At 64.1% G+C, this 57,378-nt stretch carries 47 protein-coding genes and 5 pseudogenes (2 of these 52 cut by a window edge); 22 read left to right on the top strand and 30 right to left on the bottom strand.

Annotated features, from left to right (window positions below):
• From AB3L03_RS25880 to AB3L03_RS25865, 4 genes and pseudogenes are all read left to right on the top strand, one after another.
• A protein-coding gene (locus AB3L03_RS25880) for an alpha/beta fold hydrolase (protein ID WP_018454138.1) crosses the window boundary here: on the top strand, positions 1-1,014 show its 3' portion. Its footprint begins 78 nt before the window's first position; only the last 1,014 of its 1,092 coding nucleotides appear in the window; its start codon lies off the left edge, out of view; it ends in the stop codon at positions 1,012-1,014.
• Positions 1,015-1,159: 145 nt separating this feature from the next.
• Positions 1,160-1,504: a hypothetical protein gene (locus tag AB3L03_RS25875; RefSeq protein ID WP_085351861.1), complete on the top strand. Its 345-nt coding sequence runs from the start codon at positions 1,160-1,162 to the stop codon at positions 1,502-1,504.
• A 64-nt stretch (positions 1,505-1,568) separates the two neighbouring features.
• Positions 1,569-1,760: pseudogene (locus AB3L03_RS25870) on the top strand (hypothetical protein); the annotation flags it as partial.
• 51 nt (positions 1,761-1,811) lie between these two features.
• On the top strand, positions 1,812-2,414 hold the full coding sequence (locus AB3L03_RS25865) for an MSMEG_1061 family FMN-dependent PPOX-type flavoprotein (RefSeq protein ID WP_026232674.1): 603 nt from the start codon (positions 1,812-1,814) through the stop codon (positions 2,412-2,414).
• 83 nt (positions 2,415-2,497) lie between these two features.
• Here AB3L03_RS25865 and bfr read toward each other — a convergent pair whose 3' ends face one another.
• The 3 genes from bfr to AB3L03_RS25850 all read right to left on the bottom strand — a co-directional run bounded on the left by bfr (position 2,498) and on the right by AB3L03_RS25850 (position 3,841).
• Positions 2,498-2,986: a bacterioferritin gene (gene bfr, locus AB3L03_RS25860; RefSeq protein ID WP_018454135.1), complete on the bottom strand. Its 489-nt coding sequence runs from the start codon at positions 2,984-2,986 to the stop codon at positions 2,498-2,500.
• Between the two features lie 133 nt (positions 2,987-3,119).
• On the bottom strand, positions 3,120-3,392 hold the full coding sequence (locus tag AB3L03_RS25855) for a bacterioferritin-associated ferredoxin (protein WP_027570626.1): 273 nt from the start codon (positions 3,390-3,392) through the stop codon (positions 3,120-3,122).
• Between the two features lie 161 nt (positions 3,393-3,553).
• Positions 3,554-3,841 (bottom strand): hypothetical protein, encoded by a 288-nt coding sequence (locus AB3L03_RS25850; RefSeq protein WP_368507213.1) that lies wholly within the window; start codon positions 3,839-3,841, stop codon positions 3,554-3,556.
• Between the two features lie 133 nt (positions 3,842-3,974).
• Here AB3L03_RS25850 and AB3L03_RS25845 point away from each other — a divergent pair, with 133 nt between their 5' ends.
• Positions 3,975-4,307, top strand: coding sequence for a hypothetical protein (locus AB3L03_RS25845; RefSeq protein WP_317245861.1), 333 nt, complete (start codon positions 3,975-3,977; stop codon positions 4,305-4,307).
• 211 nt (positions 4,308-4,518) lie between these two features.
• Positions 4,519-4,803, top strand: a complete 285-nt coding sequence (locus tag AB3L03_RS25840; RefSeq protein WP_007613695.1) for a hypothetical protein — start codon at positions 4,519-4,521, stop codon at positions 4,801-4,803.
• Between the two features lie 86 nt (positions 4,804-4,889).
• Here AB3L03_RS25840 and AB3L03_RS25835 read toward each other — a convergent pair.
• Positions 4,890-6,117, bottom strand: a pseudogene (locus AB3L03_RS25835) (lytic murein transglycosylase).
• A 7-nt stretch (positions 6,118-6,124) separates the two neighbouring features.
• A complete protein-coding gene (gene ettA / locus AB3L03_RS25830) occupies positions 6,125-7,774 on the bottom strand; it encodes an energy-dependent translational throttle protein EttA (RefSeq protein ID WP_018454130.1) in 1,650 nt (549 codons plus the stop codon).
• A 232-nt stretch (positions 7,775-8,006) separates the two neighbouring features.
• Between ettA and AB3L03_RS25825 the strand changes: the two genes are divergently transcribed.
• Together AB3L03_RS25825 and AB3L03_RS25820 are read left to right on the top strand one after the other, a co-directional pair.
• Positions 8,007-8,222, top strand: coding sequence for a hypothetical protein (locus tag AB3L03_RS25825; protein WP_018454129.1), 216 nt, complete (start codon positions 8,007-8,009; stop codon positions 8,220-8,222).
• Positions 8,223-8,326: 104 nt separating this feature from the next.
• Positions 8,327-9,289 (top strand): D-2-hydroxyacid dehydrogenase family protein, encoded by a 963-nt coding sequence (locus AB3L03_RS25820; protein ID WP_085351864.1) that lies wholly within the window; start codon positions 8,327-8,329, stop codon positions 9,287-9,289.
• Positions 9,290-9,295: 6 nt separating this feature from the next.
• Here the strand turns inward: AB3L03_RS25820 and AB3L03_RS25815 are convergent, their stop codons facing one another.
• The 3 genes and pseudogenes from AB3L03_RS25815 to AB3L03_RS25805 form a co-directional block, all read right to left on the bottom strand.
• Positions 9,296-9,751 carry an NAD-dependent epimerase/dehydratase family protein gene (locus AB3L03_RS25815; RefSeq protein WP_368507212.1) on the bottom strand — a complete coding sequence of 152 codons (456 nt, stop codon included), beginning with the start codon at positions 9,749-9,751 and terminating at the stop codon, positions 9,296-9,298.
• Positions 9,654-10,265: an NAD-dependent epimerase/dehydratase family protein gene (locus tag AB3L03_RS25810; protein WP_368507211.1), complete on the bottom strand. Its 612-nt coding sequence runs from the start codon at positions 10,263-10,265 to the stop codon at positions 9,654-9,656. The genes AB3L03_RS25815 and AB3L03_RS25810 overlap by 98 nt, the downstream gene beginning before the upstream one ends.
• 156 nt (positions 10,266-10,421) lie before the next feature.
• A pseudogene (locus AB3L03_RS25805) lies at positions 10,422-11,613 on the bottom strand (L,D-transpeptidase family protein).
• A 322-nt stretch (positions 11,614-11,935) separates the two neighbouring features.
• Here AB3L03_RS25805 and AB3L03_RS25800 point away from each other — a divergent pair.
• On the top strand, positions 11,936-12,838 hold the full coding sequence (locus tag AB3L03_RS25800) for a hypothetical protein (protein WP_368509073.1): 903 nt from the start codon (positions 11,936-11,938) through the stop codon (positions 12,836-12,838).
• Here the strand turns inward: AB3L03_RS25800 and sseA are convergent.
• The 3 genes from sseA to AB3L03_RS25785 all read right to left on the bottom strand — a co-directional run bounded on the left by sseA (position 12,782) and on the right by AB3L03_RS25785 (position 15,487).
• The gene (gene sseA / locus AB3L03_RS25795) at positions 12,782-13,633 is read right to left on the bottom strand and encodes a 3-mercaptopyruvate sulfurtransferase (RefSeq protein WP_085361463.1); all 852 of its coding nucleotides are present in this window, start codon (positions 13,631-13,633) and stop codon (positions 12,782-12,784) included. The two genes, AB3L03_RS25800 and sseA, sit on opposite strands and share 57 nt — an antisense overlap.
• Positions 13,634-13,855: 222 nt before the next feature.
• Positions 13,856-14,269, bottom strand: coding sequence for a rhodanese-like domain-containing protein (locus AB3L03_RS25790; RefSeq protein WP_018454122.1), 414 nt, complete (start codon positions 14,267-14,269; stop codon positions 13,856-13,858).
• Between the two features lie 42 nt (positions 14,270-14,311).
• Positions 14,312-15,487 (bottom strand): VWA domain-containing protein, encoded by a 1,176-nt coding sequence (locus tag AB3L03_RS25785; protein ID WP_018454121.1) that lies wholly within the window; start codon positions 15,485-15,487, stop codon positions 14,312-14,314.
• Positions 15,488-15,735: 248 nt separating this feature from the next.
• On the opposite strand from AB3L03_RS25785, the gene AB3L03_RS25780 reads away from it, so the two are divergent.
• Positions 15,736-16,578, top strand: coding sequence for a MoxR family ATPase (locus tag AB3L03_RS25780; RefSeq protein ID WP_007600695.1), 843 nt, complete (start codon positions 15,736-15,738; stop codon positions 16,576-16,578).
• A gap of 408 nt (positions 16,579-16,986) precedes the next feature.
• Here the strand turns inward: AB3L03_RS25780 and AB3L03_RS25775 are convergent, their stop codons facing one another.
• From AB3L03_RS25775 to AB3L03_RS25760, 4 genes are all read right to left on the bottom strand, one after another.
• Entirely contained in the window at positions 16,987-18,633 is a 1,647-nt protein-coding gene (locus tag AB3L03_RS25775; RefSeq protein WP_018454119.1) for a GMC family oxidoreductase, read from the bottom strand.
• Between the two features lie 16 nt (positions 18,634-18,649).
• Positions 18,650-19,243, bottom strand: coding sequence for a GNAT family N-acetyltransferase (locus tag AB3L03_RS25770; RefSeq protein ID WP_368507210.1), 594 nt, complete (start codon positions 19,241-19,243; stop codon positions 18,650-18,652).
• A 117-nt stretch (positions 19,244-19,360) separates the two neighbouring features.
• Complete coding sequence (locus AB3L03_RS25765; protein ID WP_018454117.1) at positions 19,361-20,287, bottom strand: SMP-30/gluconolactonase/LRE family protein; 927 nt, start codon at positions 20,285-20,287, stop codon at positions 19,361-19,363.
• A 135-nt stretch (positions 20,288-20,422) separates the two neighbouring features.
• Positions 20,423-21,256, bottom strand: coding sequence for a GyrI-like domain-containing protein (locus tag AB3L03_RS25760; protein ID WP_368507209.1), 834 nt, complete (start codon positions 21,254-21,256; stop codon positions 20,423-20,425).
• Between the two features lie 177 nt (positions 21,257-21,433).
• On the opposite strand from AB3L03_RS25760, the gene AB3L03_RS25755 reads away from it, so the two are divergent.
• Positions 21,434-22,537, top strand: a complete 1,104-nt coding sequence (locus AB3L03_RS25755) for a mandelate racemase/muconate lactonizing enzyme family protein (RefSeq protein WP_085351871.1) — start codon at positions 21,434-21,436, stop codon at positions 22,535-22,537.
• A gap of 9 nt (positions 22,538-22,546) precedes the next feature.
• On the opposite strand, the gene AB3L03_RS25750 is transcribed toward AB3L03_RS25755, so the two are convergent.
• Entirely contained in the window at positions 22,547-22,903 is a 357-nt protein-coding gene (locus AB3L03_RS25750) for a hypothetical protein (protein ID WP_368507208.1), read from the bottom strand.
• A gap of 183 nt (positions 22,904-23,086) precedes the next feature.
• Between AB3L03_RS25750 and AB3L03_RS25745 the strand changes: the two genes are divergently transcribed.
• Positions 23,087-23,311 (top strand): hypothetical protein, encoded by a 225-nt coding sequence (locus AB3L03_RS25745; RefSeq protein ID WP_018454113.1) that lies wholly within the window; start codon positions 23,087-23,089, stop codon positions 23,309-23,311.
• 276 nt (positions 23,312-23,587) lie between these two features.
• Here AB3L03_RS25745 and AB3L03_RS25740 read toward each other — a convergent pair whose 3' ends face one another.
• Complete coding sequence (locus tag AB3L03_RS25740; RefSeq protein WP_018454112.1) at positions 23,588-24,244, bottom strand: glutathione S-transferase family protein; 657 nt, start codon at positions 24,242-24,244, stop codon at positions 23,588-23,590.
• Between the two features lie 170 nt (positions 24,245-24,414).
• On the opposite strand from AB3L03_RS25740, the gene AB3L03_RS25735 reads away from it, so the two are divergent.
• Complete coding sequence (locus AB3L03_RS25735) at positions 24,415-25,638, top strand: polyhydroxyalkanoate depolymerase (protein ID WP_018454111.1); 1,224 nt, start codon at positions 24,415-24,417, stop codon at positions 25,636-25,638.
• Positions 25,639-25,765: 127 nt separating this feature from the next.
• Here AB3L03_RS25735 and AB3L03_RS25730 read toward each other — a convergent pair whose 3' ends face one another.
• Positions 25,766-29,095 (bottom strand): adenylate/guanylate cyclase domain-containing protein, encoded by a 3,330-nt coding sequence (locus AB3L03_RS25730; protein ID WP_162496390.1) that lies wholly within the window; start codon positions 29,093-29,095, stop codon positions 25,766-25,768.
• A gap of 316 nt (positions 29,096-29,411) precedes the next feature.
• Positions 29,412-29,927, bottom strand: a complete 516-nt coding sequence (locus AB3L03_RS25725; RefSeq protein ID WP_085351874.1) for a hypothetical protein — start codon at positions 29,925-29,927, stop codon at positions 29,412-29,414.
• A gap of 562 nt (positions 29,928-30,489) precedes the next feature.
• Between AB3L03_RS25725 and AB3L03_RS25720 the strand changes: the two genes are divergently transcribed.
• Positions 30,490-31,416, top strand: coding sequence for a catalase family peroxidase (locus tag AB3L03_RS25720; RefSeq protein WP_368507207.1), 927 nt, complete (start codon positions 30,490-30,492; stop codon positions 31,414-31,416).
• 3 nt (positions 31,417-31,419) lie between these two features.
• Here AB3L03_RS25720 and AB3L03_RS25715 read toward each other — a convergent pair whose 3' ends face one another.
• The 7 genes and pseudogenes from AB3L03_RS25715 to AB3L03_RS25685 form a co-directional block, all read right to left on the bottom strand.
• Entirely contained in the window at positions 31,420-32,346 is a 927-nt protein-coding gene (locus tag AB3L03_RS25715) for a helix-turn-helix domain-containing protein (RefSeq protein WP_368507206.1), read from the bottom strand.
• A 270-nt stretch (positions 32,347-32,616) separates the two neighbouring features.
• Complete coding sequence (locus AB3L03_RS25710) at positions 32,617-34,485, bottom strand: ABC transporter ATP-binding protein (RefSeq protein ID WP_018454106.1); 1,869 nt, start codon at positions 34,483-34,485, stop codon at positions 32,617-32,619.
• Positions 34,486-34,494: 9 nt separating this feature from the next.
• Complete coding sequence (locus tag AB3L03_RS25705) at positions 34,495-35,421, bottom strand: glyoxylate/hydroxypyruvate reductase A (RefSeq protein WP_018454105.1); 927 nt, start codon at positions 35,419-35,421, stop codon at positions 34,495-34,497.
• A 13-nt stretch (positions 35,422-35,434) separates the two neighbouring features.
• A complete protein-coding gene (locus AB3L03_RS25700; protein WP_085361474.1) occupies positions 35,435-36,763 on the bottom strand; it encodes an FAD-binding oxidoreductase in 1,329 nt (442 codons plus the stop codon).
• A 58-nt stretch (positions 36,764-36,821) separates the two neighbouring features.
• The gene (locus tag AB3L03_RS25695; protein WP_026232671.1) at positions 36,822-37,697 is read right to left on the bottom strand and encodes an ABC transporter permease; all 876 of its coding nucleotides are present in this window, start codon (positions 37,695-37,697) and stop codon (positions 36,822-36,824) included.
• Between the two features lie 2 nt (positions 37,698-37,699).
• A pseudogene (locus AB3L03_RS25690) lies at positions 37,700-38,651 on the bottom strand (ABC transporter permease).
• A 27-nt stretch (positions 38,652-38,678) separates the two neighbouring features.
• Positions 38,679-40,370, bottom strand: a complete 1,692-nt coding sequence (locus tag AB3L03_RS25685) for a peptide ABC transporter substrate-binding protein (protein WP_368507205.1) — start codon at positions 40,368-40,370, stop codon at positions 38,679-38,681.
• 217 nt (positions 40,371-40,587) lie between these two features.
• On the opposite strand from AB3L03_RS25685, the gene AB3L03_RS25680 reads away from it, so the two are divergent.
• Both AB3L03_RS25680 and AB3L03_RS25675 read left to right on the top strand, forming a co-directional pair.
• Complete coding sequence (locus AB3L03_RS25680; RefSeq protein WP_085361476.1) at positions 40,588-41,220, top strand: cupin domain-containing protein; 633 nt, start codon at positions 40,588-40,590, stop codon at positions 41,218-41,220.
• 142 nt (positions 41,221-41,362) lie between these two features.
• The gene (locus AB3L03_RS25675; RefSeq protein ID WP_368507204.1) at positions 41,363-43,222 is read left to right on the top strand and encodes an ATP-binding protein; all 1,860 of its coding nucleotides are present in this window, start codon (positions 41,363-41,365) and stop codon (positions 43,220-43,222) included.
• A 176-nt stretch (positions 43,223-43,398) separates the two neighbouring features.
• Here AB3L03_RS25675 and AB3L03_RS25670 read toward each other — a convergent pair whose 3' ends face one another.
• Positions 43,399-44,418, bottom strand: coding sequence for an AraC family transcriptional regulator (locus AB3L03_RS25670; protein ID WP_368507203.1), 1,020 nt, complete (start codon positions 44,416-44,418; stop codon positions 43,399-43,401).
• 187 nt (positions 44,419-44,605) lie between these two features.
• Here AB3L03_RS25670 and AB3L03_RS25665 point away from each other — a divergent pair, with 187 nt between their 5' ends.
• The 4 genes and pseudogenes from AB3L03_RS25665 to AB3L03_RS25650 all read left to right on the top strand — a co-directional run bounded on the left by AB3L03_RS25665 (position 44,606) and on the right by AB3L03_RS25650 (position 49,157).
• Positions 44,606-45,055, top strand: a complete 450-nt coding sequence (locus tag AB3L03_RS25665; protein WP_018454097.1) for a cupin domain-containing protein — start codon at positions 44,606-44,608, stop codon at positions 45,053-45,055.
• Positions 45,056-45,161: 106 nt separating this feature from the next.
• The gene (locus AB3L03_RS25660) at positions 45,162-46,652 is read left to right on the top strand and encodes a flavin-containing monooxygenase (RefSeq protein ID WP_368507202.1); all 1,491 of its coding nucleotides are present in this window, start codon (positions 45,162-45,164) and stop codon (positions 46,650-46,652) included.
• A gap of 102 nt (positions 46,653-46,754) precedes the next feature.
• A pseudogene (locus tag AB3L03_RS25655) lies at positions 46,755-47,827 on the top strand (hypothetical protein).
• A gap of 154 nt (positions 47,828-47,981) precedes the next feature.
• On the top strand, positions 47,982-49,157 hold the full coding sequence (locus AB3L03_RS25650; protein WP_317245845.1) for a beta-propeller fold lactonase family protein: 1,176 nt from the start codon (positions 47,982-47,984) through the stop codon (positions 49,155-49,157).
• Between the two features lie 36 nt (positions 49,158-49,193).
• Here the strand turns inward: AB3L03_RS25650 and AB3L03_RS25645 are convergent, their stop codons facing one another.
• Positions 49,194-49,988, bottom strand: a complete 795-nt coding sequence (locus tag AB3L03_RS25645; RefSeq protein ID WP_018454093.1) for an ABC transporter substrate-binding protein — start codon at positions 49,986-49,988, stop codon at positions 49,194-49,196.
• Between the two features lie 255 nt (positions 49,989-50,243).
• On the opposite strand from AB3L03_RS25645, the gene AB3L03_RS25640 reads away from it, so the two are divergent.
• Positions 50,244-51,437: an efflux RND transporter periplasmic adaptor subunit gene (locus AB3L03_RS25640; RefSeq protein WP_085385343.1), complete on the top strand. Its 1,194-nt coding sequence runs from the start codon at positions 50,244-50,246 to the stop codon at positions 51,435-51,437.
• A 24-nt stretch (positions 51,438-51,461) separates the two neighbouring features.
• Complete coding sequence (locus AB3L03_RS25635) at positions 51,462-54,620, top strand: efflux RND transporter permease subunit (RefSeq protein WP_368507201.1); 3,159 nt, start codon at positions 51,462-51,464, stop codon at positions 54,618-54,620.
• Here the strand turns inward: AB3L03_RS25635 and AB3L03_RS25630 are convergent.
• Complete coding sequence (locus AB3L03_RS25630; protein ID WP_368507200.1) at positions 54,617-56,884, bottom strand: cation:proton antiporter; 2,268 nt, start codon at positions 56,882-56,884, stop codon at positions 54,617-54,619. The two genes, AB3L03_RS25635 and AB3L03_RS25630, sit on opposite strands and share 4 nt — an antisense overlap.
• Before the next feature lie 433 nt (positions 56,885-57,317).
• On the bottom strand, positions 57,318-57,378 hold the 3' portion of the coding sequence (locus AB3L03_RS25625; protein WP_368507199.1) for an MFS transporter. 1,112 nt of this gene lie beyond the right edge of the window; the window shows 61 of its 1,173 coding nt (coding positions 1,113-1,173); the start codon falls outside the window, past its right edge; its stop codon occupies positions 57,318-57,320.

Below are 57,378 nucleotides of genomic sequence, written 5' to 3'. Positions count from 1 at the left end.
GCCGATTATCCGGCGCCGAAGCAGGGCGACTGGATCGCCAAGGATTTCAAGTTCCACACCGGCGAGACCATGCCGGAGCTGAAGCTGCACTACACCACCGTGGGGGAGCCGAGCGGCCAGCCGGTCCTTGTGCTGCACGGCACCGGCGGCTCGGGCGCGAGCATGCTGTCGCCGGCCTTCGGCGGCGAGCTGTTCGGCGCGGGGCAGCCACTGGATGCCTCCAAATATTACATCATCATCCCCGACAACATCGGCCATGGCAAATCGTCAAAACCGTCCGACGGGATGAAGACGAGCTTCCCGAAATACGATTACGACGACATGGTCGAAGCTCAGTATCGCCTGGTGACGGAAGGGCTCGGGGTCAAGCATCTGCGGCTCGTCATCGGCAATTCGATGGGCGGCATGCACACCTGGTTGTGGGGCGAGAAATATCCGAAGGCGATGGACGCGCTGATCCCGATGGCCTCGCAGCCGACCGAGATGGCATCCCGAAACTGGATGCTGCGGCGGATCATGCTCGACACCATCCGCAGCGACCCCGACTACAACGGCGGGAATTACACCAGCCAGCCGCGCATGATGAAATACGCCATCACCGCCTACGGCATCGCGAGCATCGGTGGAACGCTGGCCTATCAATCGCAGGCGCCGACGGCGGCGAAGGCCGACAAGATCGTCGACGAGCGGCTGGCCATGCCGATCACGGCAGATGCCAACGACTTCGTCTACCAGTGGGAGTCTTCGCATAACTACAATGCCGGCGAGAAGCTGGAGGCCATCGAAGCGCCGCTGCTGCTGATCAATTCAGCCGACGACGAACGCAACCCGCCTGAGACCGGCATCACGGACGCTGCGATGACGCGGGTCAAGAACAGCAAACTGTATCTCATTCCGGCAAGCACCGAGACGCGCGGCCACGGCACCACCGGAAACGCCAAATTCTACAGCGAGCAGGTCCAGCAATTTCTGCAAGCCGCGCCGCAGCAAACGATCGAATCTGCGCGCCGCTGATTTTGCATCGCATCAACGGCCGTCTAGCCCGCATATTATTTGAGCATGCATTACGCTGACGGCTCGGGCTTAATTGCGTCGATGTCCGAATCGACGCGCGGGATAATCGCGCGCCAACGGCACGACACGCGATGAGGAGGATCGCATGCACAGGCTCGCACTGTGCGTTTGGCTGGCCGCACTGACGGGCGCCGCGTTCGCGTTCGACAACGGGCAATATGATCACGTCCCGCCCGACATCCGCGCCTGGTTCAAGAGCGTGATCGCACCGAACGGCGTGCCCTGCTGTGACGTCTCCGACGGCCATCGCACGGAGTACGACGTGCGCAGCGGTGCCTATTGGGTGCCGATCGAGGGACAATGGATGGAGGTGCCCGAGCGCGCCATCATCCGCGACCGCGGCAATCCGGTCGGCCAGGCCGTGGTGTGGTACGTCCGTCACCGCGGCGCCATCATCATCAGTTGCTTCGTGCCGGCGGATGCGGTGTAGCGCGATCCCTCGACGCGGCGCGTGCTAGCTCGGCCGATAGCTCCTGTGAACGACAGAACGCGAGCTCGCGCTCTATCCGCCTTGCGTGTGGGCGGCAAGCATCAAGCAGGTCCTGGAGGGCATCGACCTTCCACCCATCCCCAACAGCTGGCTCTATCACGGGCCGCGGCTGGCGCTGCAGCCAGTCCTGATCTGGTGGGCTCTGAACTGCGCTGGCGTGATCGACTGGACGCGGCGGCGTGACAAAGGGGGATAGCGATCGGGCCGAGAGATGATATTCTCGGGGCATTCCACCAGGGAGACCTTCGTGACTGATCTTTGCGCCGAAGACCTCGCCACCATCTATGCCCAGCCGAGCCCGCGCGTGATCGCGAAAGCGCGCCCCGCAATCGACACGCATGCGAAGAAATTCATCGAGATGTCGCCGTTCTGCGTGCTCGCGACATCGGGAGCGGACGGCAGCGTCGATGCCTCACCACGCGGCGGCGGCGTTGGCTTCGTCCACGTCGCCGGCCCCAACCAGCTGCTGATGCCTGATCGCTCCGGCAACAACCGGATCGACAGTTTTCGAAATGTCGTCGAGGGCTCGGGCTTCGTGCATCTGTTGTTCTTCGTCCCCGGCATCGACGAGACGCTGCGCGTCGGCGGCCGCGGCTCGCTGTCCGCCGATCCGGACCTGCTCGCCTCGATGGTGGAGTTTGGCAAGTCGCCGCGCGCGGTGCTGAACGTCGCCGTCAGCGAAGTCTATTTCCACTGCGGCAAGGCACTGATGCGCTCGAAGCTTTGGTCGTCCGAGAAGGTGCCGCGCTCGGTGATGCCGAGCATCGTCGAGGTGGTCCACGAGCAGACCGGCCTTGGTGAGCCGCAGAGTCAGGAGATCGTGGAAGAGCTCTACAAGACGCAGTTGTAGCTGGCGTCCAGGCTGTCGTCCCGGCCTGGTGCGGAATCGCGCATCAGGCCGATACGGAGTTGTGCCATCGCTAACGCGCCGAACTAATGCCCGTCCCCCTCGAGCCCGCCAACGTGCTTCTGGGTGTAGAGTTCGAGGCCGATGCGGCCGATCAGGTCGAGCTGGGTCTCGAGGAAGTCGATGTGGTGCTCCTCGTCGCTCATCAGCTTCTCGAACAGATCACGCGTCACGTAGTCCTTGACGCTGTGGCAGTAGGTCGCCGCTTCCTGATAGAGCGCCCGCGCGCTCATCTCGGCGGCGAGATCGCACTCGATGATCTCCTTGACGTTCTGGCCGATGCGCAAGGGATCGAGCACCTGCATGTTCGGGAAGCCGTCGAAGAACAGGATTCGCTCGGTGAGCTTATCGGCGTGCTCCATCTCCTCGATGGACTCCTTGCGCCAGACCTTGGACATGTCCCGCAGGCCCCAATTGTCGAGGAACCGGTAGTGCAGCCAGTACTGGTTGATCGCAGTCAGCTCGTGACGCAGCGCCTTGTTGAGATAGTCGATAACTTTTGCGTCGCCCTGCATGGTTCACTCCAGCTCTTGCAGTCCAAATCGGCCGTAAACCGAATTTAGAACGCTTCTAAATGAGTTTGAAGACTGGGGCAACCGGCTACGGAGACGCAGCCGGGGAAAAGCTCAGTAACGGTTGCGGAAGATTTCAGCAGGCCGCGAGGGCGAACTCGGCCGGCTGGGCCGTCTCGTCATTGGCAGCCACAGTGTGGTTGTGCGGGCAGCCGGAGCAGCAGGACGAGGCACAGGGGCCGAGCGCTTCATCGATAATGGTCTTGATCGTCCGGGCGCAGCGGCCGCATTCGGCGCTACAGCCGAGACATCCATAGACCTGCTTGGCATGGCGCACGGCGTCGTCGGACTCGGCGACGGCGGCGCGGATGTCGTCATCGCTCAGCACGTTACAGGAACAAACGATCATGGAAGCGGCAGGCCCTTTGGTGATGCGCCATCATCGATATTTAAGGGGCCGGCCGGATGCAAAAGGAAAAAGCGGAATTTGAAGCTATTCCAAACTAGCCCGCAAACAGCCTAGAACGGCTCTAAAACAGGGCCTTGCTCTGGATCAAGATTGCGGCAGATCTAGTCGCCTCCACCATCGCCGCCCCCGCAATATCCGCCACTACTGCCGCCATCGCTGCTGGAACAGCTGCCGCCGTCGGTCGAGCTGCTGGAACTATCGCTGGAAAACCAGCTCCCCAATGAGAAGCCGTCGCTCGTGCCCGCGGAGGTGTCGCCACCGCTATTGCCGCTGGCCCCGGCGCGGGAGCGCCGCTGGCCGCGGTTCTGGAGATGGGTGATCCAGCCGTAGCCGATCGCGGAGACGATCCCGGCAGCGATCAATGCATTTATCATCGCGTTACCCATCATCGCCCTCCCCTGGCTGGGCTGCGGTCCTTACCGATTGGTCGCCCCGGCAAAGGTGCCGTTCATTGATCATTCAAACGAAGTATGGAACTTTACCCTCAAAGAGTTCCCGCGTGTTTGCTCGAAAGGTCAGCCAATGAAGAAGTCGCTCCTGGCAATTGCTGCCGTCGCCGCTGTGGCCCTTAGCGCCATTACACCAGCCCAGGCGCAACGCGGCGTCGCCGCGGGTGTGGCAGCCGGAATCATCGGCGGCGCCATTGTCGGTGGGGCGCTGGCCTCTCCGTATTATTACGGTCCAGGCCCTGGCCCGGGCTACGCATATGGTCCCGGATACTATCCGCCGCGCTACTATGCGCCGGGCCCGGGCTACGTCGCGGACGACTATTACGGCAACGGCTGCGTCTGGCAGAAGCAGCGCTTCTGGGACGGTTATGCCTGGCGCGTCCGCCGCGCCAGAGTCTGTGGCTGAAGTCGCCCCAACCGGCTCATTCCAGATGCGCCGTTCATTTAGGGGCCTGAAAAAGACCGCTTTTTCTCGTCACAGCTCCGTGTGCGTTTACCGCGGATTGACCATTTGCGCGCTTCCTAGCTGCAAGGCCAATTCCATCAGAGTCTGCGTGAACCTTTGAACCCCGGGCGCTCCTAACAAGGAGCATCCATCTCTCAGGAGAGCCAAGAGTATGAAGAAGACTTTAGTTGCCGCCCTCACGGTTGCGACGATCGCCGGTTCGCTGGTGACCGCCACGCCGTCCGCCCAGGCCCATGACGGGGTCGGCGTCGGCATCGCAGCCGGCCTGATCGGCGGCGCGATCGTCGGCGGCGCCATCGCATCGAGCCGTCCCGCCTATGGTGGACCGGTTTATGTGGCCGAGCCCGGCCCGCCGCCCCCGCCCTGCTACTGGCAGCGCCAGCGCTACTGGGATGGCTACGGTTGGACCGTCCGCCCGGTTCGCGTTTGCTACTGATCTGACCGCATGGCGTTCATGAGCGCCGCGATCGAAGCCCGGCCGAGCACCTCGGCCGGGCTTTTTTTCTTTAGCCAGCCCTGCGCCTATCGCGCCGCCTGGATCGAGCGCAGCACCTCTTCGCTCGGCCAGCAATCGACCTTGAGGCCTGCCGACTTCTGGTAGGCGCCGAGCGCAGCGCGCGTCTGCATGCCCGCCTTGCCGTCGATCTTGTCCTTGTAGAGCCCGACGTGCGTGAGCCCCCGCTGCATCGCCTCGACGTCCTTGGTCCGCAATTGCTTCGAGGCAGACCATGGGGTCGCGAACGGTTGCGGGCTCGTCATGCGGTCGGCGAGATGTCCGACGAACAGCACGTAGAGGTCGGAAAAATTGTATTCCTTGATCACGAAGTAGTTCTTCGTGGTCAGGAAGGACGGGCCGTAGATGCCTTCAGGCTGCAGCAGGGACGCCGGCTGTGCCTGCTCGGCGGCAGTGAGCTTTTGTCCACGCACCGGTACAAAGCCTTCGCGCAGCCATTGGCCGATCGGCTTCGTCACCTCGGGCACGCCGGCGGTGCAATCGACTTTGGCCGGTGCCTGCACCTCGTAGGCCCAGCGTACACCGCTCTGCCAGCCCTTGTTGACGAGCTGCTGCGCGGCGGAGGCCAGCGCATCCGGCACCGAGTGCCAGATGTCGATGCGGCCGTCGCGGTCGAAATCGACGCCATGCTTGTAATATTCGGACGGCAGGAATTGCGTGAGCCCGGTCGCACCGGCCCAGGACGAGCGCATGTCCTTGCGTGTCACTACGCCGTCACCGAGAATTTTCAGCGAGAGGATGAACTCGTTGCGATAGCTGTCCTTGCGGCGGCCGACATAGGCCTGCGTCGCCAGCACGCGGACGAGATCGTAAGGCAGCGTATAGCGGCCATAGTCGGTCTCGCGGCCCCAGATCGCCAGCATCACGGTAGCAGGCACGCCGGAGTTTTTTCTCGATCTCGGTCAGCGCGGGGCGATATTTTTGCAGCAACCGCTGCCCCTCGCCCGCAAGCCGCGCGATCGAGGCTTCCCTGACATAGTCGGCCGGCACCTGCACGAACTCGGCCTGTGACGGCGCCCCCGTTGCGGGACGCCCCGGCAGGATCAGATCCGGCAGCTTGTAGTCCGGCTCGAGCCCGCGCGTCTCTCGCTCGAACGTCGCGCGCGACACGCCGGCGGCCTCCGCCTCCGGCCACAGCGAGGCGATGAACTGCGCGAAGGCGGCGTCGGCAGCGCCGGCGGGCGACAGGCTGCAGGTGATAGCGATCACCGCAGCTATCAGCACCCGCCGCATCATTTTGAGATCACCGCGTCAGCTTCTTGTACTTCACGCGGTGCGGGATGATGCTGTCCTGGCCGAGCCGGCGCATCTTGTCCTTCTCGTAGTCCTGGAAGTTGCCCTCGAACCATTCGACATGGCTGTCGCCTTCGAAGGCCAGGATGTGGGTCGCGATGCGGTCGAGGAACCAGCGATCATGGCTGATGATGACGGCGCAGCCGGCGAAATCCTCCAGCGCCTCTTCGAGCGCACGCAGGGTGTCGACGTCGAGGTCGTTGGTCGGCTCGTCGAGCAGCAGAACGTTGGCGCCGGATTTCAGCATTTTCGCAAGGTGCACGCGGTTGCGTTCACCGCCGGAGAGCGCGCCGACTTTCTTCTGCTGGTCGGCGCCCTTGAAGTTGAACGACGAACAATAGCCGCGTGAATTGACTTCCCTCTTGCCGAGCAGGATCAGCTCGTTGCCGCCGGAGATCTCCTCCCACACATTCTTGCTGCCATCGAGCGCGTCGCGGGACTGATCGACGTAACCGAGATGAACGCTCTCGCCGATCGTGATGGTGCCCTTGTCCGGCTCTTCCTGCTTGGTGATCATCCTGAACAGCGTGGTCTTGCCGGCGCCGTTGGCGCCGATCACGCCGACGATACCGCCGGGCGGCAGCTTGAAAGTGAGATCGTCGATCAGCATGCGATCGCCGAAACCTTTGCTGAGCCCTTCGAAGTCGACCACGTTCTGACCCAGTCGCTCGGCCACGGGAATCGTGATCTGCGCGGTCTGTGTCTGCTTTTCGCTCGCCTGTTTCAGCAGTTCGTCATAGCGCTGATAGCGCGCCTTGGATTTGGCCTGGCGCGCTTTCGGCGAGGACGCGATCCATTCCTGCTCGCGGGCCAGCGTCTTCTGATGCGCAGCGTCCTCGCGGCCCTCCTGCTCGAGCCGCTTCTGTTTCTGCTGCAGCCAGGACGAGTAATTGCCCTCGTAGGGAATGCCCTTGCCGCGATCGAGCTCGAGAATCCAGCTCGTGACGTTGTCGAGGAAGTAGCGGTCATGGGTGACGATCAGGATCGCGCCGGGATAGTTGCGCAGATGGCCTTCCAGCCACGACACCGATTCCGCGTCGAGATGGTTGGTCGGTTCGTCCAGCAGCAACAACTCAGGCTGGTCGAGCAGCAGCTTGCACAACGCGACGCGGCGGCGCTCACCGCCGGAGAGTTTCGACACGTCGGCATCGTCGGGCGGACAGCGCAGCGCGTCCATGGCCTGGTCGACCTTGCTGTCGAGATCCCAGAGGCCCTGGGCCTCGATCTCGTCCTGCAGCTTGGTCATCTCGTCGGCGGTCTCCTCGGAGTAGTTCATCGCCAGCTCGTTGTAGCGATCGAGGATGGCCTTCTGCTTGGCGACGCCCAGCATGACGTTCTCGCGCACGCTCAATGCCGGATCGAGATGCGGCTCCTGCTCGAGATAGCCGACGCGGGCGCCCTGGGCGACCCAGGCCTCGCCGTTGTACTCCTTGTCGAGGCCGGCCATGATTTTGAGCAGCGTCGACTTGCCCGAGCCGTTGACACCGAGCACGCCGATCTTGGCGTCCGGATAGAAGCTCAGATGGATGTTATCGAGCACCTTCCGGGTCGGGTAGCTCTTGGTCAGGCCCTGCATGAAATAGATGAACTGGCGCGCCATCGGTCCCGAAAACCTTCGATTTGAGGAAATTTGCTTGCCGCCGATGTAGCGATCCCGCCCCGAAAGGGCAATGTTTTCCCTCCGTTCACCACGGATGAATACGGGACGGACACCATCCCGCCGCCGATCCGGACAATTGAAACCATCTTTTAATAAATCAGGCCAAAGCTCGGTTTCGCGCGGAAACAGCGCCACCCGCTCAGAATGAACGGGAGCACAGCGAGACAGCGTCATGGCCATGATCGAGACCAACTCCCTTCCCGTTCCGGCGGAAGCCGGCAGCGCCTCCGCATTTGCCTCGGAGATCAAGGGCTTCTGGAAGCGCTTCTTTGCCACCGCTTTCAACCCCTACCGGCCCGAACTGCATTACATGCGCGGCCCCGGCCCGGCCTGGCGCGCCAAGCACGGCATGAATGCGCCGTTCCGGCTCAAGCCCCGCGACCTCTGAGCCTTTATCACCTGTCGGATTTTTGAAGACGCGCACGGCTTGCGCACGGTCCTGATTGCGCGCAACCATGGCCTGGTTCCACCTCTCGCCATGGAAGAACGCTGATGACGCGGCTGCGCTGTGCAATTCTCGACGACTATTTCAACCTCGCCCTCGACGTCGCCGATTGGCAAAGCCTGTCCGACCGCATCGACGTCACCGTGTTCAGCCATCCCTTCGTCTCCGAGCAGGCCGCGGCGAGCGCGCTGGCCGATTTCGAGATCGTCTGCGCGATGCGCGAGCGCACCGCGTTCCCCAAGAGCCTGTTCGAAAGCCTGCCGAAGCTGAAGCTCCTGCTGACGTCAGGCATGCGCAACGCCTCGATCGACATGGAGGCCGCCAAGGCGCGGGGCGTCACGATCGGCGGCACGCAATATTCGCGCGATCCGACCGCGCCCCTCACCATGGGCCTGATCCTGGAACTGACCCGCGGCATCGGCCGCGAGAACGCGCGCATGCATGCGGGCGAGCCCTGGCAGGCCTTTGCCGGCGTCGAGATCGAGGGATTGACGCTCGGCGTCGTCGGGCTCGGCAAGCTCGGCAGCAAGATGGCTGATATCGCGAAGGCGTTCGGCATGAACGTGATCGCCTGGAGCCCGAACCTGACCCCGGAGAAGTGCAAGGACGTCGGGGTCGGCTATGCCACCAAGGAGGAGCTGTTCACCAAGGCCGATATCGTCAGCATCCATGTGGTGCTGAGCGAGCGCTCGCGCGGGCTGGTCGGGGCTTCCGATCTGGCGCGGATGAAACCGACGGCCTTCCTCGTCAACACCGCGCGCGGGCCGATCGTGGACGAGCAGGCACTGCTCGAGGCGTTGCAGCAGAAGAGGATTGCAGGCGCCGGCATCGACGTGTTCTCGGTCGAGCCGTTGCCGACGGACCATCCCTTCCGCAAGCTCGACAATCTCGTCCTGACGCCGCATCTCGGCTACGCCACCGCGGACGGCTTGCGCATCCATTACGGCCAGATGGTCGAGGCGATCGACGCTTTCACCAAGGGCGGTGAGCTGCCGCGCAAGCTGGCCTGATATGCCTCAGGCCGCCGAGCGCTGGCTGGTGGGCTGCCGTGCCGCATCGGCAAAGCCGTCGCGCCAGGAGGCATGCGCCGGCAGCCAACCGAGCTCGCGCTTGGCCTTGCCGTTGGAGGCTCCACGCACCTCCGTCATCATCGCAACCATATGCTCGCCCGCAAGCAGGCGCCCGAGCCAGGCGGGGATGTGACGCGGCGGCTTGGCACCGAGGAGTTCGGCCAGCGCGGGCAACCAATCCTTCACCGGCGCCGGATGATCGTCGACGATATTGTAGATGCTGCCGGTGCGTCCGCGTTCAAGCGCGGCGAGCGTGGCAGAGGCTGCATCTTCGGTGTGAATGAACGACCACGTGCCGCCGCCGTCACCGATCACCGGCACACGCCGGTGGCGCAGCTGGTCGATCATCGCCGGCGAGAGCGTGCCGGTGCCGGGTCCATAGAAGAATCCATAGCGCAGCACGATGCCCTCCGGCTTCGTCGAAGCGGTGATGATTCTGCTCCAGATAGCGGATTGCCTCGAGCGTGCGTCGCAGCTCTCGCGGTGGATTCGAGTCGAGTTCATCGGTCTCGATCTTCACCGTTCCGCCGGCGCGACTGAAGGTCCAGCCGCAGAAGCTTTGCGCGATGAAGCGCTTGGCGCCGGCCTCGCGCGCGGCGTTGAGCAGAATGTCGGTTCCGCGGGTGCGGAGCTCGTTGGTTCGCTTGAAAGCCCGATCGAAATGCCGGAGGTCCGTGGCGGCCGCGAGATCTGTCATCTGGTGGATGACGGCGTTGGGCTTTGCCGCAATCACCGCAGCGCGCATGCTGTCGGCATCGAGACCGTCGGCAACGACCGGCTCCGCACCCAATCGCCGTACAAGGTCTGTTTTTGCCGCACTCCGTGTCGTGCCGATCACCGAATGACCCGCGGCGACCAGCGCCGGAACAAGATACTGACCGACCGCGCCGGTCGCGCCCGCAACAAAGATGCGCATCCTGTGCTCCTCAATTCGTTGCAATCCTCCCGGACGTAATCGAGGTGCGGAGCCGTTCAAGTATGCGCAAGTGCGACCTGCACGCATGCGTCAAATGATGACGGCGCGTGACCGAAGGCCATGCGCCGTCATCAGATCAATTCTTGCGAAGCCGATTCAGCGCACGGTGACGGGCGCGGGCAGCGGCGGCACCACTGTCGGCTGGGTGCCTCCGACCGGGCCGGCCTGCGCGGCCATTGGTGCGGGGCCGGCAGTGCCGGGCATGGGCGCGGCGGATGCGGTCGCCGTTCCCGGCGGCGGACCACCCGGCATCACGACCACGCGGGTGCCGACCTTGACGCGATCGAACAAGTCGGAGACGTCCTCGTTCAGCATGCCGATGCAGCCGGACGACACGAACTTGCCGATCGTCGAGGGGCTGGTTGGTGCCGTGGATGCGGTAGACGGTCGAGCCGAGATACATCGCACGGGCGCCGAGCGGATTGCCGGGACCGCCGGCCATGAAACGCGGCAGATAGGGCTGGCGCTCGATCATCTCGGTCGGCGGATGCCAATCCGGCCACTCGGCCTTGCGGGTGATCTTCTGCACGCCGGTCCAGGTGAAGCCGTCCCGGCCAACGCGGACGCCGTAGCGGATCGCGCGGCCGTTGCCCAGCACGTAATAGAGGTAGGTATTTGGGGTATCGACGATGAGTGTTCCGGCCGGCTCCTTGGTCGCCAGCGAGACCTCCTGACGGCGCAGGTTCTGCGGCAGCTGCGCCGGAGCAGCGTCAGGCTGCTCCTCGGGCGGCAGCGAGGCGATCGCCATCGGCCGACCGTCGGCACCAACGGGCGGCTGCCCAGCCTGGACCGTTCCGGTCGCGGCGGGACCACCGACCGCCTCGGGCGGACGCAGGCCATCACTGCCGGGCGCCTGAGCCGGACGATCGGCGTAGATCACCGCGGGCGGGCCGGCAGGGCGGCCGTAGCGCGGGTCGTCGGGCGACGTCACGGGACCCTGCGGCGGCGCGGCCGAGTAGACGGGGGCACCTGCGGGACGGCCATAACGGGGATCATCGGGCGACATCACCGGACCCTGCGGCGGCGCGGCGGAATACACCGGGGGAGCGCCGGACGGACGGCCGTAACGCGGATCCGGACCGGGCGGCGGCAGCGCTGCCTGCGGCATCGCGTCATCTTCATCGTCGAGCGCGTCGAAACTCGGCGCGCGGTCGCCGGGCCGATATTCGGCCGGCGGCGCGCCATAGCTCGGCGCCTGCTGGACCGGATAGCTCTGGGCCTGTGCGAGCGAGGTTCCCGCCGCAGCGACTGTTGCGGCAGCGCATATCGTCAGAAAATGTTTGATCATCATCGCTCTTGTATAGTCCCCGGGCCCCGTCCGGACCGTTAACGGCCAGATGACGGAAGATAGCGGCACATTCAAGACATTACAGGCGGATTTGTGCCTGATTTGCCGATTTGTGATCCGCAAGACTACCGTTGCCTCCTTGCATCACGGGGCGAAAATCAGCCCACGCCCGAGATCGCCGGAGTCGCCGGCTCCGTTTTTTAGGGAACGGCGCGGAATCGTTGCGGTATGTTCGAGATCAGCCTGATTCGCCTCCGCTTTGAGCTTCGATCCCCGCGTGGCGAACGCGGCAAGCAGTACCGTCACCGCGTTCAGATGGCTCATGGGCCCTGGCCACTTCACCGCCGGGGCGGAAATTCGCAATCCCTCGATGCTTCCCGGCTTTCGCTTCCTGTTTGCCGCGATCCTGCTGTCAGCCTCCATCCTGGTATTCGGCCTGGGCGCCGCCGCGCTGCTGCGGGCGAGCCACGAGCAGTATGTCAGCAACCCCTCCTGGCGGAACGGCCCGCAGGAGCAGGTGTTTGCACAAGCTCCCGAGCCGGCCCAGCCGGTGCTCGCGGTCCTCCGCGTCGAGCCGGAAGCGGCCACCGATCCGACGCCGTCGCTGCGCGATCAAGTCCCGACCATCGCACTGCCGATGAGCGAGCCCGAACAAGTGGTCGCGCTGACTACTGAGACCGACGGTCAGCCGCAGGTCGTTGCACCTCCGGCTGACGTCCCGGCCGAACCGGCCAATGCGGAGACCAAGGCCGAGACGACGACGGACGCCGCGGTGCAGGCCTCAAGCAACACGCTTACTCCGGCCGACGCCAGCGCATCCATCGCCGAGGCCAAGCCCGTTGCGATCGCTCTCGCGAGCAAACCAACACCTGCCGCCCCCAGCGGAGCCTCGGCTTCGTCCAGGTTCGACATGGCGAGCGCGAAGTTCGCCGCATTGAACGACCCGGCGACCACGGCCTGGGAGGGTCCGCCGGCGAAGGCCAAGGCCGGCTCTAAGGCCGACAGCAGGTCGCCGGAGAGCAAGGCGACCAAGCCGCGGGCGCATCGCGTCAAGAAGCGCCGCCGCATTGTCCGGCGCGCGCCGCCGCCGGTTCAGCAACTCGATCCGTTCGGACAACCGCAACCCACGCTCGCCGCAACGACGACCGCGCGCGCACGTCGAGTAGGGTTACGCCGGCCCGGTTGCGATCGGCGGTCCCTTTTCCTGGCCCCATTCCGACCATGAGCCATCGTAGAGCGCGGTGTCGGTGATGCCGAGGCGATAGAGCGCCAATGTCAGCACGCCGGCGGAGACCCCGGAGCCGCAGCTCGTCACGATCGGCGCATCGAGCCTGACGCCGGCGTTGGTAAAGGCAGCGCGGAGATCATCAAGCGGCTTCATCGTGCCGGTCGCGGCGTCGAACAGGAGATTGTAGGGCACGTTGCGCGCGCCCGGGATATGGCCGGAGCGGATGCCTGCGCGCGGCTCCGGCGCCCGGCCCTCGAACCGGTCGGCGGCGCGCGCGTCGATCACCTGCTCGGCACGGCTTTCGACGTTGGCGATCAATTGCTGCATGCTGCGCACGCGTTTTGAATCGTAGCTGGCCGTGAACGTCGCAGGCTTCGGCTTCGCCTCGCCACTCTCGACCGGACGCCCCTCGGCGCGCCACTTCTTCAGGCCGCCATTGAGGATGCGCACATTGCCGTGCCCGAAAGCCAGGAACATCCACCACGCGCGGGGAGCAGCGACCCAGCCGCCGGCATCATAGATCACGACGGTGTCGGCATTGGAGATGCCGAGATGACCGACGTCGCGGCCGAACTGCTCGGCACTCGGATACATGTGCGGCAGCGGGTTGGAATGGTCCGAGATCGCATCGACGTCGAAGAACACCGCGCCCGGCAGATGCGCGGCGAGATAATCGTCCTTCGGCAATGGCAGCACACCCGGCAGCTTGAAGCTGGCGTCGAGCACCTTGACGTTGGCGTCATTGATGTGGGCGGCGAGCCATTCGGTAGAGACGAGGGGATCGGTGGGCATGCGAGATCTTTCTATTATTCCGCGCGAGCGCAACGTGAGCGAGGTTGAAGCAGTGCGCATCCAACTCCGCTGTCATCGCCCGGCCAGTGCGCAATTGCGCACTAGGACCGGGCGATCCAGTATTCCAGAGGCGATTGTAATTGAGCCGAGAGGCCGCGGCGTACTGGATTCCCCGCTTTCGCGGGGAATGACGCCGGAGATTGGAGCGGCAGCGCAGCACCCTCACCCCTTCTTCTTCGGCTCCCACTGTTGGGTCGGCCCGCCGGCGTCGCGCCAGGCGGCGTAGCCGCCCGCGATGTGGGCGACGGGCTTGAGGCCCATGTCCTGCGCAGTCTTGGCGGCGAGCGCAGAGCGCAAGCCGCCGGCGCAATGGAAGACGAACTTCTTGTCCTCCTGGAACACCGGCTTGGCATAAGGGCTCTGCGGATCGATCCAGAATTCGAGCATGCCGCGGGTGCAGGCGAACGCGCCGGGGATGCGGCCGTCGCGCTCGATCTCGCGGGGATCGCGGATGTCGACGATGACGACGTCGCCGTTCTTGGAGATCTCGATGGCGTCTTTGGCGGTGAGCGTCTCGATCTCGGCATTGGCCTCGTCGATCAGCGCCTTGATGCCACGGGTGATGGTCTGGGGCACGTGGTTCTCCCTCTTGTAGTCATTCCCGGCGCGGAGCGCGAGCTAGTGCGTTAATTCCTTCATCGCACCTTCAAGTCCCTCGATCGTGATCGGATACATGCGGTTGGCAAAAATGCGTTTGATGATGGTGGTGGATTCCGAATAGTCCCAGTGCTTCTGTTGCACGGGGTTCAGCCACACCGAATGCGGATAGGTACGGATGATGCGGTCGAGCCAGACCGAGCCGGGCTCCTCGTTGACGTGCTCGACCGAGCCGCCGGGCACCATGATCTCGTAGGGCGACATCGAGGCGTCGCCGACGAACACGATCTTGTAATCGTGCGGGTATTTGTGCAGCACGTCCCAGGTCGGGGTGCGGTCGGTAAAGCGCCGCTTGTTCTGCTTCCACACGCCTTCATAGAGGCAATTGTGGAAGTAGAAATACTCCATGTGCTTGAACTCGCTCTTCGCCGCCGAGAACAACTCCTCGACCTGCTCGATATGCGCGTCCATCGAGCCGCCGATGTCGAAGAACACTAGCAGCTTCACCGCGTTGCGGCGCTCGGGCCGCATGTGCACGTCGAGATAGCCGTGATTGGCGGTCTCGCGGATGGTGGTGTCGAGATCGAGTTCATCCGGCGCGCCGGTGCGCGCGAATTTGCGCAGGCGGCGCAATGCCACCTTGATGTTGCGGATGCCGAGCTCGACATTGCCGTCCAGATCCTTGAACTCGCGCTTGTCCCACACCTTGACGGCGCGGTTGTTGCGGTTCTTGTCCTGGCCGATGCGAATGCCTTCGGGATTGTAACCATGAGCGCCGAACGGCGAGGTGCCGGCGGTGCCGATCCACTTCGAGCCGCCCTGATGACGGCCCTTCTGCTCCTCGAGACGCTTCTTCAGGGTCTCCATGAGCTTGTCCCAGCCCATGGCCTCGATCTGCTTCTTCTCTTCGTCGGTCAGGTATTTCTCGGCGAGCTTCTTCAGCCACTCCTCGGGGATCTCGGCTCCCTCCATGGCGTCGAGCAGGCTTTCCAGCCCCTTGAAGACGGTGCCGAAGACGCGGTCGAACTTGTCGAGGTTGCGCTCGTCCTTCACCAGGGAGGTGCGCGAGAGATAGTAGAAGTTCTCGACCGAGTAGTCCGCGAGGTCGGCGTCGAGCGCCTCCATCAGCGTGAGGTATTCGCGCAGCGTCACGGGGACCTGCGCATCGCGCAGAGAAGTGAAGAATTGCAGGAACATGGGTGACAGATTGCCCTTTGGATTGTCGGCGTCAAGGGGCGCCTCGGAGACCCCACCCGACGAGCTCTGGGCAGGATTGTCCGCCAGGCGGGATTGGCGGAGCGATTGTGCTCGTCATCCTTTCGCTGATAAAACGGGTCTGAAAGCCTGACCGAACCAGGAACGGCCGCCACGCGCGGCCGTTCCGTTTGTTGGACCAGGGCCATGGAACTGGCAATTCCTGGGACGACGACCAACAAGGACGCGCGATGAAATTTACCGGCACCAAGGACTATGTTGCGACCGACGATCTCAAGGTCGCGGTCAATGCCTCGATCGTGCTGGAGCGCCCGCTGCTCATCAAGGGCGAGCCCGGCACCGGCAAGACGGTGCTGGCGGAGGAAGTGGCGAAGGCGCTGAACGCCCCGCTTCTGACCTGGCACATCAAGTCCACCACCAAGGCACAGCAAGGCCTCTATGAATACGACGCGGTATCGCGCCTTCGCGACAGCCAGCTTGGCGATGCCCGCGTGTCCGACATCAAGAACTACATCAAGCGCGGCAAGCTGTGGGATGCCTTCACCGCCGAGCAGCGCCCGGTGCTGCTGATCGACGAGATCGACAAGGCCGACATCGAATTCCCAAATGATCTCCTGCTCGAGCTCGACCGCATGGAATTCCACGTCTACGAGACCGGCGAGACGATCAAGGCCAAGCAGCGCCCGATCATGATGATCACCTCCAACAACGAGAAGGAGCTGCCGGACGCGTTCCTGCGCCGCTGCTTCTTCCATTACATCAAGTTCCCCGATGCAGACACCATGACCCGGATCGTCGACGTCCACTTCCCCGGCATCAAGAAGCGGCTGGTCGAGGAAGCCCTGCGCATCTTCTTCGAGGTCCGCGAAGTGCCCGGGTTGAAGAAGAAGCCCTCCACCTCAGAGCTTCTGGACTGGCTCAAACTGCTGCTCAACGAAGACATGAGCGTCGAGCAGTTGCGCGAGCGCGACCCGCGCAAGCTGATCCCACCACTGCACGGTGCGCTGCTCAAGAACGAGCAGGACGTGCATCTGTTCGAGCGATTGGCGTTCCTGAGCCGGAGGGAAGTGTAGGTTCGAGCGCACTCCGCTGCCGCCCCACCTTCCGGTGTCATTCCCCGCGAAGGCGGGGAATCCAGTACGCCGCGGCTTCTCGAATCAATCATAACCGCCTCTGGAATACTGGATCGCCAGGTCAAACCGGGCGATGACACCGAGAGTGTGGCGCACTCTCTCCACCTCGTCATTGCGAGCGCAGCGAAGCAATCCAGGCTGCCTCCGCGGAAAGATCCTGGATTGCATCGCTGCGCTCGCGATGACGGAGCAAGGGTGAGCATCGCCCTCTCCAACTCGCGCTTCAAATCGCGAGGGGCGACCAAGGTCGCGTGAGATGGGCCTCCGGCTCTGCAGCGCACAGCTGCACCGGACGATGCTTCGCATCGCCGGGGAAGCGCAGCGCTGCGTCCGGAGCACGAGACCTTGCTACGCCACCGCCGCATCCGGCACGCGCGCGGCTTCCATCGGCTTCTTGCCGCGGATCAAGTCCGAGGCGCGGTCGGCGATCATCATGGTTGAGGCATTGAGGTTCGCCGAGATCATGCGCGGCATCACGGAGGCATCGATGACGCGGAGACCTTGCAACCCGTGAACGCGGAGCTGATCGTCGACCACCGCCCAGGTGGAATCCGCCGGGCCCATGCGGCAGGTGCAGCCGGGGTGGAAGGTGGTGGTGCCGCGCTCGGTGGCGGCCGCCAAAAACTCGTCGTCGGTATTGACGTTGGGTCCGGGGAAATCCTCGTAGGCGTAATAGGGCGACAGCGGCGCGCTCTTCAAAAGCCTGCGCGCGAGCTTCATGCCGCCGACGATGACCCGGCGGTCGAGCTCGGCGTCAAGATAGTTGGTCTGGATGATCGGCGGCGCAAACGGATCTGCCGAGCGGATGCGGACATAGCCGCGGCTCTCGGGGCGCTGCTGCCAGGACGCCACCGTCATGCCGGGCTCGTCCTCGAGCTGGCCCTGCACGCCTTCCTTGTAGCTCGCCGGTGTGAAGGTGAGCTGGAGGTCGGAGCTCTCCGCACTCTCGCCGGAGTGCCAGAAGCAGTAGACCATGGTCGGCGACAGCGACAGCAGGCCTTTGCGCGCGGTCGCCCATTTCATCGCCTCGACCCAGAGACGCCAGCCGCGGCGGAGCTCGTTGATGGTCCTGATGTCCTTGACGCGCGCGACCGTGCGCGGGGCGTAGTGATCTTGCAGGCCTTCGCCGACCGGAAGCGCGTGACGCACGGCGATGCCGTGGGCCTGCAACAGATCCGGTGAGCCGATGCCGGACAACTGGAGCAGCTGCGGCGAATTATAGGTGCCGCCGGAGAGGATCACTTCCTTGTTGGCGCGGACCTCGACCGGCGTGCCGCCATGACCGCCCTTCATGTAGCGCACGCCGACGGCGCGCTTGCCCTCGAAGATGATCTCGGTCGCATGCGCGTGGGTGCGGACATGCACGTTCGGCCGCTTCATCGCGGGCTTGAGGAAAGCGGTGGCGCCGGAGACGCGCAAGCCCTTGTCGATGGTGCGCTGGCAATAGGAGACGCCTTCCTGGGTCTTGCCGTTGTAGTCGGGGTTGCGCGGAATGCCGAGGCTCACCGCGCCTTCCATGAAGGCTTCGCAAAGCGGATCGCGCCAGTTCATGGTGGTGACGGTGAGATTGCCTTCGCGGCCGCGATAAATGTCCTCGCCCTCGCCGACCCGCTTCTCCAGCCGCCGGAAGTAGGGCAGCACGTCGGCATAGCCCCAGCCGCGATTGCCCATCTGCGCCCAGGTGTCGAAATCCATGCGCTGGCCGCGGTTGTAGATGTGGCCGTTGATCGAGGACGAACCGCCGAGCGTCTTGCCGCGCGGCGCGTAGATGCTGCGGCCGCCGGTCCAGGGTCCGACCTCCTGCTGGTAGGCCCAGTTGATGCTCTTCATGTGGAAGGTCTTGATGAAGCCGGCCGGCAGATGGATGTAGGGATGCCAGTCGCTCGGGCCGGCCTCGAGCACGCAAACGCTGGTCGCAGGGTTTTCGCTCAGCCGGCTGGTGAGCACGCAACCGGCGGAGCCCGCGCCGACGATCACATAATCAAATCTGTCCATGGTGCCTCGGCCGCCTCTAGCGCGGCTTGTCGTTGAGTTGATAATTCAAATGCGTTCGCACCGTAGGCCATTCGGCCGCGGTGATGCTGTAGACCACGGTGTCGCGTAGCGTGCCGTTCGGCGCGACCTGGTGGCTGCGCAGGATGCCGTCCTGCTTGGCGCCCAGGCGCTCGATGGCGCGGCGGCTCTGGTGATTGAAGAAGTGGGTGCGGAATTCCACCGCGATGCAGTCCAGGGTTTCGAAGGCGTGGGTGAGCAGCAGCAATTTGCACTGCGTGTTGAGCGGGCCGCGTTGCGCGCTCTTACCATACCAGGTCGAGCCGATCTCGACGCGGCGGTTGGCCGCATCGATGTTCATGTAGGTCGTCATGCCCACGATCTTGCCGCTGCCATCGAATACGGTGAAGGGGAGCATCGAGCTGGCGGCCTGAAGACCGAGCCGGCGGTCGATTTCCTTGCCCATGTTGTCCGGCGTCGGGATTGCGGTGTACCAGATGGTGGAGAGCTCACCATCCTTCACGGCCTCGCTCAGCCCCTCGCGGTGCTGATGCGACAGCGGCTCCAGAGCGGCATGCTGTCCGCGCAGGGTGATGGGATCAGGCCAGGGCATTTGAAACTCTCTCCTTTGTCATTGCGAGGAGCGAAGCGACGAAGCAATCCAGACTGTCACCGCGGACGCATTCCTGGATTGCTTCGCTTCGGTTGCAATGATGGTCACTAGCACCGTTTACTTGTTAAGGAAATTCAACGGCAAACCACTGCGCGGCCAGTCCATGGCGATCAGCTCGCCCTTGCCGGAGAGGGTGATGTAGGCGGTCTTCAGCTCGGGGCCGCCGAAGGCGATGTTGGTGGTGACGCGGTCGCCGGTCGGGATCTGCTCGACCAGCGTGCCATCGGGCGCGATCACCGAGATGCAGCCGGAGACGAGGGTGGCGACGCAGACATTGCCGTTGGCTTCGACCGCCAGCGAATCGAACATCTGGTAGCCGCCGAGGCCGCAGATCGGTTTGCCCCGCTCGCCGCGATAGATCGCGTCGCGCGGCTTGAGCGTGCCGGGCGCGGAGAGCTCGTAGGCCCAGAGCCGGCCCGTCGGCGTCTCCGCGATGTAGACGGTGGTCTCGTCCGGCGAGAGGCCGATGCCGTTCGCCGGCAACACGCCGTGGACGACCTCGACGATCTCCTTCATGCCGGGCTTGAGATAGTACATGCCGCCGACGTCCATCTCGCGCGCGCGGCGCTTGCCGAGATCGGAGAACCAGAGGCCGCCCTGCTTGTCGAACACCAGATCGTTCGGCCCGCGCAGATCGTGCTCGCCGCATCTGGTCACGACGGTTTCGATCTGGCCGGATTGCAGATCGACGCGCTGGATCGAGCCGCCGAGATAGCCGTCGGGCTGCGGACCCGGCATGATCATGTTGCGGGTCGGGATCCAGGAGAAGCCGCCATTGTTGCAGATGTAGATCTTGCCGTCGGGGCCGAGGGCTGCGCCGTTCGGGCCGCCCGGGATCTTCGCGACGACCTCCTTGCGCCCGTCGGGATGGATTCGGGTCAGGCGCTGGCCGCGGATTTCCACCAGCACGACCGAGCCGTCCGGCATCACGACCGGCCCTTCGGGAAATTCGAGGTCGGTGGCGAGAACGCGGACGTTGGACATGTGGGGACCCTCCCGGCTGCTTGTTATGACTTGCGCGGGATGTCCGGCACGGGCCCCACACGCAAGATTGCCTGCGGTTATGACAAAGTCACCGGGGCTTGCCAAGCAAGCCGGATGGTATGCCAGCGTTGCGCGCTAATCTCGCACGGGTATCCAAATCTCCAGGCCGCCATTGCCGGTGGCGGGATCGAATTTCTCGTCGTAGCGCTCGAAGTTCGGCGCATCGGCAGCCTTCAGGCCGGAGGCCGGCAGCCACTGATTCCAGATCGCGTTGACGGTGCGCCTGATCGAGGCGACGTGGTCGGTGTGGGTGAACACCGCATAGCGCTGCTCGGGGATGCGGATACGGCCGAAGGGGCGCGGCAGTTCGGAGAAATCGGCGACCTCGACGCCGGCAATGTAGTCGAAATTGCCGGCATCGTCGCCGTTGCAGCAGACGCCATAGGCGACCGGTCCAACGCGCGCGGGAATGTCGGCGACCTCCTGGTGGAAGCGCTGCCACAGTCCAGGAATGGCCGCGCCGTTGTCGCAGGAGATGCGCTCGCTGATGCCTGCGACGAGGAAGGCCTTTGTGGTTTCGAAGCGCGGGTTGGCGAGTTTGTCCGAGATGGTTGAATCCATGAGGATCGGCTCCTGAAGCTTGAGATGGCCGGTGCATTGCGCGGCGCGCACCGCTTCGGGCGTGGTGCCGAACTGGTCGCGGAACGCGCGGGTGAATGCTTCGTGCGAGCCGTAATCGGCCTCCAGCGCCAGCGACAGGATGTCCGGCGCGCCTTTCGCAAGACTGCGCGCCGCTTCGCTCAGCCGCCGCGCGCGCACGTACCGCATCACCGGCAGGCCGGTGGCTACGGCAAACGCGCGCACGATGTGGAACCGCGACACGCCCGATATCGCAGCGATCTCGTCGAGCGTCATCGGCTCGACCAGATGGCTCTCGACATACCAGAGCGCGCGCTGGGCTGGGTTCATGGCGTTTCTCGTTCGAAGCGCGACCATGATGCACGGAAGTCCGCGGGTTTCGCTTGATCGGCGTTGCGGTCCCGCAGGAGGATAACGCCGGAACAGCCACTGGCAACGTCCGGGCATTCATGGCTACACTCGGGACGTCCTTGAAACCGCTCACAAGAAAGCAGGAGGAACCGCGTCATGAAAATCACCGATGTGCGGGCGCACCATATCCGCATCCCCTATGACGCTGGTGTCGCGAACTTCCGTCAGGGCGCCTCCGCCATCACTGCCCTCGACATGGTGATCCTCGAGGTCACCACCGACGCCGGGCTGACCGGCTGGGGCGATGCCTTCGCTTATGTCTGTCCCCGCACCACGCGCAGTGCCGTCGAGGAAATGATCGCACCACAAGCCCGTGGGCTGGAGGTTCCCGATGCCGCCGGCATCCCCGCGGTGATGGAGCAGATCCAGCGCAATCTGCATCTCTTCGGGCGTTACGGCATCACCATGTTCGCGATCTCCGGGCTCGACATCGCGCTGTGGGACCTCGCCGCCAAGATCGAGGGCGTGCCGCTGCACCGCCTGCTCGGCGGCACCAGGCGCCCGGCCATTCCGGCCTATGCGAGCCTGTTGCGGATCGGTTCGCCCGACAACATCGCCGCCGAATGCAAGAAGGCGCTGGCGCTCGGCTATGGCGCCATCAAGCTGCACGAGACCACGGCGCCGGCGGTGTTTGCCGCGCGCGCGGCGATCGGGCCCGGCATTCCGCTGATGGTGGACATGAACTGTCCGCTCTCGGGCGAGCAGGCGATCGCATTCGCCAGGACATGCCATGACGCGCAGCCGATGTTCCTGGAGGAGCCGGTCTGGCCGCCGGAGGATTTTACGGCGCTCGCCGAGGTCCGCAGCAAGGGCGGGCTCGGCGTCGCCGCCGGCGAGAACGCCTGCACGGAATATCAATTCCGCCAGATGATGGAGGCGGGCGCGGTCAGCCACGCCCAGCCGTCGGTGATCAAGGTCGGCGGCATCACGGAATTTCTGAAGGTTGCGGCGCTCGCGGATCGGCAAGGCGTCAAGATCGTTCCGCACTCCCCGTATTTCGGCCCCGGCCTGCTGGCGACCTTGCATCTCCTGGCGGGGCGCGACGACGGGTTGGTCGAGATGTTTTACCTGAAGCGCGAGGCCTGCCTCTGGGGCGGCCGCGCCGATGTCGATGCCACCGGCCATGTCGCGGTGCCGACCGGACCTGGGCTCGGCTATGAGCCCGACCGCAGCGTCATGGAGCGATATCGCGTCGCCTGAGCGCGGCGCCTATTTCGCCGCATCCTTCGGCGGCGGCGCATCCTGTTTCTTCTTCACATCCTCCGCGGTCTTCGCCTGCGTGGCCTGGAGATCGCCGAGCATCTTCTGCAAGCCGGCCACGGTCGTCTTCAACGCATCGATCTGGCGAGCCGCGGCGTCCAGCTTCTGCTGGTGATCGAGGTTGAGCTTGGTGACCGTCTTCTGGAGGAAGTCGACGTTGCTCTGGAGGCAGCTGGTGCGGCGCTCCATGGTCTTCTCGACGGTGCAGATCTCGATACCGGGCACGTCCTGCGCGCGGACCGGCACAATCGCCAGCGTAGCGAGCAGCAACATCGCGAAACAAACGCCGGCGCTTCGAAGCAGCATACAGGTTCCTCGTCAAATCAATCACGGCAATGTGCGCTTTTTGCACGCAGCCTGTCGAGGCTACCACACTCGCACCGCATTCTCGCGTTGAGCTTGCGGCTGTTCCCTCGCACGGGGAGCGATGATCTGCACGCGGAGGAAATGGGCACTCTTTCCGCGGCTTTGTTTAAGGGGAGTTTTTTGATGGCAACGCGCGACAGACGACTGGCGGAATTCGACGGCGCCGGAGAACCGCCGCCCGGCCTTGCAGTCGAAGTGCTGTGCGAGGACCACAGCGGAACGTATCAGCTGCCGTTCGCCTGCCGCTATATCGAGGGACGCTGGCAGAACCACGCGGCCGGCGTCGCAGTTGAAGCAACCGTCATCGGCTGGCGCGTCCCGCGCATGAAGCATTCGGGCGTGGCCTGAGCACTGATTTCTGTCTCAAAATGCAACGGGGCCGCGTCCCGGCTTAACCTTCGGAACGCGGCCCGAACGAATCACGTCCGAATCAGCCGTAGCGCCCCGTACGCGCCTGTTCACGGCTAGATGTCGCAACCGGCCAGCGCGCGCATACAATATCTGCACAGCGCGTGAGCGGCCCGGCCCACCACGGGCGTCAAAAGTTAGCGGCTTTAGTGACATGGCGCGGGGTGCGGCGGTTGGATGCTCGCTCCCAAAACAGGCAGATGGCACCCGGCCTGCCTAATATTCAACCTCGAGCTCCTCGATCTCGGCCGGCTCATCCCGTGCCGCCGCGATCCATTCCTTCATCTCCGGCATGGCCATGATGGTATCGGCATAGGCCTGCAGCTGTGGCTCGAGCTTGACGTTATAGGTCACGAAGCGCGTCACCACCGGGGCGTACATCGCGTCAGCCATGGTGCGGGTCTCGCCGAACAGGAAGGGCCCGCCCGATTTGTCCAGGCAGTCGCGCCAGATCGCCCAGACGCGATCGATGTCGGCCTGCGCGCGCGACCAGATCTTGAAGCCGGGGAAGTGCCCCTTCAGATTGACCGGCAGCGAGGCGCGCAAGGTGGTGAAGCCGGAATGGATTTCGCCGCAGATCGAGCGGCAATGCGCGCGCTGAACGCGATCGGCGGGCAGCAGCCCGGCATCCGGCATCGCCTCGTTGAGATATTCGGCGATCGCCAGCGTATCCCAGACGATCGCGCCGTCGTGCCGCAGGCACGGCACCAGGATCGACGACGACAACAGCAGGATTTCGGCACGCGCCGACGCGTCGTCCGGCGCGGTGACGATCTCCTCGAAATCGAGCCCGGAAAATTTCGTCAGCAGCCAGCCACGCAGCGACCAGGACGAATAGTTCTTGCTGCTGATGGTCAGTGTCGCCTTCGCCATATGGCCTTCCCTCACGCCTAAGACTTGCACCCCGCCTGGACTGCGGGAGTGCGCACCGCCTGTGCTTCCCGCCAAAAGAGCAGCAAGCGACGTGCCAATCTTGAGGACGGCCCATCTCCGGTTTGGCTCCGATATTGCATAGCAGCACGGGGACAGGTGGGCGTTTCAGTATGATGTCGATGTATTATCAGGCCTTTCAGAACCATATGGACCTGACGGCGCCGTGGCGGTCGGGGGCTTCGTCCGCACTCAAATTCCTCAATCTGGTGCCGCAGGGCTTATCGGATCAGGTCGTCGGCCGGCTGTCGGCCGCGCTGGAGTTGATCTCCCGCTCCACCCTCACCTATCACCGCCCCGCCTACGGCATCGACAGCGTCATGGTCGGCAATCGCGAGGTCGCCGTAACCGAGGAGATCGCGTACGCGACCCCGTTCGGCTCGCTGCTGCGTTTCAAGAAGGAAGGCGTGGGCGAGCAGCCGCGCATGCTCCTGGTGGCGCCGATGTCCGGCCATTTTTCGACGCTGCTGCGCGGCACCGTGAAGACGCTGCTGCAGGATCACGACGTCTACATCACCGACTGGCACAATCCACGCGACATTCCCCGCAGCGAGGGCCGTTTCGGGCTCGACGACTACACCGAGCATCTCATCGACTTCCTCGGCCAATTAGGCCCCCGCCCGCATATGGTCGCGATCTGCCAGCCCTCGGTCTCCGCGCTCGCGGCCGCCGCGATCATGTGCGAGGGCAACCATCCTTCGCGGCCGGCGACGCTGACGCTGATGGCCGGCCCGATCGACACGCGCATCCAGCCGACGAGGGTCAACGAATTCGCCAAGAGCAGGCCAATCGACTGGTTCGAGCAGAACCTGATCAACTACGTGCCGATGCAGTGCCGCGGTGCCCTGCGGAAAGTCTATCCCGGCTTCGTGCAGCTCACCGCCTTCGTCTCGATGAATCTCGAGCGCCATATCAAGCAGCACATCGATCTCGCCGATCACATCGCCAAGGGCGAGAAGGAGAAGGCGGCCAGCATCAAGACCTTCTACGACGAATATTTCGCCGTGATGGACCTGCCCGCGGAATTCTACATCGAGACCGTGCGAGACGTGTTCCAGGAGCATCTTCTGCCCCAGGGCAAGCTGATGCATCGGGGACGTCCGGTGAACACCAAGGCCGTCAGCCGCATGGGGCTGATGACGGTCGAGGGCGAGAAGGACGACATCTGCTCGATCGGCCAGACGCTGGCCGCGCAAGACCTCTGCACCGGCGTACGCGCCTACCGCCGCGTCCACCACATGCAGGCCGGCGTCGGCCATTACGGCGTGTTCTCGGGCAAACGCTGGAACAACGAGATCTACCCGCTCTTGCGGGATTTCGTGCACGTGAATTCGTAACCCGTCAGCCCCTGGCCCGTACGTCACGTGCGAACCTCAACGCGCAATTGCAGTGAGGCGACCGGAGATGGGTCAGGATCGAGACGTCTCTCCTGACCAAACGGCTAGCTAAACAAACCGCACGTGCCTAATGCACTTGCTTGAGCAGCTCTCTGGCTTCAACGACTTCGGGAAGATTGCGCTCCGCATCGAATTCAGCGAGCACGGGAGCGAGCACCTCGGATACCGCGCCCGCTCCGCCATTTGTCTTATGCAGGCGTGCAAGTCCAATGGCGCTGCGCAGCTCGAAAGTCTTCACCCGTTGGTGCCGTGCGATTTCAAGCGCTCGGCTTAGCGCAGTTTCGGCCCTGGCTAGGTCCGAAGGATCATGACGCAACAAAAGCTCCCCGTAGACGCGATGCAGCTCGGCATCAAGCCAATGCTGACCGGATTGCCCCGCCCATGCGATCAATCCGCTCAAGATTTCCAGCCCGTTTTCGAGTTGGCCCGACTCTGCATCCGCCATGGCGACATGCATCCCCCAAAACGGCTCACAGAGGTAGCAGTCATTCTCGTGCAGCAAGGTCCAGCCGCGACGCATTTCCGTTAGCCCGGCCATTCCGTCGCCGGCGCGCCACTTGGCCAGGCCATTCAGGTAGGTGCCGGCGGCCACATACAGCGGCATCGTGTGGTCGCGAGCGAGACCAAGCGCCAGGATCGTCTCTGTTTGCTGCAACATGCCCCCGCATAGTCCGTCGAACACAGCTCGATGAACAAGCGCATTGGCCTGAGAAAGCGCCCGTTTTTCTCCGGAAGCACTTATCGCTTCCGCGGCGAGGCGGCGTGCGCGGGCGATCCTGCCAAGCGGCCAAAGCACCAGGGCAAGGAACCTCATGATCACGAATGGGAGATCCAGCGCCGAGCCCCTGAACGTCGCGGGATCCGGCTCGTCACCATAGATCTCTAGTGCCTTCTCAAGATGTACTCTCGCGTTCAAGTAGTCGCCCCCGAACCAGCAGGTAACCCCGCCCGTCCAATGTGCAACGACGGCGGCCACCGGTGAGGCCGGTCGCCGGTCAGCGGCGTTCACGATGGCATCCACCAGCGCCTGCATCGGCGCGAGTTCGCCGTGTGTCAGGCAGGCATTGAAGAGACCCGAATGGACCGGCGCAAGTTCAACCGGATCATTGATGTCGGCTGCGAACTGTCGGGCGCGCGTCCATGCGGCGACCGTTTCGGGAGCGCTGTGCCCGAGGCTGCCCCGTAATGCACGGCCATATGCGATTTGAAGATGTAGCCTACCCATCATCCGGTCGTGCTCATCGGGCAGGTCATCGGCGATGGCAATCGCCTTGCCGAGATGTGCAATCGCCTCGGAATAAGCGGAGCGTTTCAGCGCCTGCAGGCCCGCCTTGCGCCACCATTCGAGGGCGACCTCGCTCAGCCCCGCCTCAGTGAAGTGGTGTGCCAGAACTTCCGGCTCAGTCTCGGCGACGACTGGAAACTTCTCGCGCAGGACATCGCCGATGCGCTTGTGAAGCACCTGCCGTTTGCTCTTGAGCAGGCTCTCGTAGGCCGCTTCCTGAACGAGGGCGTGCTTGAAACTATAGTTTGCTTCGGGCGGAGCCCCGCGACGCACCAGCAGTTCGGCCTCTTCGAGTTGCGCTAGCGCAGCGCTCAGCGTCAGATCATCGCGTCCCGCCACATATCTCAGCAGCGCGTATGAAAAGTCGCGACCGATGGCGGCGCCTATCTGCGCTAACTCCTTGACGGGGGCCAGCCGGTCAAGCCGCGCCATCAGCGAATCCTGCAGCGTCGCGGGAATAGCGAGCGGCGGGAGCGGATTATCGAGACGATAGCGCCCGGCATCTTCGACGAGTAGCCCGGACTCCAGCACCATCTTGGTCAATTCCTCGACGAATAGTGGGATGCCATCCGTCCTATCGATGATCTGCTTCATCATCTCGCGTGGCAGCTGGCGACCAACGGCCACCTGTTCGACCAGCGCGCGCGAGTCCCGCCGATCGAGTCGGTCGAGCCGCAACAGACTGACGTTGGCAAGGCCCGACCAGGAGGGCTCGAACTCTGGCCGGGATGTCATGAGCACGAGTATCGGCAGTCCTCTGATACGATCGACCGCGAGATCGAACAGTTCAAGTGTCGTGGCATCGGCCCAATGCATATCCTCGCAGATAATCAGCAGGGGTTGCTCTCGCGCCAACCCCTCAAGCTGATCCAGAAGGGCGGCAAATGTCTGTCGCCGCTGCTGCGCCGGGCTCAAAGCCAGCGGCGGACAATGGTCGCCGGTGGGAATCGAAAGGAGAGCCGCAATGAGCGGTGTCGCTTGGGCGACCTGCTGTGTTCCAAGCGACAGCATTGCCTCGAGCTTGTCGAGCTTTTGCCCAGGCGTGTCGTGCGACCGGATGCCGGCGGCGCGCTCGAGCTGCGCGACAAAGGGATGGAGCACACTGTTGGTATGGTAGGGCGAACACTGATATCGCACCCGGCGGTGCGCCCCCAACGAGGGGCTTTCGGACAGGGTTGCGACAATGCGCGACTTGCCGATGCCCGCTTCGCCAGAAATCAATACCATCTGGCCCTGCCCCTGCCATGCCAGCCGCTGGCGCGAGAGAGTGAACTCGATCTCGTCCCTGCGGCCGACAAAACCGATCGAGCGTACCGCGCGGACCGCCTCGAAGCGACTCTCGGATGCGATCGCCCCCTCCACCGCCCAGACTGCGATTGGTTCGGCTATCCCCTTGACCTCACGGCGGCCGAGATTGCGAAACGTGAAGAGATCACCAAGCAGCCGGCGCGTCGACGAAGCAACGACGACCGCGCCCGGTTCCGCCAGGCTCTGGAGCCGAGCGGCGAGGTTTAGTGTGTCGCCGACGGTTGCCTGCTCCTCTGATGCATCTCCACTGATGAGGTCACCGACCACCACAAGCCCTGTCGCAATTGCGATGCGCAGTTCAACCCGTTCGTCGGCGCCCGTTTTGAGCTGCCCAATTGCGGAGATAGTGTCGAGGGCAGCTCGTACTGCGCGCTCCGCATCATCCTCATGCGCGCGAGGATAGCCGAAATAGACGAGTATTCCGTCGCCAACGAACCTGGCTATCCTGCCGTCATAAGCGGCAATGACGCTCGCGCAGGCGGCGCGGTAGGCCCGGATCACTTCCCACATATCCTCGGGATCGAGACGCGCCGAGAGCGCGGTCGAGCCGACCAGATCGCAAAACATAACGGTGAGGTGGCGCCGCTCGGCATCCTGAGGAGGGGTCGGCGATGCGATCAACGCGGCTGGATCGAGGTCGGCAATAGCACGCAGCATTTTGCGGCGATGGCCTAGCAGGACTCCGAGCTTTTCAAAGTCCTCGTCCATCAGTTCGGGGAGGACGCCCACGTCGATTCCATTCTGGGCAAAACGCTCTGCGTATTGCCCAAGCCCCAGTTTCTCGAGCCACTCCGCAATCTGCATTGGCTCCACCGATCGTGTGGTTGGCGGTTAGCAGGATTTTGGACCACGGCGCGGCGACGATATCCCAACACCGCCATGATGGCACGTCTGTTTGTTGTGCGATAATTTAGGTTACTCAGTACCGACACGGCTTCCAAGCCGGGTCGCCGCCCGATGCGAACGACTGCGCTACCAAAAATCGTCTTCCCGCAGCGTTGGACGACAGAGGTTGCGATGAGTGGTCACTACTCACTCCGGACCTGAAATCGAATCCAACACTGCGGCTTGTGCACTCGTCATGACGCCAAGCAGACGTTCTTGCGTGAGCACAATTCCTTCATTGCTTGTCCATGCGCGCTTCGTAGTTGCGAGCCATCATGCCCGCCGCAACTTGGAGCGAGGAACCAACCACCCAACAGCCGGCAACAAAGGTTATCAGGCCATTGGCTGGGTTTTGATCAAGGACAAGGATGCTGACGGACAGAGTTGCGGCAATCGCGGCGCCGAACGTTCCAGCCGCACTCATGATCTCAGCCGACTCGGAACCATTCCACTCTTCCGAGTTGCTTGAGATCGACTTCCGCGCGACACTGCGAGACAAATCAATTCCGACATAATAGCTGAGAGCTCCGTAGAGCATCGTTATCAGCACGATCCAGCCGCTTTCAAACAGTCCGCCTTTCTCACGCAACAGGGTCGCACCCACATAGAGGCCACAGGAGGCCCCAACGGCTGCGAGCCCAATTCTTTCAAGAAGATGGGCCGACCTGATCAGACCGGAACGAGCGATCCGAAGATTGCCGGAGCCCCTCGTTAGGGAAAATGCGCTGGAAACTGCATCACTAATTTTCATTGGGGGTCTCCTTCTTAGGTAAGTAGCGGCCTACCGGCCGACCCCGAATAGAGGCAGCCTCGTGGACGCGTTTTGCGATTGCCTTGATTCCAATTTCTGAAAAATCTGTGCTGAGTGATGGGGCTGGCTTGCTCGTGAGCAAGACGAGAGCCAATCCAAAGCTGCGAGCACGCGGCTACGCAGGCATTGCATCTCACCCGTGTCGGTCAGTTAGGTCCGGGTGCGGCAATTTCTTGCGGGAGTGATAGCTCGAAAGAGAGTGATGAAATATGAGACGGTTCACATAACGCGGTTCCCCGTCGCTCTATCCGATCACAATTTCCGGAGGACAAGTCTGCATCGTCGCGAGACCCGGGAGCACGGGAGCTGAATCAGTAAACAAGTTGTCCCGCGTCTCGCCGACATCAGATCTATCCCCTCATACCGTGTTTCGTGCACGTGAATTCCTGAAGCGCGAGCAAGCAATCAGCAGGATCGGACAAGGCAGCGCGGCTTTAGGAAAGACGCCGGCGCTCCGCCAGCCCTAACACACGGACATGCCGCTTTTGCCGGAGGCCAAGCCATGTCCGAACTTCCCACCCCCGCTGCAACACCCGCCGCGGTCGTCGATGCATTGAAGGCGGTCGCAGGCAATCCGCCGAAGGTGCGCTCGAGCTTCGCCAAGGGTCGTTGTGTGCGCGGGACCTATGCCCCGTCCGACCGCGCGGCAGAGATTACGCGATCGCTGAGCTTCACAAAACCGTCGCGCGTGCTGGCGCGCTTCTCCGTCGGCGGCGGCAATCCCGGGGTGACCGACACCAACAACCTCGTGCTGCGCGGCTTCAGCTTCAGGCTGGGCGACGACGCCCATCGCTCGGACATCCTGACGGAAACCGCTCCGGTGCATTTTGCACGGACGCTCGACCAGATGCTCGCCTTCCTCGAGGCGCGCATTCCGGGTGCGGACGGCAAGCCCGACATCGAGAAGGTCCGGGCCTTTTCGGCGGCCAATCCTGAAACACTGAACCAGGCGAATTACGTCGCGGCACGCCGGCTGCCCGGCAGCTTTGCCGGCACGACCTATTGGGGCGTGCACTCCTTTCCCGCGACGAACGCGAAGGATGAGACCCGCTTCATCAAGTTCAAGGTCTCGCCGGTCGGCGGCGACGTCACCTTGAGCGAGGACGAAGCGAGGGCGAAGTCGGCCGATTTCCTGCATGACGATCTCGCGCGGAGGATCGTAGCCGGCGACGTCCGATTCAACGTGATGGCCTTGCTCGACCGTCCCGGCGATCCCACCATGGACGTGACCCTGCGATGGCCGGACGAGGACAACCGTGAGCAGGTGCGGCTGGGGACGATCGTCATCACCAGCCTCGAGGCCAACGAGGCCTGCGACGGCTCCATCTTCAATCCGGTCAATCTTGCCGACGGCATCGGCCATCCGCCGGACGAGATCTTTGCGGCGCGCCGCACGGCCTACACGATCTCGCTGGCAAAGCGCCGGTAAAATTCAAGTCTTGTCCCGTCCGCCATCCGTTTCGCGGCGCCACGCGCCCGGACTGACGCCGACGATGGACGAGAACACCCGCGTGAAATGGCTCTGATTGGCAAATCCGGCCGAGATGGCAATCTCGGACAACGGCAGGTCGCGGACTGCCATCAGTTGCTTGGCCGCCTTGACGCGCTGCTGGAGCAGCCATTGATGCGGCGGCAGGCCGGTGGAGATCCGGAACGCGCGTGAGAAGTGGCTGACTGACAGCCCAAGCTCGGTCGCGATCAGCTGTAGCGCGATCTTGCCCGAGAGATCGGAATCGAGCCGGTCACATGCACGCTTCACCTGCCATGGCGCAAGACCGCCGCGGCTCGGTTCTGCGGCCGGCTTCAGCCCACCATAGGTCTGGGCGACATGGGCGGTGAGCGCGAGCATCATGTGATCGACGAAAAGCTGGTTGGTCTCGTCGGGCCGACACAGTCCTTGCCGCAACGAGGCACCGACATGTCGAACGACCTCGTCGTCATGACCGACACCGGGCTCGTAGCTGAGCTCGCCTACGCGCGGCCCGCCCGGTTGCCTGGCAACGCTGTTGAGCGCAGAGCGCGGCAAATAGAAGAAGAGCGAGTGAAACGGCTTGTCGATCACATAGCGCGGGTCACGCTTGAGGTCGTACAGATAGGTCGCACCTGCGCGAACATCCGCCTTGGTGACACAGCGGCCCTCCTCCCAGCATTCGCAATCCGGATAGTCGCGGAGTTTCAGGCTGAGGAGATAGGCATCTTCCGCAGCCAGCGAGCCGGAAATATCCGGTGTCGGATCGTCGTTGCGGACTTCGGTGACCGCGAGCTCGGCGCTGTGCAGCGAACGCGTGATCAGGACCGGTGCTTGCTTGGAGCGAAGGCCCTGCCCGAGCCTCTGCCCGTAGACGCCTGCGTGTGTCATTCTAGTAAATCCATCCGTAAAGGCACGTCTTCGCCGGCCTTCCCGAGATCCGCACATTATCGGAGATCGCCGGCCGACGGTCCAGCTGCAGCGCATAACACGAAGCTGGCGCGGCCGGCCGTCGCACCGGGCCGTGCCGCGATGATTTCATTGTGATTTCAGCGTGATGTCACCGGCCTGGCGTCGCGAAGGACACCACCGTTGACCTGCCCGGCAGATCGCGGGGCGACTTCATCGTGCATTTTGGAAATGATTTGTGGCCTGCGCACGTCAGTTGGACCATTCCTCGCCCCAGAGCTGGACGACATGGCCCGGCGACACCTCACGATATTGACGCACGGGCGGCTGGTAATCGGGCGCGCGCACCGGGCTTCTGATCTCGTCATTCGTGGCCTCGCGCCTGGTGCCGCGGCGCGCTGGATCGGGCACCGGCACGGCCCCCATCAGCTTCTTCGTATAGGGATGCTGCGGATTTCCGAACAGGGCCGCGCGTGGACCGGTTTCGACGATCTCGCCGAGATACATCACCGCGACGCGATGGCTCATGCGCTCGACCACCGCGATATCGTGGGAAATGAAGAGATAGGCAAGTCCCATGCTGGCCTGAAGGTCCAGCATCAGATTGACGACCTGCGCCTTGACCGAAACGTCGAGCGCCGAGACCGCTTCGTCCGCGACGATCAGCTTCGGTCCGAGCGCGAGCGCGCGGGCAATGCAGATGCGCTGGCGCTGGCCACCGGAGAATTCGTGCGGAAAGCGCGCGGCCATGTCGGCGGTGAGACCAACGCGGACAAGCAGGTCGGCGACCTTCTCCCGTGCCTGCGACGCCGTGACGAGCCCGTTGGCGAGCAATGGGGCCGCAATCGCCGTTCCCACCGACATGCGCGGGTTGAGGCTCGCGAACGGATCCTGGAACACGATCTGCATCTGCTTGCGAAAGTCACGCAAGGTGCGGGCATTCATCGCCAGCACATCCTGCCCGTCCACCAGAACGGTGCCGCTGTCCGGCTCCGTCAACTTGAGAATGGAGCGGCCCGTCGTCGACTTGCCGCAGCCGGATTCGCCGACCAGCGCCAGCGTCTCCCCGGCGCGCAAGGTGAAGGAGATGTTCTCGACCGCATGGACGCGGCCCGAGACCTTGCCGAACAGGCCCGAGCGGATTGGAAAGCGCGTCGTGAGGTTGGAGACCTCGAGCAGCGGTCGCTCGGCAATCGAGACCGTATCGGGCGTCTCCGCCGGCTCGTCAGAGGTCCCCGTCACCTTGTCGACGGTCGGAAAACGCATCGGCCGCGTCCGCCCGTCCATCGAGCCGAGGCGTGGCACGGCCGCGAGCAGCGAGCGGGTATAAGGATGCGAGGGTGAAGCAAAGATGCGCGCGGTCGCATCGGTTTCCACTGCCTGGCCGCCATACATCACCACGGTGCGGTCCGCGATCTCGGCCACCACCCCCATGTCGTGGGTGATGAAGAGGATCGACATCTCCTCTTCCTGCTGAAGCTCCTTCAGAAGCTCTAGGATCTGGGCCTGGATCGTGACGTCGAGCGCGGTGGTCGGCTCGTCTGCGATCAGCAGCCTCGGCTTGCAGGCCAGCGCCATCGCGATCATTACGCGCTGGCGCATGCCGCCGGAGAAGCGATGCGGATGCTCGTGGAAGCGCGATTTCGCCGCAGGTATCCGCACGCGGTCGAGCAGGCATATGGTCTCGACCTCCGCCGCCGCGCGCGACAGGCCGCGGTGCTGGATCAGTGCTTCCGCAATCTGGAAGCCGATGGTCAGCACCGGATTGAGGCTCGTCATCGGCTCCTGGAAGATCATGGCGATTTCGTTGCCACGAACATCCTTCATGCTCGCTTCGGGCAGCGTCAGCAGGTCGCGACCGGCAAGCCGGACGCTGCCTTCGACCCGGCCGTTCTCCTTCGGAATGAGCCGCATGATCGAGAGCGCAGTGACGCTCTTGCCCGAACCGGACTCGCCGACGATCGCCACGGTTTCCCGCGAGGCAATATCGAACGACACGTCGCAGACGACGGGAATCCATTGCCGCTCACGCAGGAAGGACGTCGTCAGGCCGGAAACCGACAGCACCGGCGACTGCGCGTTGGCAGCGATTTGATCAGCTCCGCTTGCGCCCATGCTCATGCCAGTGTCCTAATAGCCACGACTACGATCGACACGCCCCGGCAATTCTTCACCGCGGCGGTGGCGCGCAATCACATCCAGCACGAAATCGACCGCCGTATCCGGCGTCGTCATGCTGGCATTGTGCGGCGTGACCAGGATGCGCGGGTGGCTCCAGAAAGGGTGACCCGCAGGCAGCGGCTCCGGCTCGGCGACATCGAGGACAGCACCCGACAACGCGCCGCTGTCGAGCGCCGCGAGAAGGTCGGCTTCGACCAGATGCGGGCCACGCCCGACATTGACGAGCGACGCGCCGCGCGGCAGGCGCGCGAACAAGTCCGCATTCAGGATGCCGCGGGTCTCGTCGGTCAAAGGCAGCAGGCAGACGAGAATGTCGGTCTGAGCAAGGAAATCCGGCAACGTCTCCATGCCCGCGTAACTCGTGACGCCCTCGATCTCGCGCGGCGAGCGATTCCAGCCGAGAAGCGGAAAGCCGAACGCCGTGAGGCGTTCGAGCACGGCCTGGCCGAGTTGGCCGAGACCGATCACGCCGACGCGACGACGTTTGGCCGGCGTGATCCGGATCTCGCGCCAGACCTGCGCCTTCTGCTGAGCAATGAAGTGCAGGAGATCGCGATGCAGCGCGAGCACAGCCATGGTGACGTATTCGACCATCGTCTCGGCGATACCGGGCTCAAGCATGCGCACCAGCGGAATGTGCGGCGGAACTATTGACGGGTCGAACTGGTCCACACCCGCACCGACCGAGAAAACGAGTTCGAGATTAGGGAAAGTCGTCGCGATGTCGTCCGGCGGCACCCACGCCACGAGATAGCGGATGTCGGCGGGATCGCCGATGTCGGGCCAGAGCCGGAATGGCACATCGGGCGCGCGCTCGGCGAAGAAGCCCGCCCATTCAGCGCCCCGAACCATGTTGGCCTTGTAGAGAACCGTCATGCCGCCAAAACTCTCAGAACGGGCTGACCGGCGCGAGCCGGCGGCCGTCGATCAGGCGCTTGTGGCTGTAGGCCGCGGGATCGACCAGCGGCGTCGCGCCCGTCACGATGTCCGCCGCGAGCTTGCCGGCCGCAGGACCGATGCCAAAGCCGTGGCCGGAGAAGCCGGTGGCAAGGAAGAAGCCGGGCATGGCATCGACCGGCGAGATGACCGGAATGGTATCCGGCGTGCAGTCGATCGTGCCGCCCCAGGCTTCCGCGATCTCGATCTTTTTCAGCTCCGGGTTCGACTTGATCAGCGAAGCCAGCGCGGCATTGACCAGCGACATGTCAGGCGCGGGATCGCGCACGCGCTCGGTCTCGAATGGCGACGGCTTGTCCAAGCTCCAGCTCGTGCCGCGCATGAGCTGGTCGAAGAAGGACTTGCCGAACGACAGTTTCAACCCGTTCTTGCGATGCAGATAGGTCGGCCAGAAGGTCCGCGCGTAGCGGAACAGATCGGGCGACAGTTCGACCGTGCCGCGATTGCGCAGCGCCAGGGTAAAGCCGCCGTCGAGCCGGCGGCGGATGCAATAGAAATCGGTGCCGAGCGCGCCGGAGGTGATCTCCGGCCCCGGCGTGGTCCGGCACGCGGTGGCGTTGACAAGGCCGATCGGCAGCTCGATGCCGTGGCGGCGGCAGAACAGCGACGACCAGGCGCCGCCGGACAGCAGCACCGATTGCGTGCGAATGGTGCCCTTCTCGGTGACGACGGCGCTCACCCGTCCGCCCTGCGTCTCCAACCCACGCGCGGCGCAGCCCTGATGAATGGTGACGCCGTGTTTTCGCGCGGCGGTCGCAAGGGCCGGCACGGCCATCGAGGGCTCGGCGCGCCCGTCGCTCGGCGTGTGCAATCCGCCGACCCATGTCTCGGAATTGCCGGGCAGGCGCTCGGCGACCTCCGCCGGCGTCAGGACCGTGGAGTGGACCTGCATCTCGCGCGCCGTTGCGGCCCATCGCTCCCAGCTGGCGAGTTCGTCCTTGCTCTTGGTCAGGAACAGCACACCGGTACGGCGGAAGCCGGCATCGACGCCGGCGTCGTTCTGCATGTCTTCCCACAGGCGCAGCGCCTCGCGAGCCAGCGGGATCTCCTCGCGCGCGCGGCCCTGCTGGCGGCACCAGCCCCAATTGCGGCTCGACTGCTCGCCGCCGACATGGCCCTTCTCGACCAGGGCAACGGAGAGGCCCTTCTTCGCGAGGTGATAGGCCGCGGAGACGCCGATGACGCCGCCTCCGATGACGACGACATCCACCTGCGCCGGCAGGTGCTCGTCGCTGTTTATACGGGTGAGCGGCGGGGACATGGGACACTCCAGATATTCAGTTCGATCGGAGCAAGCTTGCTCATCGCTAGTTTGCAGATCATGGGATGTTCATTCGCGGATCGAGCGCATCGCGCAGGCCGTCGCCGAGAAAGTTGAAGCTCGTCACCGCCAGCGTGATGGCGAGGCCGGGCGCAATCGCGAGCCAGGGCGCGCTGGTGAGATAGATCTGCGCATTGTTGAGCATGTTGCCGAGGCTCGCGGCCGGCGGCTGGATGCCGTAACCGAGATAGCTGAGATAGGATTCCAACAGGATCGCCTTGGCGACGTTCAACGTCGCCGCCACCACGATGGGCGCGATCGCATTGGGCACCAGTTCGCGGAACATGATCCGCAGGTTCGACGAGCCGAACGCGAGTGCAGCTACCGCAAACTCGCGTTCCCGCAGCGAGCGCACCTGGGCCTCGACGACGCGGGCCACCCACATCCAGGCAGTTGCCGCGATCAGCACGGTGGTGGTGACGAAGCCGGGCTCGATGAGCGCCGCGAGCGCAAGCAGCAGGAAGATGGTCGGAAAGCAGAGCATGGCATCGACGAGCCGCATCAGCACCGCGCCGACCACGCCGCCATAGAAGCCGGCGAAGGCCCCGACGACGATGCCCACCGCCATCGCCATCACCATCGCGACGAAGCCGATCGACAGCGAGACGCGCGCGCCCATCATCAGCCGCGCCAGCACGTCGCGGCCGAGTTCGTCGGTGCCGAGGATGTGCGCGCCCGACAGCGGCGGTGCGAACCGCTTCATGATATCGATGTAGGTGTCGTCGAACGGCAGGAGGTACGGGCCGAATGCCGAACCGAGAACAAGGGCGAGAATGATCACCGCGCCTGCAAGCGCAAGCCGGTGCCGACGAAATCGCCGCCACGCGGCCTGGCCGGGTGCGGGTTGAGCGCTGGACAAGTCTACGGTCGTCATCCCTAGCCCACCCGGATGCGCGGATCGACGACGGCATAGAGGATGTCGGCCAGCAGCGACCCAATCAGCACCATGATCGCCGAGAACATCAGAATGCCCATAACCACGGGATAGTCGCGATATCCGATGGAATCGAGGAACAGCCGGCCCATGCCGGGCCAGGTGAACACGGTCTCGGCGACCAGCGCACCACCGAGCAGCGTCGGAAACTGAAGGCCGCCCACCGTGATCATCGGCAGCAACGCGTTCCGCAAGGCGTGAACCGTAAGGATTCTGCCATTCCGGCATGCCCTTGGCGCGCGCGGTGCGAATGTAGTCCTGATTGATGACTTCGAGCATCGCGGAGCGCATGAAGCGGCCCCACATCGCGGTCTCCACCAGCGCCAGCACCAGCGCCGGCGCAATGAGATGATGGAGCAGATCGAGCAGGGAGCCGTCGCCGACGGTCTGCCGGTTCCCGGCCGGCAGCCAGCCGAGCTTCACCGAGAACACATAGATGGTGACGAGGCCGAACCAGAAGGTCGGGATCGACAATGCGATCATGGCGCCGACGGTTGCGAGCGAATCGAACAGCGAATAGCGGCGCAGCGCACCGAGCACGCCAATCCAGCAGCCGAGCAGCACCGCGATGATGGTCGCAGTCGCCATCAGTTCCAGCGTGGCGCCGAGATGCGACGAGATCACCGCCAGCACCGCCTCGCCGTCACGATACGAGCGGCCCCAATCGCCCCTCAGCATCCGGCCGAACCAATCGAGATACTGGATCGGCAGCGAACGATCGAGGCCGAGCTGCCGCGTGACGCGGTCGAGATCCTCCTGCGTCATCTGCGCGGACGCCGCGAATTGCGAGAGCGGACCGCCGGGCGCCAGATGCAGGATGGCGAAGCCGATCGCGGACACGATCACCAGCAGCATGATCGCCTGCGCCAGGCGATTGGCGACGTAACGGGCCATCTCAGGCGATCTCGCGCGCCTGAACCATCAGGCCCAATACCATTCGCGAATGTTCCAGCAGTTGATCGACATGTTGATGTTGGGACGGAAGCCTTGCAGCCCTTCCTTCACACCTTCGGCGATGAAGCCCTGGAACAGGGGCAGGATCGCGAGGTCGTCGCGGATGAGCTTTTGCAGAGCGCCATAGGTCGTCTTGCGCTGCGCCAGATCGAACTGCTTGGCACCTTCGGCGAGAAGCCGATCCGCCTCCGGGTTGCGATACTGATAGGTGTTGTAGCCGCGGCCACCTTTGGCAGGAATGGCGCCGGAGCCGAAGCGGGGCGTCACGTCGGGGTCGCTGCCGAGCATGAAATTCACTCCCACGATCACCGAATTGAATTTCGATTGCTGCCAGAAGTCGCCCCAGATCACGGCGGCCGGCATGTTGTTGACGCGCATCGCGGCACCGATCGCGCGCCAGTCCTGGATCAGCAGCTGCTGGGTCTGCTCACGCACCGCATTGCCCGACGTCGTTGAATTGGTGAATTCGAGCTTGACGCCGCCTTTCTCGCGCACGCCGCCGGCGCCGCGGACCCAACCGGCCGCATCGAGCAGCGTGTTGGCCTTGGCCGGATCGTATTTGTGCTGCGGCAGTCCCTGCTGGAACGACCAGGCCTGTTGCGGCACGAAACTTTCGGTCTGCGTCGGCAAGCCGTAGTTCAGCGCGTCGATGATCGCCTGCTTGTTGATCGCGAGATACAGCGCCTCGCGCACCGTGCGGTCCGCCAACGCGCCGAACTCCAGATTGGGCGCGATGTGCTCCACCGACGACGTGGATGAGACGAAGATCTTGCAGCCCTTCAGCGTCTTCGCTTCCTGCACGAAGTTCGGCAGAATGCCTTGCAGGCCGGTGTAATCGACCTGGCCGGTGCGGAACTGGGTGTAGAGCACGGTCAGGTCTGGAATGTATTTGAACACCACGCGCTCAACGTAGGGTCCCTTGGCGTGATAGCCGGTATGGGCATTCAACTGAATGTGGTCGCCCGGCACGCGCTCGCCCCAGCGGAACGGTCCGGTGCCGACAGGCGCATTGTGGAACGGCGAGGCGTTCGGATCGGTCACCTTCTCCAGGATGTGCTTGGGCACGATGAAGGTCAGCGATCCCAGGATCGACATATAGGGCGAATAGGGAGCTTCCATGCGCCAGTGAATCTCGTCGGGCGCGACGATCTTGATGTCCTTGACGAGACTATGGCCGACGCGGCTGCGCGCGCGAAAATCGGGGTTGTTGATCAGCTCAAGCGAGAACTTCACGTCCTCGGCCGTGAACGGCGTGCCGTCGTGCCATTTCACGTCGCTGCGGAGCTTGATCTTCCAGGTCAGGCCGTCGGCCGAGAGGCCGCCATTCTCGACCGTCGGGACTTCGCGGGCGAGGTCGGGAACGAACTTGCCGTCGGGATCGATGAACCAGAGCGGCGAGAACACCTGCCACCAGATGCCCTGATCGACTTCGATGCCCGGCATCAGGGGATGAAAGACCGTCGGCTCCTGCGACAGCGCCGCGATCACCTGTCCGCGCGGCTTGTCCGGCGGATTGGTCGGGCGTTCTGTCTGCGCAAATGCGTTGCCCGATAGCGTCCATCCCGCCGCGGCGCCGGCCCCGAGCTGAAAGATCTGACGGCGATTCGGATTGCCGAGATGCAGTGCCCCAACGCCGAACTTCCCGGTGTCGTCCGCCATGACCACTCTCCGTTGTCGCACGCGGCACCGTCTCCCGCGCGCCGAGACCCCGGCAAAAGGACAGGAGTGGGCTTTAGTGCTTCTAAATTTTTCCATCAAAAGTTCATCACGACTAAATACAGCTGTCAATCATATTGCTAGGATGCGCGACCTTTTCACTCCGACTGAAGCTCCGGACCGTCATTGTCCGGGCTGAGATGATGCATGGGAGAGCGACATGGATGGTCGCGGCGAGATCAACGATCCGAAGGATGCCCCGCCGACCGAAGCCGATGATGCCGTCGACCAGCGCCTCGGCGAGACCGTGCGGCTGCTGCGGCAGCGCGCGGGCCTGTCGATCCAGGACGTCGCCAACAAGACCGGCCTCTCCAACGGCATGATCAGCCAGCTCGAACGCGCGCGCGCCATGCCGTCGATACGCACGCTGCGCCTGCTCAGCATCGCGCTCGACGTTCCCATCTCCTATTTCTTCGAGACCACCGATCCCGCCGACGTGCAGCGCTATATCGTGCGCAAGAACGGCCGGCGCCTGCTGCGGCTCACCGCCAGCGGCGTCGTCAAGGAAGCGCTGACGCCGGCAGACAAAGGCCAGCTCGAATTCTACGAGCTCACGCTCAATCCCGGCGCCTCGTCCGGCACCGACTTCCTGCAGCACACCGGCGAGAAGGCGGGCTACATCCTCTCAGGCAGCCTGCGGCTGTGGCTCGACAACCAGGCCCATCTGCTCGACGCCGGCGACAGCTTTCGCTTTCCGAGCATCGTGCCGCACATGTTCGACAACCCGACCCAGCAGACGGCCCGCGTGATCTGGGTGACGACGCTGCGCCAGACCGATTCGCCGGCAGGTTGAAAGCGCCGCCAGCCCGGCACCACCGCAAATTGCCCCTCGACGCTGCCGCGCGGAATCTGTAGCTCACATCTGTAGCTCACGTGGAGCCGGTCATTGACAGGGCGGACACGAGGGTCTGCCACTGACGCGTTGGTGTGAGACCATGAAACTCAGGCGGCTTCTGACACTCGCGATGGCCGCGCAGGTCATCGTGACCGCGGCGGCTCTCCTCGTCTCCTATGCCGCGACCGGAACCGGGTTCGGCATTGCCCAGATCGTCGCCATGCTCGCAAGCGGCGCCATTGCGGTCCTGCTCGCTCGTCTGTGCACGCGCGCGATCGAAACGGCGCAGGAAAAACGGGCCGCCGCGCTACTGACCGAGCAGGCGCGGGCCAGCGCACAGATGACGCAAGCGGTCATCAAGACCGCGCTCGATGCCTTCGTTCAGACCGACCAGAACGGCATCGTGCTGGAATGGAGCCTTCAGGCCGAGGCCCTGACGGGATGGACGCGCAAGGAGGCGCTCGGCACGGACGTCGTCAACCTCCTCATCGCCGAGCCGCTGCGCGACGGCTTCAGGCAACGCATGATGCGGCTGCTGCCGGAATTGTCGGATACGCCGATCGGCATCCGGTTCGAAGCGACCCTGCTGCACCGGGACGGCGACGAGATCCTGATCGAGGCCTCCAGCACGGCGCTCCACATCGGGGGGCGCACCCTCATCAACAATTTCGTCAAGGATGTCACCCAGAAGCGCGCCGCCGAGGAGCAGCTGATCCAGGCCCAGAAGATGGAGGCGATCGGTCAGCTCACCGGCGGCATTGCTCACGAATTCAACAACATGCTCACCGTGATCACGGGCACGATCGAGATCCTCGCCGACGCCGTGAAGGATAATCCGCCGCTCGCGACCATCACCAAGCTGATCAGCGACGCCGCCGATCGCGGCGCCGCGCTGACGTCGAGCCTGTTGTCCTTTGCCCGCAAGCAGGCGCTCAAGCCGGCCGAGAGCGACATCAACGAGCTGCTCGAAGAGCTCGCAAAGCTGCTGCTGGCAACCTTCGACAAGAAGATCGAGATCGTGACCCGGCTCGACGGCAACATTTGGCTCGCCCTCGTCGATCGCGGCCAATTGAGCTCGGCGCTTCTCAACCTCGCGATCAACGCCCGCGACGCGATGCTGGACGGCGGCAGACTGACGTTGACGACGCGCAACGTCGTGTTCGGCGTCCGCGAGGCCGTGGCGGTCGGGGCCGGCTATGCCGGCGACTATGTCGAGATCGAGATAGGCGATACCGGAACTGGCATTCCGCCGGCCATTCTGGAGCGGATCTTCGATCCCTTCTTCTCGACCAAGGACGTCGGGAAGGGCACCGGGCTCGGGCTCAGCATGGTGTTCGGATTCATCAAGCAGTCCGGTGGCGGAATCAAGGTCGCTTCCGAAGAAGGACGCGGCACGACTTTCACGATCTATCTGCCGAAGGCGGAGGCGAGCACGCTTCGCCCCACCGGCTATGACGAGCGCAAGGTCGTGGGCGGGACGGAAACCATTCTTTGTGTCGAGGACGACCGCGACGTCCGCCAGTACGTCACGGTTCAGCTCGAAAGCCTCGGCTACAAGGTCATCCCGGCCGCGAATGCAGCCGAGGCACTGGCCATCGCGGCCGAAGGCACGCCCTTCGACCTGCTTTTCACCGACATCGTGATGGCCGGCAGCTTGAACGGACGAGAGCTCGCCGACGAGATGGTGGCGTCGCGCCCCTCGCTGCGGGTGCTATTCACGTCGGGCTATGCCTACGACGCCCCGCATGCGCAGGGACGCGCCACCAAGGGCGCACCGCTTCTGACAAAGCCCTACCGCAAGGCCGAGCTCGCGCGCATGCTGCGCCGCTCTCTCGACACCGCTGTCGACGACGCGGGCGATCCGATCCCGACGCCCTATTCCGTGCAGGCCGATCTCGAAGGCTTTCTGCGCAGGCAGGCGGCTGAACGCGATGGCGCGACAAGGTCGCGGAAGACCTAGGCCATCCGCTGCGAATTCCAACGCGGGTGGCATGGTTGAATGGTCAATCAACGACAAGCTAAAAGACTGCGACGATCAGTATTGCTGGGGCGATGTTACTCAGGCGACGACGTTCAAATGATGCCGCGTCTTCGCGCCGCGCGCTCCCCAACCGACATCGGGAAGCCGCCGGCGCATCAGCTCATCTTCCGCCGCAGCGTCGCTGACGGCGTCTCGCCGAATTTTTCGCGATAGGCGCCGGCCATGCGGCCGAGATGGGTGAAGCCGAGATCGAAGGCGATCTCGGTGATCGAAGTGTCCAGCTCGGCTTGCGTGAGCCGGGTGTGGAGATTGGCGAGGCGCATGTCGAGCAGCATCTGCGAGATCGACACGCCGAAATGACGGCGGAAACCGAGCTGTAGCGCGCGGATGCCGATCCCGGACTCACAGGCGAGGTGCGCAAGGTCGAGCGGCTCGCAGGCATTCGCCGCGAGGCAGTCCCGCGCAGTGTGCAGCGCGCGCGGCAGACGCTCGCCCTGGCCCGAGAACGTTCTGATCGCGTCGGACAGGCCGTGCCGCTGGCCGTCGAGGAGGTAATGAAGCAGCGCCTCGCGCCAGCCCGCGGTCGCGACCGGTGAAAGCCTGCCGGACGGTCCGAGACCTTCGGCGAGCATCATCAGCTCGACGAGCTTCGCCGCGAGGCCGCGCGCGGCCGGCACGTTCAGGTCGAGCGTAGGGTCGAACTCGACCGCGCCGGTCGCCCTGCCCGACAATGCCGCTGCGCGCTGCTCAACCATGCGGCGGTCGAGCAGCAGGATCGCTTGCGCCGACTCGGTCCAGATCATCCGGGTCGGGATGGTCGGCGACAACAGCGACGCCGTCCGTTCCGGCGCTGTGTCGAGTTCGCGGGTACCTGCGCGGATACGGGCCGTGCCAGCGAGCGGGATCTGCACCAGGAAGAAGCGGTCGAGGCAGCCGGGATCGATGGTGACGGATCCGCCATAGGCGACATAGTTGATGGAAAAGCCGTCGAAGGCGGCACAATTGTGCCTGGCCGAGAAGCCCGACCTCCGCATCGGCGTCAGAGCATGCGGGCAGAAGATGCGCCCGACCTGCTCGGCCGCCTCGTCGGCGTCGTCGGTGGTGACGCGGGCGAAAGCCGCGAGCCTTTCGGCCGCGGATCGAGGCGTGCTCATTTCCAGCTCGGCTGCGGACATCGCCGACCACGCTTGGCATCACGGAATATTTTAAACCTATAATAGTTCACCGTCCCCGGAAAGAGCCCTGTCGCAAAAACGTCGTGCCGCACGGCACAGGACGTGTCCGGATCTGTTTAGCGGATAGACAGCAGCCCGCGCCTGGCCGAAGCTCCACCCTCGTCGGGATCCACGATGGAGGCGAGCCATGACTGCACTCGAGAAGGGCATTACCGCGAACGGCACGGGCTATGGCGGCAAGACCTGGAATATTCTGGGCCAGGTCTATTTTCCCAAGGCCGTCACCGATTCCACCTTTGCCTTCGAGACCAACAGCGAGCCGGGCCAGTTCGTGCCAGTGCACATCCATCCGACCCAGGACGAATTCATCCTGGTGCAGGAGGGCACGCTCGACCTCAAGCTCGACGGCAAATGGGTCAAGGCCAACGCCGGCGATCTCGTGCGCCTGCCGCGCGGCATCCCGCACGGCTATTTCAACAAGTCCGACAAGCCGGCCCGCGCGCTGTTCTGGGTCTCGCCGATGCAGAAGCTGGAGGCGCTGTTCAACCAGCTCCACAATCTGGCCGACCCCGCCGAGGTCGTGCGCATCTCGGCCCTGCACGAGGTCGACTTCCTGCCGCCTGAAGCCAACGACTAGGCGGCCGCCCCACTCCCATTTCTGTTTCGTCGCAGGTCCAGCGGCCGCGCAGCGCGGCCGAACGCGGCCTGCTGTGCCCAGAACATTCGAGCTCGCGAGCAATCCCATGGTCAACCCAAAGCATGTCTGCGTGATCGGCGCCGGCGTCTCCGGCCTTGCCGCCGCAAAGGCGTTCTCGACCCGCGGTCACCGGGTCACCATCATTGAACGCAGCGCCGATCTCGGCGGCGTCTGGGAGCCGGCGCGCTCCTATCCGGAGGTGCAGACCCAGAGCCCGAAGGAGCTCTACCGCTACACCGACCGCGCCATGCCCGAAGCCTATCCGGAATGGCCGACCGGATCGCAAGTCCACGCCTACCTCGCCGACTACGCACGAATTTTTGGCCTCGACCGTATGCTGCGTTTCAACACCAGCGTGTCGGGCATGGCGCGACGCGCCGACGGCAGACCAGGCTGGACGCTCGCGCTCTCGGACAAGAGCGGCGCCAGCACAGCTGAGGATTTCGACTTCGTCGCGGTCTGCACCGGACAGTTCAACGAGCCGCGGGAGCTGCACTGCCCCGGCGAAGACGGCTTTCTAGCACAGGGCGGGCAGATCCTGCATTCATCGAAATACAACGATCCTCAAGTGGTGAAAGGACGGCGCGTCGTCGTGCTCGGCGGATCGAAATCGGCAACCGACATCGCGGTGAACGCCGTGAAAGCGGGCGCGCGTGAGGTGACGATCGTGATGCGCGAGCCGGTCTGGCGCATTCCTTATTTCATCGGCGGTCTCGTGAACTTCAAGCGCATCCTCTACGTCCGTGCGCAGGAGGAGATGTTTCCGGGCTGGGGCATCGGCGCGATGTCGCGCCTTGCGCATCGCATCGCAGCACCGTTCGTCTGGGCAAACTGGCGCGGGCTGGAAAGCCTGTTGAAGGCGCAGCTCAAGCTGAAGCAATGCAACATGGTGCCGAAGGAGCGGATCGAGGACGGAGTCAACTGCTCGGTGCCGATCGCAACACCCGGCTTCCATCCGATGGTGGCCGACGGCCGCATCAAGGCCGTGTTCGGCAGCTTCGATCATTACGACGGTGACACCATCGTGATGAGCGGCGGCGAGCGCGTGGCGGCCGATGTCGCGGTGCTCGCGATCGGCTACAAGCTCGGCGTGCCATTCCTGCCCGCCGCGTACCAGGCAAAGCTGGTCGATGCGGATGGGCAGTACCGGCTCTATCGCCTGATCGCCAATTCCGACCTGCCGGAGCTCGGTTTCGTCGGTTTCAACTCCTCGTTCTGCACCGTGCTCTGCGCCGACCTCGCCGCCAACTGGCTGGTCCGTTACGCCGACGGACAGCTCGCACGCCAGCCGACCGCGCAACAGATGCGCGACAACATCGAGATGATGCTGCACTTCAAGCGGGTCGAACGGCCGGCTGCGGGCGTCTATGGCGGCCTCTGCGTCGCGCCCTATCACTACCGTCACTTCGACGAGCTGATGGCCGACATCGGCGCCAAGGAGCAGAAGCGCGGCGGGCTCGCGGGCCACTTCCGGCCGCCGGACGCGGACGCCTATGCGCGATTTCTCGCCTCCGCGCCGGATTACCAAGCGGCGTGAGGCCGCGAATTCGGGCCGAGTGGAATTTGCCGCTCGCCAGCCCTCGCCTCCGATGCTTACGATCCCCTTGGCCATCGAATCGACAGGCCCAGGGAACCGGCCATGAGAGCACGACATCGCGCCGCCGCAGTCATAACGGCGCTTGGGCTGATCCTTGCGACCTTCGTCCCGAGCCTGGCGCAAACGCTCACGGCCAGGCAATCGGAGGCGGTTGCGACCTACGAGCGTGCGCTCGGCGATTTCAAAGCGATTCTCTCCGAGCGGCGCCGCCAGATCGACGCCAAACAGCCGCTGCCGAACCTGCCGGGCCAGGCGCTCTATCTGGCACGCGTCGCCGTGATCAGTGCTTACAAGGATCTCACCGACGTCATGCCGTCGCGGACCGGCAGGCCCAACAAGTTCGAGATCCCGCCGGCCTATTTCGATGCCGACATCGAACCGCTGGTGGACGAATACTCAAAGCTGTTCGAGATCATGGAAGCGCCGCCGGCCGGCGCGCAGAACTCGGCGACACCGTTCAAGGACGTGGTGGATCTCGCGGTCGCGATCGCACGCGCCAAGGGGTTGGCGCCTGACCACGCCGAAGCCGCGGGCCGGATCAGTCTGGGGCTGTTCTTCGCCGAGACCAACGGCAAGCAGAACGTCCGCAACGGGCGCTCGAACACCTATATGGGCAGCTTCCAGACCGGCCCGTCCGAGGACCGCAACGGCCATAGGAAATGGGACGCCATCAAGGCCGAGATCGCGGCCGCCGATCCCGGGTTGAGCGCGCGCGACGACAAGGAGGAGGCGCGAGCCCGGGGCACCGATCTCGCTTCAATCACTGGACCAACGTGCGCGACGGCCTGATGAACGCGCATGCGGATATTTTCCGGGAGATCCCAGGAATCGTGAAGACGCTGCCCGACCCGATCGACCAAATGAAGCTGTTCGAGCTGATCCAGATCGTTCCCACGCCGACGCGGGCGGCGCTCAAGTCCGGCGATCTCCTGAACTACAGGGTGTCCAGTCCGACGATCATGAAGCACCTGCGCAACAACAGCATCTTCGCATTCGGACAGGCCGACCGGGCGCGCACCTCGGCAAGCTTCCGGGAAATCCTTGGCGCGATGTGGCTGTTCAAGCGGAAGTTCGAGAAGGCGATGGCGAAATACGCGGAGATCAAGCCACGCTGAGGGGCCTCGCCGCGTGGCACGCGACTGAGAGGCGAGCTCCCGCCTTGTAGCCGTCCGTCGGCGTCTTCAAAGGCAAACGCTCGCCACCTGGTCATTGCGTCCTGCTACCGGTGCATTTAGCTTCTCCGGACAAGAACAAATCTCGGGGGGACACATGACAGCCGCTCTTCGCAAGCGCACGCGCCGTGCCGCATGTGCTTTGATCTCAACATCCCTGGCGGGCCTCGCCAATTTCGCCGCGCACGCCGAGATCGTCGTCACGGCCAATGACGGCAAGATGGTGCTCGAGAACGGCAGCGCCGTGGTGCGCAAGCAACCACTGCCGGACACGGTGAGCGTCATCGACTTCACCGACGGTGCCTTGAAACTTCTAGGCGAGGTGCCCGCCCCGGCCAGCGTCGTCGGACCGCCGCCGAGCGTGGCAATTGCGCCGGATGGCGCGTTCGCCCTCGTCACCGGCGCGATGAAGCTCGATCCCGCGGATCCGACCAAGACGGTGCCCGACGACAAGCTTTCGGTCATCGACCTGAAATCCACGCCGCCCAAAGTACTGGCGACCTTGCAAGCCGGCGCGGGCGCTGCCGGCGTTTCGATCAACCGCGCGGGCACGCTGGCGCTGGTTGCGAACCGCAGCGAAGGAACGGTCTCGGTCTTCACCATCAGCGGGGGCACGCTTGCGCCCGTCGGCAAGATCCAGCTCGGCGACGCCAAATCAGGCCCCAGCCACGCGGTCTTTTCCCATGACGGCGCGACCGCGCTGGTCACGCGCGACGGAGACAGCAAGATCTCGCTTCTGACTGTGGACGGGAGCAAGGTCGAGTACGCCAAGCGCGATCTCTCCGCGGGCATCCGCCCCTACGACATCGATCTCACCGGCAGCGCCGCCGCCATCGTCGGCAATGTCGGCGCCAGCAGCGGCGACAACGACTCGATCAGCCTGATCGACATGACGGCGAAACCGATCCGCGTCGTCACGACAGTCACCGTCGGGCAGACGCCGGAAGCCGTGAAGATGTCCCCGGACGGCAACTACGTGGCCGTGACCGTCATGAACGGTTCGAACAAGCCGTCGGCGTCGCCGTTCTTCAACGATTTCGGCCTGCTCAAGGTCTACAAGATTTCGGGCACTGACCTTACGCCGGTGACGGAAGCGAAGATCGGCCATTGGTGCCAGGGCATGGTGTGGTCCAAGGACTCCAAATATGTCGTGGCCCAGTGCATGGTCGAAAACGAGCTGATCGCCTTCTCGTTCGATGGCAACGCGCTGAACAAGACATCCACGCTCAAGATGCAAGTGAGCCCCGCGGGCATCCGCACCGCGGAGCCGTAGGGCCGGAGCGCGGCGCAGTCATCCTGCGCCGCCATCCTATTCGGTGCGGATCGGCGCGTCCTTCAGGCCATTGCTGTCATAGGCCTTGCGCAAGGTGCCATTCGTCACCGCCTCGTTCATGAATTTGGTGACGAAGGTCAGCGCTTGGGGGTGGCCGAGCGGCACAGCGACCGCCGTGACGGTCTTCTTGAAGGTCTCGTCGAGCACGCGCGTGCCCGGGATCTTCTGCGCCATCTTGTTGAGCTGGTCGCGCGACAGCGCAAACGCATCGATCTGGCCGCTGCTGAGGAGGCCGAAGATCTCGTCATAGGTCTGATAGCCCGTGACCTTCGCATTCTTCAGATGCGCGGCCGCGCCGCGCATCGTGGTCGTGGCGTTCACGGCCGCGACCTTGATGCCCACCTGATCGAGCGTGGCGAAATTGGTGACGTTCGAGCCTGATTTGACGATGTAGGTGGCGTCCGCGACCTCGTAGATCGGGCCGAACATCATCCTGCTCTCGCGCTCAGGATCTTTGGGCAGCCAGGTGACGTCCCAGTTGCCGTTCGATGCCGCGTCAGTGATCTGCCCTGAATTCTGGTACACGACATATTCGACGGGCACGCCGAGTTGCCCGGCCATCTCCCTGCCGAGGTCGACCGGCACGCCGGCATAGCCGTCTCCGGTCTTGGTGGACCAGAACGCGCCGCCAGCCAGGCTGATCGCGATCGCGACCCGCAGCTTGCCGGTCGGTGCGATCTCGTCCTTAAGTCCATCGCCTAGCGCGGGCATGACGACCGCCGCTGCGAGAATGAGGCCGGCAAGGACCGACTTAAGGACCGACGTGGGCATGTCATGATCTCCCGACCTTTTCTTCTTGTATTCTTCTCTTGTTCGTCCCGACCGCTTCGCGCGCCGTCGCTCGGCGTGTGACATAATTCTGGTCGATCGTGTGCGCGATGAAAAGCGGTTTGTGATGGCAAAACTGCCAAAGGCCACAGCGCGGTCCGCAGCGCAAGGCCGACGACTGCCATGGCTATGGTGTTCCACGTCCGGGCATTTGTTGGTAGCCTCCCGCCTCGACAGACAGCAACCGGGGGCTACCGAATGACCTGCGCGAATCCCGCATCTCCCGCACGGCGCAACGAAGCGTGGAGACATGTCGGGCAGGCACTGGCCGCCGCGATGGCCGTGGCCGCGCTCGCCGGCTGCGAGGACAAGAACAGTTTCGTCGCTCCGCCGCCGCCCAAGGTGGACGTCGCCGCGCCCGTGCAGCGCCCGGTGACCCGTTATGTCGAGGCCACCGGCAACACCGCGCCGATCAAGAATGTCGATCTCGTCGCGCGCGTGCAGGGATTCCTGCAATCGATCGACTACCAGGACGGCGCCTTCGTCAAGCAGGGCACCCAGCTGTTCACGATCGAGCCCGAGACCTACAAGCTCAAGCTCGACCAGGCGCGGGCGGCCGAGGCCGGCGCGCAGGCCTCAGTCCGGCAGGCGGAAGCCGACTACAAACGGCAGGCTGAGCTGGTGCAGCGCCAGGCCGTCTCGCAGGCCACGCTCGACACCTCGACATCGACGCGCGATAACGCGCAGGCCAATCTCCAGCAGGCCGAGGCCAACACCAAGCTCGCCCAGGTCAACTACGGCTACACCAACGTGACCGCGCCTTTCGACGGCATCGTCAGCGCTCACATGGTCTCGGTCGGCGAACTCGTCGGCGTCTCCTCTCCAACTCAACTCGCGTCCATCGTCGCGATGGACCCGATCTATGTGAATTTCACCGTCAACGAGCAGGACGTGCTGCGCATCCGTGCCGAGGCCGCCCGCCGCGGGCTCACCGCCGCAGACATGAAGCAATTTCCGATTCAAGTCGGTTTGCAGACCGAGGCCGGTTATCCGCATGAGGGCAAGCTTGACTATGTCGCCCCGACCCTCACCCAGTCGACGGGCACGCTCGCAGTGCGGGGCCTTGTCCCCAACGACAAGCGGGTGCTGCTGCCCGGCTATTTCGTCCGCGTTCGCGTGCCCTTCACTCAGGAGAAGGACGCCCTGCTCGTGCCCGACACCGCGCTCGGCAGCGATCAGGGCGGCCGCTATCTCCTCGTCGTCAATGGCGACAACGTTGTCGAGCAGCGCAAGGTGCAGATCGGTCCCGTGGACAACGGTTTGCGCGTGATCGAAAGCGGCTTGAAGCCGGAGGACCGCGTGGTGACCGCGGGACTGCTGCGGGTGATTCCGGGCCAGAAGATCGACCCGCAGGTGACGAAGATCGAGCAGCCGCAGGCGTCTGCCAAGTAAGATCTGCAAGTAGGAGCGCCGGCCATGATCTCAAAATTCTTCATCGAGCGGCCGGTCCTCTCGAACGTCATCGCGCTGCTGATGATCCTGATCGGCGGCGTCGCGCTGTTCAACCTCGCGATCGCGCAATATCCCGACGTGGTGCCGCCGACGGTGCAGGTCACCACACGCTATCCCGGCGCCAGCGCCAAGACCGTGATCGACACAGTTGCCTTGCCGATCGAACAACAGGTCAACGGCGTCGAGGACATGCTCTACATGCAGTCCTACAGCGGCTCCGACGGCACCTATACGCTGACCGTGACCTTCAAGATCGGCACTGACCTGAACTTCGCGCAAGTGCTGGTGCAGAACCGCGTCTCCAGCGCGCTGTCGCAATTGCCCCAGTCGGTGCAGAACCAGGGCGTCACCGTACAGAAGCGGTCGACGTCGATCCTGCTGTTCGTGACGCTGACCTCGCCTGACAAGACGTTCGACAGCCTTTATCAGAGCAACTACGCCACCATCAATCTCCGCGACGAACTCTCGCGCCTGCCCGGCGTCGGCAACGTCACCGTGTTCGGCGCCGGTCAGTATTCGATGCGGGTGTGGCTCGATCCGAACAAGCTGCAGGTCCGCGGCCTGGTGCCGCAGGACGTCATCCAGGCGATCCAGCAGCAGAGCCAGCAGGTCTCCGCCGGCCAGGTCGGCGCACCGCCGACACCGCCGGGACAGGCGTTCCAGTATACACTCAACGTCAACGGCAGGCTCGACGACACCACCGAGTTCGAGAACATCATTGTCAAATCAGGCACCAGCGGCGACGTCACGCGGGTGCGCGACGTCGGCTGGGTCGAATTGGGCGCGCAGACCTACAGCCAGATCTTCTCGCTTAACAAGCAGCCGGCCACCGGCATCGGCGTGTTCCAGTCGCCCGGCGCCAATGCACTCCAGGTCGAGCAGGCCGTTGAGAAGAAGATGGCGGAGCTTGCCAAGGCCTTCCCGCAGGGCATGAAGTACGACACGCCGTTCGACACCACCAAATTCGTGCAGGCCTCGGTGCACGAGGTCTACATGACGCTGATCGAGGCCGGCCTGCTGGTGCTGGTCGTGATCCTGGTGTTCCTGCAGGACTGGCGCGCGATGCTGGTGCCGGCGACCACTGTGCCGGTGACCATCATCGGCGCCTTCGCCGCCATGGCCGCGCTCGGCTTCACCATCAACATGTCGACGCTGTTCGCGATCGTGCTAGCGATCGGCATCGTCGTCGACGATGCCATCGTCGTGGTGGAAGGCGCGGCCCACAACATCGAGCAGGGCATGAACGGCCATGACGCCGCGATCAAGGCGATGGACCAGCTGTTCGCGCCGATCGTCGGCATCACGCTGGTGTTGATCTCGGTGTTTTTGCCAGCGTCGTTCCTCGCCGGGCTCACCGGCCGCATCTATTCGCAATTTGCGCTGGTGATCGCGGCGACCGCGCTTCTGTCCGCCATCAACGCGGCGACGCTGAAGCCGACGCAATGCGCTCTCTGGCTGCGGCCGACGGTGCCGCCGGAGCAGCGCAACTTCTTCTATCGCGGCTTCAACGCGGTCTACAACCGCGTCGAGCGCGGCTACATCCGACTGATCGGCGTGCTGTGCAGGAACAGCACGATCTCGGTCGCGATCGCGCTGGTGCTGATCGGGATCGGCGGCTACGGGCTGTCCCGGGTACCGACCGGCTTCCTGCCGATCGAGGACCAGGGCTACCTGATCGCCGCCGTGCAACTGCCTGACGGTGCCGCGCTGGAACGGACCCAGAAGGTGCTCGACAGAGCGAGCGAGCTGATCAAGGACACGCCCGGAGTCCAGCAAGTCATCACCATCGCCGGCATCTCCGCGCTGGACAACAGCGCCAGCCTTGCCAATGCCGGCGTCGCCTACATTATCCTGAAAGATTGGGACGCGCGCAAAGGACCGGGCGAGGATCTGCGCTCACTGGTCTACGGGCTGAACGACAAGCTCGCGGCCATCATGGAAGCGCGCACGCTGGTGCTGCCGCCGCCGCCGATCCAGGGCATCGGCAACGCGGCCGGCTTCTCGATGCAGGTCGAGCTGCGCGACGGCAACAGCGATTTCGCCAAGCTCCAGGCCATCACGGGCGCGATGGTCAGCAATGGCCAGAGCCAGAGCGCGCTGCAGCGCGTCCAATCCTCGTTCCGCTCCTCGGTGCCGCAATTCAACGTCGAGATCGACCGCATCAAGACCCAGACGCTGCACGTGACGACGGACCAGGTGTTCGCGGCGCTCTCGACCTATCTCGGCTCGTCCTATGTCAACCAGTTCAACAAGTTCGGCCGCGTGTTCCAGGTCTACACCCAGGCCGATCCCGCCTTCCGCGTCACCGAGCGCGACATCGCCAACATGATGGTGCGCAACTCGAACGGCGACATGATCCCGATCGGCACGGTTGCCACGATCACGCCCGCCACCGGCCCGTCGCTGATCAGCCTCTACAATCTCTATCCATCGTCGACCGTGATCGGCCTGCCGGCGCAGGGCTACTCCTCTGGCCAGTCGCTGAAGCTGATGGAGGAGATCGCGGGCAAGACGCTGCCGCCGGGCACCGGCTTCGAATGGACCGCGATGTCCTATCAGGAGAAGGCCGTCTCCAACCAGATCTACTGGGTGTTCGGGCTCGCCATGCTGCTGGTCTATCTCGTGCTCGCCGGCCAATACGAGAGCTGGTATGCGCCGATCTCGATAATCCTGGCGGTGCCGCTGTCGTTGCTCGGCCCGATGCTGATCCTCAACGCATTGAAGATCGACAACAACCTCTATTGCCAGATCGGCCTGATCCTGCTGATCGCGCTGTCGGCCAAGAACGCCATCCTGATCGTCGAGGTCGGGCTCGAGCTGCACGGCCGCGATGGCAAGCCGGTGCTGGAATCCGCGGTCGAAGCTGCGCGCGCCCGCTTCCGCCCGATCCTGATGACGTCGTTCGCCTTCATCCTCGGCGTGGTGCCGCTGGTGATCGCGACCGGCGCCGGTGCCAGCGCGCGCAAGTCGATCGGCATCACGGTGTTCTCGGGCATGCTGGCCTCGACCTGCCTCGCGGTGCTGTTCGTGCCGGCGTTCTTCGTGGTGGTGCAGCGCTTCGAGAACTGGCGTGCGTCGAAGAAGACGCCGAAGGCGGTGGCAGTGTCCGAAGTGAAGTCCTAGGCTTTCTCCGTGGACGTCGGACGCGCCTCGCCGCTCGAGACCAGGAGCACCGAGACCTTCGCTTGCCTGAGCACGGCGTCGGCGACGCCGCCGAAGGAGAGGTGATCGGCCTGGATGCGATCGACGCCCATCACCACGAGATCGACGGCGGTGGTCTCGATCTCGCGCAGGATCGCCGCTTCAGGCGCCCGGTTCGCGCGCAAGGTCGTGGTGATGTCGACCTCGTAACGGGCGGCGAGATCGCTGGCGTCCTTCAGGATGCCGGCCTCCTGGTTCAGACCACGCGAGGCGCCGCGCTGCGCGCCCTTGTCGCGCGTCGTCGCGACATAGATCACCCGGAGCGAGCCTGATCCCGCCTGCGCCAGCGCGACCGCGACCTCGGCGCCGCGCTTGGAGACGCCGCTGCCGGAGACCGGAACGAGGATGTTGAGCGCCTCGGGCGTCGGCTGCTTCAGGTGCTTGCCCTTGGCCGCCACGACCGCGAGCGGTCCCTCGAACTTCGCTGCGATGTCCTCGATCCTCCGATCGAAGCGATCCTTGGCGGCAGCAACCTTGTCGACGCCGATGACCAGAAGATCGAAGCCCTTGCGCGCTTCGTCGGCGATGGACTCGCCGAGCTCCGCACGCCTTGCCCGGGTGACGACGTCGACGCTGCCGACATCGCCATCGCCATGGGCCGATACGATCTCGGCGGCCTTCTTCACCACGGTTTCCGCGCTTTCCTCTTCATCGCGGCCCTTCTCCTGATCCTTGGCGCGCTTGCCGATGTGCAGCACGGTGATTGGCAAGCCGCGCATGCCGGCGATCAGGCCGGCGATGTGGGCAGCGAAGGTGGCGTTCACGCTCTCGTCCACGGCGAGCAAGGGGCGTTCGAGATTGGCGACGAAGCCGCGCTTCTCGAATTCTTCCCGCTCCAGGCGCTCTTGCTCGTCCTTGTTCATCGGCAGCTTTGCCAGCGCGGCGCGCAGCATCGGCGGCATCGCCATCGTGGTCACGATCGCCATGGTCACAATCATCGTGAACAGGTTCTGGCTGAGCACGCCGATCGAAAGACCGATGGTGGCGATGATCACCTCGGTCGAGCCGCGCGCGTTCATCCCGCTTGCGAGGGCCAGCGACTCCCTTGTGTTCAGCCCGCCCACGGTTCCGCCGACGAAGGCGCCGCCGAACTTGCCGACGCTGGCGATCACGACCAGCAGGCCGGTGAGCATCAGCAGATGGGGATCGCGCAGCACCGTGAGGTCGGCGCTCAGGCCGGCCAAACCGAAGAACACCGGCATGAAGAAGCTCGAGATCAGCCCGCGCAGCCGCTCGTCGATCTGCCGCGTCAGGATCGGGGACTCCCCGACCAGAATGCCGGCGACGAAGGCACCGAGCACGGTGTGGACGCCGATCAGATGCGTGACCAGCGCCATCGCGCACATCAGCAGCAGGATCACCGTGATGACCGGGGCGGTGCTGACGAGATTGTCGTTGGCCCATCGAATGAGCTGGAACACGATGCGGCGGCCGATGGTGAAGCTAATCGCGAGGAAGGCCAGCGTGCCCAGCACAGCTTTCGCCACCGAGGCGATATCCAGCGCGCCGTGCGAGGCGAGGCTGAAGGTGACGGCGATGATGATCCAGCCGATGGTGTCGTCGATGACGGCGGTGGCGACGATGATCTGGCCGACATTGCGGCGCATGAAGTTCATCTCGCGCACAACCACCGCGACGATCTTCACCGAGGAGATTGACAGCGCCGTGCCCATGAACAGCGACGCAACCAGGCGGGCTTGCGGATTCGGCAACAGCGCATCTGGCAGGAATTCGCCGAGCGCAAAACCGCAGGCAAAGGGCACGAGGATGCCGGCAATCGAGATCGCGATCGCGGCCTTGCCGACCTTCCTGACCAGCTTGAGGTCGGTCTCCATGCCGGTCAGCAGCAACAGCAGCAGGATGCCGAACTGCGCGATGCCGTCGATCATCGCTTTCTGCTCGGGCGTTTTGGGGAAGATTGCCTGCTGTGCGTCAGGCCAGACCCAACCGAACAGCGAGGGACCGAGCAGGATGCCGGCGAGCAATTCGCCGATCACCGAGGGCTGGCCGAGGCGCTGCATGATCTCGCCGAGGCCGCGGCCGACCGCGATCAACAGCACGATCTGGGCCACCAGCAGGAATTCCGAGGGACCGGCCGATTTGCCGCCCTCGGCACTGGCCGCAACGGTGGTGAGGACAAGCGCCGCGGGGACAAGGCCGACCGGTCGGAGCAGGCTCCACTGCATGCAGGAATTTTACCCCTTCATCTGCCCCGGCGAGGTGCCGGGATGACGGGGATAGAACCCGCGGCAGGCAACGGGAGTTCCTTGACTTCGCGGCGGGTAAGGGGCCTCAACAAAAAAAACGCGAAAACAACCCCATGCACAGTAGAGATGAAGTTGAAAAGACTGGAGAAAATTTCGTCTTTGCCGAAATCTAATTTCGTCTTTGCCGAAAATGCTTGCCCCGTCGGGCAAAACACTGGCATGATGGCATCATCGGCAGACTACGCGAGCCGCCGCCACTCCCACGTCATTGCGGGCGCAGCGACTTGACATCCGAACCTATAGCGAAGGCGGAAGCAATCCAGAATCCTCCGCGGAAAGATTCTGGATTGCTTCGTCGCTACGCTCCTCGCAATGACGGGATTGAAACGGGCGCGCGCCTCACGCCGATCCCTCACACCGCCTGCGGTGTCCTGATCTCGCGCGGGAGAATGATCGCGGCTGCGATCGCGAGC

Source organism: Bradyrhizobium lupini, assembly GCF_040939785.1.
GTDB lineage: Bacteria > Pseudomonadota > Alphaproteobacteria > Rhizobiales > Xanthobacteraceae > Bradyrhizobium > Bradyrhizobium canariense_D.
Note: the sequence above shows the minus strand (reverse complement) of the source record. Positions and strands in the feature narration are given on the sequence as shown.

Coding starts and splice junctions, on each gene's coding strand:
- AB3L03_RS25735 (WP_018454111.1), top strand. CDS start 24,415: ATGATGTCGATGTATTATCAGGCCTTTCAGAACCATATGGACCTGACG.
- AB3L03_RS25785 (WP_018454121.1), bottom strand. CDS start 15,487: ATGTTCCTGCAATTCTTCACTTCTCTGCGCGATGCGCAGGTCCCCGTG.
- AB3L03_RS25630 (WP_368507200.1), bottom strand. CDS start 56,884: ATGCAGTGGAGCCTGCTCCGACCGGTCGGCCTTGTCCCCGCGGCGCTT.
- AB3L03_RS25855 (WP_027570626.1), bottom strand. CDS start 3,392: ATGATCGTTTGTTCCTGTAACGTGCTGAGCGATGACGACATCCGCGCC.
- AB3L03_RS25730 (WP_162496390.1), bottom strand. CDS start 29,095: ATGCAGATTGCGGAGTGGCTCGAGAAACTGGGGCTTGGGCAATACGCA.
- AB3L03_RS25840 (WP_007613695.1), top strand. CDS start 4,519: ATGAAGAAGACTTTAGTTGCCGCCCTCACGGTTGCGACGATCGCCGGT.
- AB3L03_RS25775 (WP_018454119.1), bottom strand. CDS start 18,633: ATGGACAGATTTGATTATGTGATCGTCGGCGCGGGCTCCGCCGGTTGC.
- AB3L03_RS25715 (WP_368507206.1), bottom strand. CDS start 32,346: ATGACACACGCAGGCGTCTACGGGCAGAGGCTCGGGCAGGGCCTTCGC.
- AB3L03_RS25710 (WP_018454106.1), bottom strand. CDS start 34,485: ATGAGCATGGGCGCAAGCGGAGCTGATCAAATCGCTGCCAACGCGCAG.
- AB3L03_RS25725 (WP_085351874.1), bottom strand. CDS start 29,927: ATGAAAATTAGTGATGCAGTTTCCAGCGCATTTTCCCTAACGAGGGGC.
- AB3L03_RS25750 (WP_368507208.1), bottom strand. CDS start 22,903: ATGCTGCTTCGAAGCGCCGGCGTTTGTTTCGCGATGTTGCTGCTCGCT.
- ettA (WP_018454130.1), bottom strand. CDS start 7,774: ATGGCGCGCCAGTTCATCTATTTCATGCAGGGCCTGACCAAGAGCTAC.
- AB3L03_RS25705 (WP_018454105.1), bottom strand. CDS start 35,421: ATGACGGTTCTCTACAAGGCCAACATGGTTCGGGGCGCTGAATGGGCG.
- AB3L03_RS25875 (WP_085351861.1), top strand. CDS start 1,160: ATGCACAGGCTCGCACTGTGCGTTTGGCTGGCCGCACTGACGGGCGCC.
- AB3L03_RS25770 (WP_368507210.1), bottom strand. CDS start 19,243: ATGCCCTGGCCTGATCCCATCACCCTGCGCGGACAGCATGCCGCTCTG.
- AB3L03_RS25665 (WP_018454097.1), top strand. CDS start 44,606: ATGACTGCACTCGAGAAGGGCATTACCGCGAACGGCACGGGCTATGGC.
- AB3L03_RS25645 (WP_018454093.1), bottom strand. CDS start 49,988: ATGCCCACGTCGGTCCTTAAGTCGGTCCTTGCCGGCCTCATTCTCGCA.
- AB3L03_RS25760 (WP_368507209.1), bottom strand. CDS start 21,256: ATGAACCCAGCCCAGCGCGCGCTCTGGTATGTCGAGAGCCATCTGGTC.
- AB3L03_RS25745 (WP_018454113.1), top strand. CDS start 23,087: ATGGCAACGCGCGACAGACGACTGGCGGAATTCGACGGCGCCGGAGAA.
- AB3L03_RS25820 (WP_085351864.1), top strand. CDS start 8,327: ATGACGCGGCTGCGCTGTGCAATTCTCGACGACTATTTCAACCTCGCC.
- bfr (WP_018454135.1), bottom strand. CDS start 2,986: ATGCAGGGCGACGCAAAAGTTATCGACTATCTCAACAAGGCGCTGCGT.
- AB3L03_RS25660 (WP_368507202.1), top strand. CDS start 45,162: ATGGTCAACCCAAAGCATGTCTGCGTGATCGGCGCCGGCGTCTCCGGC.
- AB3L03_RS25810 (WP_368507211.1), bottom strand. CDS start 10,265: ATGCGCATCTTTGTTGCGGGCGCGACCGGCGCGGTCGGTCAGTATCTT.
- AB3L03_RS25650 (WP_317245845.1), top strand. CDS start 47,982: ATGACAGCCGCTCTTCGCAAGCGCACGCGCCGTGCCGCATGTGCTTTG.
- AB3L03_RS25695 (WP_026232671.1), bottom strand. CDS start 37,697: ATGACGACCGTAGACTTGTCCAGCGCTCAACCCGCACCCGGCCAGGCC.
- AB3L03_RS25675 (WP_368507204.1), top strand. CDS start 41,363: ATGAAACTCAGGCGGCTTCTGACACTCGCGATGGCCGCGCAGGTCATC.
- AB3L03_RS25670 (WP_368507203.1), bottom strand. CDS start 44,418: ATGTCCGCAGCCGAGCTGGAAATGAGCACGCCTCGATCCGCGGCCGAA.
- AB3L03_RS25780 (WP_007600695.1), top strand. CDS start 15,736: ATGAAATTTACCGGCACCAAGGACTATGTTGCGACCGACGATCTCAAG.
- AB3L03_RS25800 (WP_368509073.1), top strand. CDS start 11,936: ATGGGCCCTGGCCACTTCACCGCCGGGGCGGAAATTCGCAATCCCTCG.
- AB3L03_RS25765 (WP_018454117.1), bottom strand. CDS start 20,287: ATGTCCAACGTCCGCGTTCTCGCCACCGACCTCGAATTTCCCGAAGGG.
- AB3L03_RS25700 (WP_085361474.1), bottom strand. CDS start 36,763: ATGTCCCCGCCGCTCACCCGTATAAACAGCGACGAGCACCTGCCGGCG.
- AB3L03_RS25635 (WP_368507201.1), top strand. CDS start 51,462: ATGATCTCAAAATTCTTCATCGAGCGGCCGGTCCTCTCGAACGTCATC.
- AB3L03_RS25755 (WP_085351871.1), top strand. CDS start 21,434: ATGAAAATCACCGATGTGCGGGCGCACCATATCCGCATCCCCTATGAC.
- AB3L03_RS25720 (WP_368507207.1), top strand. CDS start 30,490: ATGTCCGAACTTCCCACCCCCGCTGCAACACCCGCCGCGGTCGTCGAT.
- AB3L03_RS25740 (WP_018454112.1), bottom strand. CDS start 24,244: ATGGCGAAGGCGACACTGACCATCAGCAGCAAGAACTATTCGTCCTGG.
- AB3L03_RS25640 (WP_085385343.1), top strand. CDS start 50,244: ATGACCTGCGCGAATCCCGCATCTCCCGCACGGCGCAACGAAGCGTGG.
- AB3L03_RS25680 (WP_085361476.1), top strand. CDS start 40,588: ATGGATGGTCGCGGCGAGATCAACGATCCGAAGGATGCCCCGCCGACC.
- AB3L03_RS25850 (WP_368507213.1), bottom strand. CDS start 3,841: ATGATGGGTAACGCGATGATAAATGCATTGATCGCTGCCGGGATCGTC.
- AB3L03_RS25825 (WP_018454129.1), top strand. CDS start 8,007: ATGGCCATGATCGAGACCAACTCCCTTCCCGTTCCGGCGGAAGCCGGC.
- sseA (WP_085361463.1), bottom strand. CDS start 13,633: ATGCCCACCGATCCCCTCGTCTCTACCGAATGGCTCGCCGCCCACATC.
- AB3L03_RS25845 (WP_317245861.1), top strand. CDS start 3,975: ATGAAGAAGTCGCTCCTGGCAATTGCTGCCGTCGCCGCTGTGGCCCTT.
- AB3L03_RS25685 (WP_368507205.1), bottom strand. CDS start 40,370: ATGGCGGACGACACCGGGAAGTTCGGCGTTGGGGCACTGCATCTCGGC.